Annotated in this window: 60 protein-coding genes, 1 pseudogene and 1 other annotated feature (2 of these 62 cut by a window edge); of the genes and pseudogenes, 24 read left to right on the forward strand and 37 right to left on the reverse strand. The window is 36.1% G+C overall.

The window, feature by feature from the left end:
- The 8 genes from rfbD to ILT06_RS10325 form a co-directional block, all read right to left on the reverse strand.
- Positions 1 to 628, reverse strand: the 5' portion of a protein-coding gene (rfbD, locus tag ILT06_RS10290; RefSeq protein ID WP_000664550.1) for a dTDP-4-dehydrorhamnose reductase. Its footprint begins 227 nt before the window's first position; the window shows 628 of its 855 coding nt (coding positions 1-628); it begins with the start codon at positions 626 to 628; the stop codon falls past the left edge of the window.
- Positions 629 to 639: 11 nt separating this feature from the next.
- Complete coding sequence (gene rfbB / locus ILT06_RS10295) at positions 640 to 1,611, reverse strand: dTDP-glucose 4,6-dehydratase (protein ID WP_064476797.1); 972 nt, start codon at positions 1,609 to 1,611, stop codon at positions 640 to 642.
- Positions 1,612 to 1,627: 16 nt separating this feature from the next.
- Positions 1,628 to 2,173, reverse strand: a complete 546-nt coding sequence (rfbC, locus tag ILT06_RS10300; RefSeq protein WP_088048331.1) for a dTDP-4-dehydrorhamnose 3,5-epimerase — start codon at positions 2,171 to 2,173, stop codon at positions 1,628 to 1,630.
- An 8-nt stretch (positions 2,174 to 2,181) separates the two neighbouring features.
- The gene (locus tag ILT06_RS10305; protein WP_000676179.1) at positions 2,182 to 2,919 is read right to left on the reverse strand and encodes a sugar phosphate nucleotidyltransferase; all 738 of its coding nucleotides are present in this window, start codon (positions 2,917 to 2,919) and stop codon (positions 2,182 to 2,184) included.
- Between the two features lie 14 nt (positions 2,920 to 2,933).
- The gene (locus ILT06_RS10310; protein WP_000651513.1) at positions 2,934 to 3,614 is read right to left on the reverse strand and encodes a glycosyltransferase family protein; all 681 of its coding nucleotides are present in this window, start codon (positions 3,612 to 3,614) and stop codon (positions 2,934 to 2,936) included.
- Between the two features lie 12 nt (positions 3,615 to 3,626).
- Entirely contained in the window at positions 3,627 to 4,313 is a 687-nt protein-coding gene (locus tag ILT06_RS10315) for a glycosyltransferase family protein (RefSeq protein WP_064476799.1), read from the reverse strand.
- A complete protein-coding gene (locus ILT06_RS10320) occupies positions 4,310 to 4,999 on the reverse strand; it encodes a class I SAM-dependent methyltransferase (RefSeq protein WP_001087871.1) in 690 nt (229 codons plus the stop codon). Before ILT06_RS10320 ends, ILT06_RS10315 begins: the two co-directional genes overlap by 4 nt.
- A 152-nt stretch (positions 5,000 to 5,151) precedes the next feature.
- Complete coding sequence (locus tag ILT06_RS10325) at positions 5,152 to 6,252, reverse strand: glycosyltransferase (RefSeq protein WP_000932898.1); 1,101 nt, start codon at positions 6,250 to 6,252, stop codon at positions 5,152 to 5,154.
- Between the two features lie 165 nt (positions 6,253 to 6,417).
- On the opposite strand from ILT06_RS10325, the gene ILT06_RS10330 reads away from it, so the two are divergent.
- The 7 genes from ILT06_RS10330 (at position 6,418) to ILT06_RS10360 (ending at position 13,807) form a co-directional block, all read left to right on the forward strand.
- A complete protein-coding gene (locus ILT06_RS10330) occupies positions 6,418 to 7,332 on the forward strand; it encodes a BclA C-terminal domain-containing protein (protein WP_222655036.1) in 915 nt (304 codons plus the stop codon).
- Positions 7,333 to 7,454: 122 nt separating this feature from the next.
- Complete coding sequence (locus tag ILT06_RS10335) at positions 7,455 to 8,300, forward strand: TylF/MycF family methyltransferase (protein ID WP_064476801.1); 846 nt, start codon at positions 7,455 to 7,457, stop codon at positions 8,298 to 8,300.
- Positions 8,301 to 8,440: 140 nt separating this feature from the next.
- Positions 8,441 to 9,199 carry a class I SAM-dependent methyltransferase gene (locus ILT06_RS10340; RefSeq protein ID WP_064476802.1) on the forward strand — a complete coding sequence of 253 codons (759 nt, stop codon included), beginning with the start codon at positions 8,441 to 8,443 and terminating at the stop codon, positions 9,197 to 9,199.
- 6 nt (positions 9,200 to 9,205) lie between these two features.
- Positions 9,206 to 10,141: a glycosyltransferase family 2 protein gene (locus tag ILT06_RS10345; RefSeq protein WP_088048328.1), complete on the forward strand. Its 936-nt coding sequence runs from the start codon at positions 9,206 to 9,208 to the stop codon at positions 10,139 to 10,141.
- Between the two features lie 146 nt (positions 10,142 to 10,287).
- Positions 10,288 to 11,448 carry an FtsW/RodA/SpoVE family cell cycle protein gene (locus ILT06_RS10350; protein WP_064476804.1) on the forward strand — a complete coding sequence of 387 codons (1,161 nt, stop codon included), beginning with the start codon at positions 10,288 to 10,290 and terminating at the stop codon, positions 11,446 to 11,448.
- Between the two features lie 74 nt (positions 11,449 to 11,522).
- The gene (gene prpE, locus ILT06_RS10355) at positions 11,523 to 12,263 is read left to right on the forward strand and encodes a bis(5'-nucleosyl)-tetraphosphatase PrpE (RefSeq protein ID WP_064476805.1); all 741 of its coding nucleotides are present in this window, start codon (positions 11,523 to 11,525) and stop codon (positions 12,261 to 12,263) included.
- Positions 12,264 to 12,418: 155 nt separating this feature from the next.
- Positions 12,419 to 13,807, forward strand: a complete 1,389-nt coding sequence (locus tag ILT06_RS10360) for a peptidase G2 autoproteolytic cleavage domain-containing protein (protein ID WP_064476806.1) — start codon at positions 12,419 to 12,421, stop codon at positions 13,805 to 13,807.
- 48 nt (positions 13,808 to 13,855) lie between these two features.
- Here ILT06_RS10360 and ILT06_RS10365 read toward each other — a convergent pair whose 3' ends face one another.
- The 4 genes from ILT06_RS10365 to ILT06_RS10380 are packed head-to-tail and all read right to left on the reverse strand — an operon-like array spanning position 13,856 to position 16,621.
- Positions 13,856 to 14,749 (reverse strand): RluA family pseudouridine synthase, encoded by an 894-nt coding sequence (locus tag ILT06_RS10365; RefSeq protein WP_064476807.1) that lies wholly within the window; start codon positions 14,747 to 14,749, stop codon positions 13,856 to 13,858.
- 15 nt (positions 14,750 to 14,764) lie between these two features.
- Positions 14,765 to 15,562, reverse strand: a complete 798-nt coding sequence (locus ILT06_RS10370; protein ID WP_000673190.1) for an NAD kinase — start codon at positions 15,560 to 15,562, stop codon at positions 14,765 to 14,767.
- Between the two features lie 18 nt (positions 15,563 to 15,580).
- On the reverse strand, positions 15,581 to 16,219 hold the full coding sequence (gene yjbM, locus ILT06_RS10375) for a GTP diphosphokinase (RefSeq protein WP_064476808.1): 639 nt from the start codon (positions 16,217 to 16,219) through the stop codon (positions 15,581 to 15,583).
- Positions 16,220 to 16,249: 30 nt separating this feature from the next.
- Entirely contained in the window at positions 16,250 to 16,621 is a 372-nt protein-coding gene (locus ILT06_RS10380; RefSeq protein WP_001179996.1) for a UPF0738 family protein, read from the reverse strand.
- A 146-nt stretch (positions 16,622 to 16,767) separates the two neighbouring features.
- On the opposite strand from ILT06_RS10380, the gene ILT06_RS10385 reads away from it, so the two are divergent.
- The 4 genes from ILT06_RS10385 to ILT06_RS10400 all read left to right on the forward strand — a co-directional run bounded on the left by ILT06_RS10385 (position 16,768) and on the right by ILT06_RS10400 (position 19,222).
- Positions 16,768 to 17,346 carry a CYTH domain-containing protein gene (locus ILT06_RS10385; protein ID WP_064476809.1) on the forward strand — a complete coding sequence of 193 codons (579 nt, stop codon included), beginning with the start codon at positions 16,768 to 16,770 and terminating at the stop codon, positions 17,344 to 17,346.
- Between the two features lie 180 nt (positions 17,347 to 17,526).
- Positions 17,527 to 17,925, forward strand: a complete 399-nt coding sequence (locus tag ILT06_RS10390) for a globin domain-containing protein (protein WP_000043382.1) — start codon at positions 17,527 to 17,529, stop codon at positions 17,923 to 17,925.
- Positions 17,925 to 18,818, forward strand: a complete 894-nt coding sequence (locus ILT06_RS10395; RefSeq protein ID WP_064476810.1) for a ClpXP adapter SpxH family protein — start codon at positions 17,925 to 17,927, stop codon at positions 18,816 to 18,818. Before ILT06_RS10390 ends, ILT06_RS10395 begins: the two co-directional genes overlap by 1 nt.
- A gap of 230 nt (positions 18,819 to 19,048) precedes the next feature.
- On the forward strand, positions 19,049 to 19,222 hold the full coding sequence (locus tag ILT06_RS10400) for a hypothetical protein (RefSeq protein ID WP_046957017.1): 174 nt from the start codon (positions 19,049 to 19,051) through the stop codon (positions 19,220 to 19,222).
- Between the two features lie 128 nt (positions 19,223 to 19,350).
- Here ILT06_RS10400 and pepF read toward each other — a convergent pair whose 3' ends face one another.
- The 4 genes from pepF to mecA all read right to left on the reverse strand — a co-directional run bounded on the left by pepF (position 19,351) and on the right by mecA (position 24,854).
- Positions 19,351 to 21,177 (reverse strand): oligoendopeptidase F, encoded by a 1,827-nt coding sequence (gene pepF, locus ILT06_RS10405; RefSeq protein WP_222655037.1) that lies wholly within the window; start codon positions 21,175 to 21,177, stop codon positions 19,351 to 19,353.
- A gap of 51 nt (positions 21,178 to 21,228) precedes the next feature.
- Positions 21,229 to 22,473, reverse strand: a complete 1,245-nt coding sequence (locus ILT06_RS10410) for a competence protein CoiA (RefSeq protein ID WP_064476812.1) — start codon at positions 22,471 to 22,473, stop codon at positions 21,229 to 21,231.
- 80 nt (positions 22,474 to 22,553) lie between these two features.
- Complete coding sequence (locus ILT06_RS10415) at positions 22,554 to 24,098, reverse strand: cardiolipin synthase (protein ID WP_000799207.1); 1,545 nt, start codon at positions 24,096 to 24,098, stop codon at positions 22,554 to 22,556.
- Positions 24,099 to 24,170: 72 nt separating this feature from the next.
- A complete protein-coding gene (mecA, locus tag ILT06_RS10420) occupies positions 24,171 to 24,854 on the reverse strand; it encodes an adaptor protein MecA (protein ID WP_000350712.1) in 684 nt (227 codons plus the stop codon).
- A 340-nt stretch (positions 24,855 to 25,194) separates the two neighbouring features.
- On the opposite strand from mecA, the gene ILT06_RS10425 reads away from it, so the two are divergent.
- On the forward strand, positions 25,195 to 25,869 hold the full coding sequence (locus tag ILT06_RS10425) for a TerC family protein (RefSeq protein WP_000362605.1): 675 nt from the start codon (positions 25,195 to 25,197) through the stop codon (positions 25,867 to 25,869).
- Positions 25,870 to 25,918: 49 nt separating this feature from the next.
- Here ILT06_RS10425 and spx read toward each other — a convergent pair whose 3' ends face one another.
- The gene (spx, locus tag ILT06_RS10430; RefSeq protein WP_000258267.1) at positions 25,919 to 26,314 is read right to left on the reverse strand and encodes a transcriptional regulator Spx; all 396 of its coding nucleotides are present in this window, start codon (positions 26,312 to 26,314) and stop codon (positions 25,919 to 25,921) included.
- 594 nt (positions 26,315 to 26,908) lie between these two features.
- On the opposite strand from spx, the gene ILT06_RS10435 reads away from it, so the two are divergent.
- Entirely contained in the window at positions 26,909 to 27,112 is a 204-nt protein-coding gene (locus ILT06_RS10435) for a hypothetical protein (protein ID WP_000559978.1), read from the forward strand.
- A 28-nt stretch (positions 27,113 to 27,140) separates the two neighbouring features.
- On the opposite strand, the gene ILT06_RS10440 is transcribed toward ILT06_RS10435, so the two are convergent.
- Positions 27,141 to 28,787 (reverse strand): peptide ABC transporter substrate-binding protein, encoded by a 1,647-nt coding sequence (locus ILT06_RS10440; protein WP_088048326.1) that lies wholly within the window; start codon positions 28,785 to 28,787, stop codon positions 27,141 to 27,143.
- Between the two features lie 405 nt (positions 28,788 to 29,192).
- Here ILT06_RS10440 and ILT06_RS10445 point away from each other — a divergent pair, with 405 nt between their 5' ends.
- Positions 29,193 to 30,587: an MATE family efflux transporter gene (locus ILT06_RS10445; RefSeq protein WP_098103598.1), complete on the forward strand. Its 1,395-nt coding sequence runs from the start codon at positions 29,193 to 29,195 to the stop codon at positions 30,585 to 30,587.
- A 146-nt stretch (positions 30,588 to 30,733) separates the two neighbouring features.
- On the opposite strand, the gene ILT06_RS10450 is transcribed toward ILT06_RS10445, so the two are convergent.
- The 5 genes from ILT06_RS10450 to ILT06_RS10470 all read right to left on the reverse strand — a co-directional run bounded on the left by ILT06_RS10450 (position 30,734) and on the right by ILT06_RS10470 (position 36,425).
- Positions 30,734 to 31,669: an ABC transporter ATP-binding protein gene (locus tag ILT06_RS10450; RefSeq protein ID WP_064476815.1), complete on the reverse strand. Its 936-nt coding sequence runs from the start codon at positions 31,667 to 31,669 to the stop codon at positions 30,734 to 30,736.
- Positions 31,662 to 32,705: an ABC transporter ATP-binding protein gene (locus tag ILT06_RS10455; protein ID WP_000854348.1), complete on the reverse strand. Its 1,044-nt coding sequence runs from the start codon at positions 32,703 to 32,705 to the stop codon at positions 31,662 to 31,664. The genes ILT06_RS10450 and ILT06_RS10455 overlap by 8 nt, the downstream gene beginning before the upstream one ends.
- Positions 32,706 to 32,723: 18 nt before the next feature.
- Positions 32,724 to 33,740, reverse strand: coding sequence for an oligopeptide ABC transporter permease (gene opp3C / locus ILT06_RS10460; protein WP_064476816.1), 1,017 nt, complete (start codon positions 33,738 to 33,740; stop codon positions 32,724 to 32,726).
- Entirely contained in the window at positions 33,737 to 34,666 is a 930-nt protein-coding gene (gene opp3b, locus ILT06_RS10465) for an oligopeptide ABC transporter permease (RefSeq protein WP_063224613.1), read from the reverse strand. The genes opp3C and opp3b overlap by 4 nt, the downstream gene beginning before the upstream one ends.
- Before the next feature lie 127 nt (positions 34,667 to 34,793).
- The gene (locus ILT06_RS10470) at positions 34,794 to 36,425 is read right to left on the reverse strand and encodes a peptide ABC transporter substrate-binding protein (protein ID WP_064476817.1); all 1,632 of its coding nucleotides are present in this window, start codon (positions 36,423 to 36,425) and stop codon (positions 34,794 to 34,796) included.
- Positions 36,426 to 36,744: 319 nt separating this feature from the next.
- On the opposite strand from ILT06_RS10470, the gene ILT06_RS10475 reads away from it, so the two are divergent.
- The 3 genes from ILT06_RS10475 (at position 36,745) to ILT06_RS32470 (ending at position 38,720) form a co-directional block, all read left to right on the forward strand.
- Positions 36,745 to 37,125 (forward strand): DUF3899 domain-containing protein, encoded by a 381-nt coding sequence (locus ILT06_RS10475; RefSeq protein WP_001044992.1) that lies wholly within the window; start codon positions 36,745 to 36,747, stop codon positions 37,123 to 37,125.
- 105 nt (positions 37,126 to 37,230) lie between these two features.
- Positions 37,231 to 37,447: a binding site (T-box leader), on the forward strand.
- 74 nt (positions 37,448 to 37,521) lie between these two features.
- Entirely contained in the window at positions 37,522 to 38,511 is a 990-nt protein-coding gene (gene trpS / locus ILT06_RS10480) for a tryptophan--tRNA ligase (RefSeq protein WP_000110999.1), read from the forward strand.
- 74 nt (positions 38,512 to 38,585) lie between these two features.
- A complete protein-coding gene (locus tag ILT06_RS32470; protein ID WP_255295184.1) occupies positions 38,586 to 38,720 on the forward strand; it encodes a hypothetical protein in 135 nt (44 codons plus the stop codon).
- On the opposite strand, the gene ILT06_RS10485 is transcribed toward ILT06_RS32470, so the two are convergent.
- The 7 genes from ILT06_RS10485 to ILT06_RS10515 all read right to left on the reverse strand — a co-directional run bounded on the left by ILT06_RS10485 (position 38,717) and on the right by ILT06_RS10515 (position 44,801).
- Positions 38,717 to 39,463: a YjbA family protein gene (locus ILT06_RS10485; RefSeq protein ID WP_000966116.1), complete on the reverse strand. Its 747-nt coding sequence runs from the start codon at positions 39,461 to 39,463 to the stop codon at positions 38,717 to 38,719. The two genes, ILT06_RS32470 and ILT06_RS10485, sit on opposite strands and share 4 nt — an antisense overlap.
- Positions 39,464 to 39,605: 142 nt before the next feature.
- Positions 39,606 to 40,394: a DUF2268 domain-containing putative Zn-dependent protease gene (locus ILT06_RS10490; RefSeq protein ID WP_064476818.1), complete on the reverse strand. Its 789-nt coding sequence runs from the start codon at positions 40,392 to 40,394 to the stop codon at positions 39,606 to 39,608.
- 106 nt (positions 40,395 to 40,500) lie between these two features.
- Positions 40,501 to 41,739, reverse strand: coding sequence for a beta-ketoacyl-ACP synthase II (gene fabF, locus ILT06_RS10495; RefSeq protein ID WP_000412643.1), 1,239 nt, complete (start codon positions 41,737 to 41,739; stop codon positions 40,501 to 40,503).
- 31 nt (positions 41,740 to 41,770) lie between these two features.
- The gene (fabH, locus tag ILT06_RS10500; protein WP_001100551.1) at positions 41,771 to 42,703 is read right to left on the reverse strand and encodes a beta-ketoacyl-ACP synthase III; all 933 of its coding nucleotides are present in this window, start codon (positions 42,701 to 42,703) and stop codon (positions 41,771 to 41,773) included.
- 231 nt (positions 42,704 to 42,934) lie between these two features.
- Complete coding sequence (locus ILT06_RS10505; RefSeq protein WP_001986215.1) at positions 42,935 to 43,111, reverse strand: ComZ family protein; 177 nt, start codon at positions 43,109 to 43,111, stop codon at positions 42,935 to 42,937.
- Positions 43,112 to 43,164: 53 nt separating this feature from the next.
- The gene (locus ILT06_RS10510) at positions 43,165 to 44,037 is read right to left on the reverse strand and encodes an NAD-dependent epimerase/dehydratase family protein (RefSeq protein ID WP_141556093.1); all 873 of its coding nucleotides are present in this window, start codon (positions 44,035 to 44,037) and stop codon (positions 43,165 to 43,167) included.
- 29 nt (positions 44,038 to 44,066) lie between these two features.
- A complete protein-coding gene (locus ILT06_RS10515; protein WP_064476820.1) occupies positions 44,067 to 44,801 on the reverse strand; it encodes a lipase family protein in 735 nt (244 codons plus the stop codon).
- 156 nt (positions 44,802 to 44,957) lie between these two features.
- Between ILT06_RS10515 and ILT06_RS10520 the strand changes: the two genes are divergently transcribed.
- Positions 44,958 to 45,140: a YjzD family protein gene (locus ILT06_RS10520; protein ID WP_001211113.1), complete on the forward strand. Its 183-nt coding sequence runs from the start codon at positions 44,958 to 44,960 to the stop codon at positions 45,138 to 45,140.
- 37 nt (positions 45,141 to 45,177) lie between these two features.
- Here the strand turns inward: ILT06_RS10520 and clpB are convergent, their stop codons facing one another.
- Together clpB and ILT06_RS10530 are read right to left on the reverse strand one after the other, a co-directional pair.
- On the reverse strand, positions 45,178 to 47,778 hold the full coding sequence (gene clpB / locus ILT06_RS10525) for an ATP-dependent chaperone ClpB (RefSeq protein WP_098103609.1): 2,601 nt from the start codon (positions 47,776 to 47,778) through the stop codon (positions 45,178 to 45,180).
- Positions 47,779 to 47,989: 211 nt separating this feature from the next.
- The gene (locus tag ILT06_RS10530; RefSeq protein ID WP_000531420.1) at positions 47,990 to 48,169 is read right to left on the reverse strand and encodes a YjzC family protein; all 180 of its coding nucleotides are present in this window, start codon (positions 48,167 to 48,169) and stop codon (positions 47,990 to 47,992) included.
- 491 nt (positions 48,170 to 48,660) lie between these two features.
- Here ILT06_RS10530 and ILT06_RS10535 point away from each other — a divergent pair, with 491 nt between their 5' ends.
- The 3 genes from ILT06_RS10535 to ILT06_RS10545 all read left to right on the forward strand — a co-directional run bounded on the left by ILT06_RS10535 (position 48,661) and on the right by ILT06_RS10545 (position 49,914).
- Positions 48,661 to 49,470 carry a Cof-type HAD-IIB family hydrolase gene (locus tag ILT06_RS10535; protein WP_071721617.1) on the forward strand — a complete coding sequence of 270 codons (810 nt, stop codon included), beginning with the start codon at positions 48,661 to 48,663 and terminating at the stop codon, positions 49,468 to 49,470.
- A 105-nt stretch (positions 49,471 to 49,575) separates the two neighbouring features.
- Positions 49,576 to 49,716: a hypothetical protein gene (locus ILT06_RS10540; RefSeq protein WP_000516816.1), complete on the forward strand. Its 141-nt coding sequence runs from the start codon at positions 49,576 to 49,578 to the stop codon at positions 49,714 to 49,716.
- Positions 49,717 to 49,914, forward strand: coding sequence for a DUF3813 domain-containing protein (locus ILT06_RS10545; protein WP_000527398.1), 198 nt, complete (start codon positions 49,717 to 49,719; stop codon positions 49,912 to 49,914).
- 25 nt (positions 49,915 to 49,939) lie between these two features.
- Here ILT06_RS10545 and ILT06_RS10550 read toward each other — a convergent pair whose 3' ends face one another.
- Positions 49,940 to 50,797: a YitT family protein gene (locus ILT06_RS10550; RefSeq protein WP_064476823.1), complete on the reverse strand. Its 858-nt coding sequence runs from the start codon at positions 50,795 to 50,797 to the stop codon at positions 49,940 to 49,942.
- Positions 50,798 to 50,897: 100 nt separating this feature from the next.
- Here ILT06_RS10550 and ILT06_RS10555 point away from each other — a divergent pair, with 100 nt between their 5' ends.
- Positions 50,898 to 51,029 carry a DUF3941 domain-containing protein gene (locus ILT06_RS10555; RefSeq protein ID WP_001120851.1) on the forward strand — a complete coding sequence of 44 codons (132 nt, stop codon included), beginning with the start codon at positions 50,898 to 50,900 and terminating at the stop codon, positions 51,027 to 51,029.
- Between the two features lie 130 nt (positions 51,030 to 51,159).
- Entirely contained in the window at positions 51,160 to 52,017 is an 858-nt protein-coding gene (prsA, locus tag ILT06_RS10560; protein ID WP_064476824.1) for a peptidylprolyl isomerase PrsA, read from the forward strand.
- Positions 52,018 to 52,069: 52 nt separating this feature from the next.
- Here the strand turns inward: prsA and ILT06_RS10565 are convergent, their stop codons facing one another.
- Complete coding sequence (locus ILT06_RS10565) at positions 52,070 to 52,924, reverse strand: CvfB family protein (RefSeq protein WP_222655038.1); 855 nt, start codon at positions 52,922 to 52,924, stop codon at positions 52,070 to 52,072.
- A gap of 237 nt (positions 52,925 to 53,161) precedes the next feature.
- Between ILT06_RS10565 and ILT06_RS10570 the strand changes: the two genes are divergently transcribed.
- A complete protein-coding gene (locus ILT06_RS10570; RefSeq protein WP_222655039.1) occupies positions 53,162 to 53,653 on the forward strand; it encodes a YajQ family cyclic di-GMP-binding protein in 492 nt (163 codons plus the stop codon).
- Between the two features lie 861 nt (positions 53,654 to 54,514).
- Here the strand turns inward: ILT06_RS10570 and ILT06_RS10575 are convergent.
- The 3 genes and pseudogenes from ILT06_RS10575 to ILT06_RS10585 form a co-directional block, all read right to left on the reverse strand.
- The gene (locus ILT06_RS10575) at positions 54,515 to 55,399 is read right to left on the reverse strand and encodes a helix-turn-helix domain-containing protein (RefSeq protein ID WP_088048320.1); all 885 of its coding nucleotides are present in this window, start codon (positions 55,397 to 55,399) and stop codon (positions 54,515 to 54,517) included.
- Positions 55,400 to 55,846: 447 nt separating this feature from the next.
- Positions 55,847 to 56,958, reverse strand: a pseudogene (locus ILT06_RS10580) (RNA-guided endonuclease TnpB family protein).
- A gap of 213 nt (positions 56,959 to 57,171) precedes the next feature.
- Positions 57,172 to 57,671: the 3' end of an alpha-amylase family glycosyl hydrolase gene (locus ILT06_RS10585; protein ID WP_088047837.1), read on the reverse strand. 814 nt of this gene lie beyond the right edge of the window; the window shows 500 of its 1,314 coding nt (coding positions 815-1,314); its start codon lies beyond the right edge, outside the window; its stop codon occupies positions 57,172 to 57,174.

The raw sequence follows: 57,671 nt of genomic DNA on the forward strand, positions 1-57,671 counted from the left end.
ATACATGATACGTACCATATAAAGAAGTATGAATGAGCTTATTAATCATCACATTTAAATCCGCCACATAAGTAGGAGAGCCGATTTGATCCGCTACAACAGACACTTCTGTCCTGTCTTTCCCTAATCGCATCATCGTTTTCACAAAATTATTTCCATGCTTACCATATAACCACGATGTGCGAACGATAAAATATTTATTATGTAACTCTTTGACGAACTGCTCTCCTGCATACTTAGAAGCTCCGTATATATTTATTGGCGACGGATTCTGAAATTCATCATACCCTTCCGGTCTGTCGCCCTGAAATACATAATCAGTACTAATATAAACTAACTTTGCCCCTACTAATTGTGAAGCAACCGCTACATTTCGAGCTCCTATTGCATTTATTACATAAGCAAGATCTTGTTCTTTCTCAGCATGATCAACCTTCGTATACGCTGCACAATGAATAATTATGTGTGGCCTTACTTCTTGTACCACTTGCTGCATTTGGGATATATTTGTTATATCTAGTAACTTTTTATCAAATGGATATATGTCATATTCTTCAGGATTTAACTCTTCTTGTAGTTGCTTTCCTAATTGACCGTTTGCTCCCGTTATGATAAGCCGTTCTTTCATTTCTATGCCCCTTACTTTTCTTTTAGTGGTGTCCACCATTCTATATGATGTTCATACCATTCCACAGTTTCTTTTAGCCCCTGTTCAAACGTATACTGCGGTTCCCACCCAAGCTCATTCTTCATCTTTTGTGCATCAATCGCATAACGACGATCATGCCCTAAACGGTCTGTAACATACGCAATATCTTCTTTCGTTTTTCCTAAGAGAGAGATAATTTGTTCCACAACATCTAAATTCGTTTTTTCATTATTTCCACCTATATTATATACTTCTCCTATACGTCCCTTATGCAGAACAACGTCAATCGCACTACAATGATCCGTTACATGTAACCAATCTCTTACATTTAATCCATCGCCATATAACGGTAGTTTTTTTCCTTCCAGCGCATTCGTAACCATTAATGGAATTAATTTTTCAGGATATTGATACGGCCCATAGTTATTGGAGCAACGCGTTACTATAACTGGTAATTGATATGTTTTATAATAAGATAAAGCTATCATGTCGGCGCTCGCCTTGCTTGAAGAGTATGGACTATTTGGAGCTAATGGGGTTTCCTCGGTAAATCGCCCTGTTTTCCCTAAAGAGCCGTACACCTCATCTGTTGATACTTGCACGAGTTTGATATGTGGATATTTTTTTACTAATTCTAATAATGTGACTGTCCCAATTACATTTGTATCATAAAAAGGGATCGGATTTTCAATACTACGGTCCACATGTGATTCAGCTGCGAAATTTACAATCACATGGACGTCTCGCTCTTTTATGACATGCTCTAGCAGCTCTCCATTTTGAATTTCCCCTTTTACAAAAGAGTAATTCGGATGCCCTTGAAGAGGCTTCACGTTATTTAAATTCCCGCTATATGTTAATGCATCGAAATTAATAATTTTATATGTTTCATATCTTTGTAACATGTAATGAACAAAATTACTTCCAATAAATCCGGCCCCACCTGTTACTAATATATTCATATAACAACTCTCCTACTCAAAAGCTATCTTCACATTCCTGAAGTAACGGTAATATTCGATCTTTATCAGACAAAATAGGACTTGTTACCGGCCATGGAATTGCTAATTCTTTATCGCTCCAAAGTAACCCTGAGTCATGCTCGGCGCTATAATATTCATCTACTTTATACATAACAATCGTATGCGGAACAAGTGTACAAAAACCATGTGCAAATCCTTTTGGCACTAATAATTGCCGGTAATTATCTGCACTTAAAATATATCCTCTCCACTGTTGAAACGTTGGGGAATCTTTTCGTAAATCGACGATAACGTCATAGATTGCTCCTTGCATAACTTGAATAAGTTTCGTTTGTGCTTTCGGATTTTTTTGAAAGTGTAATCCCCGAATCGTTCCCGACCTAGCTGAATAAGATACGTTATCCTGTACAAATGAATAAGTAATCCCTAATGTTTCTAGCACCTTCTTATTATAACTTTCTGTAAAAAAGCCACGCTCATCTCCAAATAACCTCGGTTCTAACAATTTTGCGTCGGTAAAGTTTGTTTCTACAACTTTCATATTCTCACCTATTCTCCGTTAAACTGTTTCCCAAAGTTTATATCCCTCGCTAACGTATTCGCCTTTTGAAGAGAAACATGAGTTCCCGCATCTGTCCACCAACCGCTCATTTCATTATAAGTAAGTACCCCTCGTTTTAAATACCAATTATTAATATCTGTAATTTCAAGTTCTCCCCTTGCGGAAGGTTTTAATTCTTTTATATAAGAAAAAACTTTCGAATCATACAAATAAATCCCTGTAACTGCATAGGAACTTTTCGGCTCTTTCGGTTTTTCTTCAATTTCAATTATTTTTCGGTTTTGAATATTTGCTACACCAAATCTCTCCGGATCATCTACAGATTGTAGCAGTACTTTCGCACCCTCTTTTTGACTTGCAAACTCTTCAACATACGGACGAATATCATCAGAAAAGATATTATCGCCTAATATAACTACCATACGATCGTTCCCGACGAAACTCTCACAGAGCCCTAATGCTTGTGCAATTCCGCCAGCCTTATCTTGCACACGATACGTAAAAGACACACCAAACTCTTGACCGCTCCCTAAAAAACTAACAACATCTCCCATATGTTCTTTACCTGTAATAATCATAATATCTGTAATTTCGCATTGTTTTAGCTTATATACCGCATGATATATCATTGGATAACGTCCAACAGGAAGCAAGTGTTTATTCGTTACTTTCGTTATAGGATATAATCTCGATCCAGTTCCACCTGCTAAAATAATTCCTTTCATCCTGCATCTCTCCCTTATGATGGAGATAGTATATCTTTGTAATGTTCTACAAACACTTTCCGATCCTTCTCATATGTATCCGCATCAAACTCATCCCCGTTGTAGTGAATACACCATAAATTTGCTTGATTAGGGATACCAATTAAATAACCCGCCTTTTGAAATTCTAAAGACTGCGACACATCATAAAAGTGGAATCCTTGAAACAAGTCTTCTCGCCACGGAATATCATATTGTGTGGCCATTAATAATCCATCAATTGCTTGAACTGACATAAATGATTGATTCCCATAAAACAGCTGATCTAAATTTAATAATTGATAATTCTGTCTTCTGTACTCAATCACTTTCCCGACCAAATTTTTCCCTTCCCACCATATCCCGTTACTCGGTAAAAACTGAGCACCAGCTACGCCAATTAAACCAAGTTTTTCGTTATCTTTAAAAAGTGAAATGAGTGTATAAAACATCTCACGATTAATAAGATAAGTATCTTGATGTATATAAACCTTATACTTCGCGGGATATGAAAGTGCTCGGTTATATGCACTTGCCATACTTTTCGCATCTCGTATCGGAAAAATTTGTACGACATAACCAGGGGGAACAAAAAGGTTTCTTATTTGTCTCTCACATTGTTCAAATAGCTCTTCATTATTTATACAAACAACGACTAATATTGTATGATCTTTCATTTTGTAGCCCCTCTATTCGTCTTGATTTACATCTGACATATAGTGCTCCACAAATATTTTTCTATACTTTTCATAGTTTGTCATATTCACATCAATATGATAATGAATGCACCACGCATCACGCTGTACAGGAACCCCAACTGTATAGCCTGCTTTTCTAAATTCAAATGATTGAGACACATCATAATAGTCAAATCCATCAAACAAGTCTTCCCGCCACGGAATATCGTATTGCGTTGCCATTAATAATCCGTCAATACATTCAACTGGCATAAATGTTTTTGAGTCATGATACGGCTTTTCTTGACTCGCCATATAAAATAAATCATTCATATAACCAATGACTTTTCCAACAACTCCTCTGCCTACATTCCATATTCCATTTGGAGGAACATATTGGGCTCCAACCATACCAATCATTCCAAGATGTTCATGTTCCTGAAACAATTGAAGTAATCCATATAAAAATCCTACATTTACAATGAAAACATCTTGATGTATATACACTTTATATTTTGCTGGATGCGAAATTGCTTTATTATATCCACTCGTCATACTTTCTGCGTTTCGAATCGGCATAAATTGTATCGTATATCCTGGAGGAACTGGCAATTGTAATATATGTCGCGCACATTGTGCATACATTTTCCGATCATTTATACACGTAACAAATAATATTGTTTTATCTGCCGCACTCATAATTGTGATTTTTCTGCTTCAATAATATATTGAAATACAACCGTCTCAGCCATGAAGCCACTTCCAAGACGATATTTTTTACAAATTCCATATAATTCCTCAATAAGCGGTTCATACATTTTATGATCAACATATACACGATCTACTTTACTAATTGAATAGCCTGCTTTTAAAAACATTCGTAGCATTTCATTAAATGTAAAGAAACGAATATGTGTTTTATCTAATAAACCATATTCTGTATACGTCCAATTTCCAGCGAGTAGGGGCGCTAATACTGAAATGTGAGAAACGTTCGGGATACTAGCCAAAATTACACCATTTTGCTTTATATATGGTTTTACTTTTTCTATTACAGCCCACGGATCAAATAAATGCTCTAGTACGTCACCAAATATAACGCAATCAAATTGCTCCTCCTCATACGGCATATCCATTGTTTCTATATCACCTAAAACAACATGATCTAGTTTTTCTTTTGCTTGTTCTGCCGCCTCTTGGAATGCCTCAATTCCTGATACACGTGTGCCATTTTCTTTTATGGCAGCTCCCAATGCACCACTCGAGCAACCGATATCAAGAACTTCTTTCCATTCCTTTTTTATATGCTTTAATAAATTCGGATTCACTGCATTATAATAATGCCCGGACTTTTCTTCGTATAAAGAATTTTTTGGGGAATTCATTTTACACACTCCTTATGCAAATTGAATTTGAAATATAAATCTCATCTAAAGTCTATAGATGTAACCAGTACTGGTTACATTGCCGATACTTTACTATATAGCCAATCTATTAGAGTTAGAATCGTGCTACATCATTTCTAGAAAAACGCAACCTATAACGATTTATATTGTTTATCAAAAACACTCCGAAAATATTTACGGTTATATTCAATTGCAGCATTATTTGGAACATAAGAAGCTGCTAATTCATTGTAATAATAAGCTTTATCTTGCTCGCCTAACTTGCTATAACAAATACACATTTGTAAATAGGGAATCCATGTGTAGCTAGCTGGACTGTGAAAAGGACTCTCTGTTGCCATTGTCACTTCTGTTGCAAGTTTAAACCAAAAAATTGCTTCATTGTATTTTTGTTGATCCATATATATATATCCTATTCTTGTACAATTCTCTCCTCTAGGGACATCATACCGAAATGACTTTACACAAGATTCAACTGCCTTCTCCCACATTCCAAGCTTTGCATAGCAATCTCCTAATTTACCACATGCATAAATTTTCTCTTCATACCAACCTTCATCTTGATTAAGAAATGTTTTATAAAGTAAAACTGCATCATCATATTTTTGATTATCCATAGATTCATTCGCGTAATAAAACAAATCTCTCGGACTCAATTCTTCTCCAGCTGCTACAGCATCCTGAAAAATTTTCAAATTGCGGTTCGTTACTTTCTTTTCTTTTTTATGCGTAACCGCAACATTACTATTAAAAATCTCACCAAAAATAGCTAAATACTCATGCACCTTTCCAAACCATTGAAATTCTTTTTCACGCTTTACAAGCCGATATCTTTTTGTACAATATAAAGGTTTCCCATTAGAATCCATTACAAGATGATAAGGCATCGAAACAGCATCCACATTAGAATCTAATTCTTTTTTTAATAGCTTCAATGCCTCTTGAGCATCTTCTAATAACACATCATCAGCATCTAGCCATAATATATATTCTTGCGTTGCTTTTGAAAAAGAAAAATTTCTAGCTGCCGCAAAATCATTAATCCATGGAAAGTCATATATGTTAGAGGTATATTGAGCTACAATTTCTTTCGTTCGATCAATGGAACCTGTATCAACTATAATAATTTCATCAACGATTTTTTCTACTGCATCTAAACATCGACCGATTGTATCTTCCTCATCTCGAACAATCATACATAGACTAATTGTAATTCCTTGCTTGTTCAACATAATCACCCTCTTCCAAATCAATCATATGTTATACATACAATAAACTTTCCACTTTTTTAACTTGCACAAGCAGTTTAAGATTTCTTTTCAATAATTCAAATGTCCGTGTCATTTTCTTCCGGTTTTGCATCTACTATATAATGAACGCTTTATGGAGGTGAATTTATGTCAAATAATAATTATTCAGATGGATTAAATCCCGATGAATCTTTATCAGCTAGTGCATTTGACCCTAATCTTGTAGGACCAACATTACCACCAATACCACCGTTTACCCTTCCTACCGGGCCGACTGGACCGACTGGACCAACTGGGCCGACTGGGCCAACTGTACCAACTGGACCTTCTGGACCGACTGGACCAACTGGGCCGACTGGACCGACTGGGCCGACTGGGCCGACTGGACCGACTGGACCGACTGGACCGACTGGGCTAACTGGACCGACTGGGCTAACTGGACCGACTGGACCGACTGGACCGACTGGACCGACTGGGCTAACTGGTGCTACTGGGCCGACTGGGCCGACTGGACCGACTGGGCCGACTGGGCCAACTGGGCCAACTGGGCCAACTGGGCCAACTGGTGCTACTGGACCGACTGGCGCTACCGGACCGACTGGACCAACTGGGCCAACTGGGCCAACTGGGCCGACTGGGCCGACTGGGCCTTCTGGCTTAGGACTTCCAGCAGGATTGTATGCCTTTAACTCAGCTACAGTTTCTTTAGCTCTTGGAATTAATGATCCAGTACCATTTAATACCGTTGGATCTCAGTTTGGTACAGCAATTTCTCAAATGGATGCCGATACTTTCGTAATTAGTGAAACTGGTTTCTATAAAATTACTGTTATTGCTTATACAGCGGCAGTAAGTTTATTAGGAAGTCTTGGAATTCAAGTTAATGGAGTTAATGTACCAGGTGCGGGCACAAGCTTAATTTCACTTGGAGCTCCTATCGTTATCCAAGCCATTACACAAATTACTACAACACCATCACTCGTTGAAGCAATTGTTACAGGAATTGGATTATCACTAGCTCTTGGTACAAGTGCATCAATTATTATTGAAAAAATCGCTTAATTTTGTACTTAGCAGTAAAACTGATATCAGTTTTACTGCTTTTTCATTATTAAATTCAATCATTAAATCTTTCTTTTCTACATAGTCATAATGTTGTATGACATTCCGCGGGAGGCACTTATATGGAAAATAAATCAGCTGTTCAGCTTTATCTTGAGCTATTAAAGAAAACAATTTTATTTGAAATATGGTTAGAATACGAACCATACTTACCTGCTTCGTTACATATATCTAAAGAGCTATCCTATGAACCAGTTACAGTTCCGCTTCCTTTATTTCTCAAGCAATACGTAGAAAATCACAATTTGAAAATCGTTGATCCTAACGTTTCAAAAAGTGAGCGTCAAGGTGGAAAGGATTGGCCAAGAGCAGCACACAGTATGGTTGGTCGAAAACGTATGAATCAATTACATGAGGCTATGGAAACTGTTGTAAGGGAAAATATAGAAGGTGATTTTATTGAAACTGGTGTATGGCGCGGAGGATCATGCATTTTTATGAATGGTTTTTTACAAGCAAACAACATTACGGATCGTACTGTGTGGGTTGCCGATTCGTTTGAAGGTCTGCCAGCACCTAACTTAGAACAATATCCGAAAGATTACGGTGATTATTTACACACATTCGATTACTTACGGGTTTCTTTAGAAACAGTACAAGAAAACTTTAGAAAATACGATTTATTAAATGATCAGGTGAAATTTTTAAAGGGTTGGTTTAAAGATACATTGCCTTCAGCACCGGTAGAAAAAATTGCAATTGCTCGCCTTGATGGTGATATGTACGAATCAACGATGGATAGTCTTGTAAACTTATACGATAAAGTTTCAACAGGTGGCTATATTATTATTGATGATTACGGATTGGTAACATGTGCAGAGGCTGTAATTGATTTCAGAAAGGAAAGAAACTTACAAGCTCCTATTACTAAAATTGATGATTTCGGTATTTATTGGCGAAAAGAATAGAATATAACTTTATTTTTTGAGGGGTCCTATTACACTACTTATTTATAAAAACTAATTGTGTAAAGTTCCCCTCACTATAAATGATTAACTTATATATACAATAGAAATCCCCTACTTTACTACAAGGACGGAGTGAATGTATGAACGAAAACGAGAAAAAAATCACATTAATTCCACCACCAGAACTCGTTCAATATGTAGGTGGTAATTTTGAAGAAGTTGGAAAAGAGTTTATGCAGTATTTTATTGAAATTGGCAATTTAAAATCAAATGAAACAGTGTTAGATGTAGGCTGCGGCATTGGCCGAATGGCGGTTCCATTAATGAACTATTTAAGCGATGAAGGTACTTATTATGGATTTGACTTATTCAATGCGGGAATTACATGGTGCAAAAATAACATTTCTACACGCCGTAACAATTTCCATTTTGAACATGTCGATATATATAATCAATTCTACAATCCCGATGGAAAAGAAGATGCTTCCCAATACAAGTTTCCATATGAAGATGAATCATTCGATTTTATTTTTTTAACGTCTGTATTTACCCATCTCCTTCCGAAAGAATTAGAACATTACGTATGCGAGATCGCACGAGTTCTGAAAAAAGATGGGAGATGTTTTATTACTTTCTTTTTAATTACCCCTGAATCATCCTATTATTTAAATGCAGGACTAAGTACGTTAGGTTTTTATCATCAAATTGACAATTGTTATGTTCTAAATAAAGATATCCCTAATTTCGCAGTTGCCTATCCTGAGGAAGATATTCGTACCCTATTAAATAAATATGGGCTAGAAATACAGTCCCCCCCTCATTATGGTTCATGGTGTAGCAGAACTGAACACACAAGTTATCAAGATATTATTCTTACACAAAAAACTTCTGAAAGGTAGTTGTATATGAATAATATAAAAAATCCGCCTCTCGTTTCCATCCTTATTCCCACCTATAATCGACCACATTATTTTAAAATTGCTTTAGAAAGTGCATTAGCACAAACGTATTCAAATATTGAAATTATTGTAGGGGACGATAGTACAAATAATGAAACAGAAAAATTAATATACAGACATTATTTACATAAGCATAAACATATAACATACATTCGAAATGCCTCTACTCTAGGACAATTTCATAACGCCCTTATGCTCTTAGAACAGTCAAATGGAGAGTACATAAATTTCTTAATGGACGATGATACATTTTATAATAATAAAATCGAAAAAATGATGTTTTATTTCCAACAAGACCTCAATAAAAATCTCGCACTTATCACATCCTATCGCACTTGGATTGATGATAATGGAGATATAATTGAACAACATCCCTCCATGAAAAAATTATATGAGGAAGATACTCTACTAAATGGGAAAGATTTTGGAAACCGTATGCTTATGGCAGGACAAAATATTATCGGTGAGCCTACAATCGTACTCTTTAGAAAAAGCCTATTAACGGAACCTTTCGGCACTTTAAATGGCAGAAAATATGGTTGTAGTGTTGATATGGCCTCTTGGATAAGTTTACTTTCAAAAGGTGATGCAATGTATATAACTGAGCCCTTAAGTTCATTCCGTCTCCATACTGGACAGCAAGTACGTCACAAATTCCTTGAGGGCTGTGAAGATTTTTCTCAGCTCGTTTTAACCTCGAAAAAGTATGGTTTCTTACAAGACGCCAAGTATTATAAAAAAGGTTTGATAAGAGCTTACGGATGGTATAAAAATGCGACCAAATTTTACGATCTATTTCCAAACCTCATTCCAGATAAAAATACACATGCACGACTTTCTTATTGTTTAAATATCATTACAAAAGAGCTCCGTGCAATATAGTCCATCACAAGGGAGGAGCTATTCCTTCCTCGTGATGTATGACTTCCCACAAATAGTGGAATAAATGTATGCATAGTCTGCTTCTATATTATTTTTATCATGAAATGATCCATATACTTACTAGGCAATAGAAAGGAATACATACATTGAAAGATCCAAATTCTCAATATCAAATAGACTACGTATTACTATTCATCTTATTTGCCATTGGGACTGTTAGTTGCTTTGCAATTGCAAGTGCACAAGCCTCTTTACCACCATTTTTGCAAAGCGTAAATTTTGTATTAAAGCAAATCCAATGGTACTTCATTGGATTTATAGCCATTGGTATGATTATGATTATTGATTTCGATCGTTATCAAAAAATTGCTTGGTATTTATATAGCTTTGCATTGGTACTACTTATTGGACTAGAACTTCAAGTACCAGGTGCTGTTACAATAAAAGGTGCTACCGCTTGGTACAGGCTTCCCGGCCTCGGAAATTTCCAGCCGTCTGAAATTATGAAATTGTTTTTAATTATCGTCACTGGACGAATTATAGCAAATCACAATGAGAAATATTTTTTCCGGACAATACACGGCGATTTTTTATTACTCGGAAAAATATGTGCAACGAGTTTGCCACCCCTACTACTTATTGCAAAGGAACCTGATTTAGGAAACACAATGGTAATTTCAGCTATGCTCGCAGCAATGATACTAGTTTCTGGTATACGTTGGCGGTTTATTTTCGGATTAGTTTCCGGTATCTTTGCTGCTGGCGTTACATTAACGTATATTTTTTTTACTCATACAAAATTCTTTAAAGCACACATTTTACAAGAATATCAACTAAATCGCTTCTACGGCTGGTTAGCGCCATACAAATATGATGCACAAGGCTATCAATTAAGACAAGCTTTCTTAGCTACTGGATCAGGGGAAATGCAAGGAAAAGGTTGGGAAAATGGACAAGTATACTTTCCAGAACCACATACAGATTTTATTTTCACCAATGTCGCTGAGCAATTCGGATTTTTAGGCGCAAGTGTCATTATTTCACTTTTTTTCTTACTTATTTTCCGCATGATTCATATAGCTTTAGAAAGTAATGACCCTTTCGGTAGTTACATCTGTGCTGGTACAATCGGAATGTTTACTTTTCAAGTATTTCAAAATATCGGGATGACCATCGGATTACTACCTATTACAGGAATCACATTGCCCCTTATGAGCTACGGAGGAAGTTCCTTACTCACATACATGATAGCGCTTGGATTCGTTTTAAACGTTCGCTCAAGAACGAAAATCTTTATGTTTAAATGACGTACAAAAACAGTATATTTTTATCTCTATCCTTTTTTAGATATACTAATGAAAAATATGGTGGAGGTTTAAATATGAAATTTGACATTATAGGGGATATTCATGGATGCTTTCAAGAGTTTCAAGATTTAACGACGAAACTCGGATACAACTGGAATAGTGACCTGCCGTTTCACCCTGACCAACGTAAGCTTGCATTTGTTGGTGATATTACAGATCGCGGCCCTCATTCATTACGTATGATTGAAATTGTATGGGAACTTGTCATAAATAAAAAAATAGCTTATTACGCTCCGGGAAATCACTGTAATAAACTATACCGTTTTTTCCTTGGGCGTAATGTGACAATCGCTCATGGACTCGAAACAACTGTTGCCGAATATGAAGCACTGCCTTCTCATAAACAAAACATTATAAAAGAAAAATTCATCACACTTTATGAGCAATCCCCTTTATATCACGTACTCGATGAGAAAAGGTTAATTGTATGTCACGCTGGAATTCGGCAAGATTACATAGGAAGACAAGATAAAAAAGTACAAACCTTTGTATTATATGGCGATATTACAGGAGAAAAACATGCTGACGGCTCTCCTGTCCGTCGCGACTGGGCAAAAGAATATAAAGGAAAAGCTTGGATTGTATATGGACATACACCCGTTAAAGAACCTCGCTTCGTAAATCATACAGTCAATATTGACACTGGCGCTGTATTTGGTGGCAAACTAACCGGACTACGTTACCCTGAGATGGAAACCGTGTCCGTCCCTTCCTCCCTGTCTTTTGTCCCTGAAAAATTTCGCCCAATTTCATAACTATCCTTATTTCAGATACCATTCACAAATTACGAGGATTACCGTATCATTTAGGCTGTTCTCCTATAAAAACTAGGTAAAGTAATTAAAAAAAGATGCAATAAAGTGCATCTTTTTTTAATTACACGGCATATACTGTCGCAGGAGGTGACAGAATGAAGAAAAAATCTTCTAAACAAAAAAGAAAATGCCCGCCTTTTTATCTACCCATGTACGGAATTAACAACTGGTGCAGCATTCGAGCTGCAGCTTTAGAAGAACCGGACGGACAAGGGGCTTCCCCCAAAAACAAAGCTAAACCAAAATATGTCTCTTTAGAAAATGCTGTAATGAGCCGCATAATCGATAATAGAAAAACAAAGATGCAGCAAAAAAATAAACCTCTCTCTACTCACCCTGAACAGATTGTGCCTTCTGAGCAAACAGAGAAAAATACAGAAGAAGACATCCCTGTAGCAATTAATAAAAAAGCAGAATCAGAAATTCCAGCTGCTATTATAAATCAAGTGAAAAAAATGAGAGAAGCATTAGCACCATCCAATGATATACAAACAGAAAAAACGATCATAATTCAAACTCCTACACCTGAAAATACAAAAGTAAAAAAAGGCGGACGGTATGCACATGCAGAGGGGCTTCACTCTAATGCAGAGGGTACAGCTTCACATTCAGAAGGGCTTCTTACACACGCAAAAGCTTCTTTCTCTCATGCGGAAGGATCAAAAACGAAAGCAACTGGACATAGTTCCCATAGTGAAGGAAGTGAAACGACAGCAGGTGGCTCTTATTCTCATGCAGAAGGTAAACATACAATCGCTTTAGGCGAAGCAGCACATGCAGAAGGAACCGCGACTATCGCTAACGGATTCTCTTCTCATGCGGAAGGTAATCATACATCAACAGCTCATTTTGCGGGTAGCCATATTATGGGGCGCTTCGGCATAGCAGAAGAATCTTATTCTTGGTTTATTGCAAACGGCACAAATGAAACCGATCATAATATCGGTGCAAAGTGGCTTGCTCATAATGGGGAAATGTATATTGATGGCGCTTCTTACAATGCAAGTGGAACTGATTTTGCACAAATGTTTGAAACAGCAGACAATCATTTTATTGATGTAGGTTATTTCGTTACATTTAGTAGCGAAGAAAAAATTCGGATCGCTACTTCAAATGATTCATTCATTTTAGGAATATCTAGTGCAACCCCTGCCCTTATAGGAAATAGCGGTGCTTTAAGTTGGCAAAAACGCTATAAAACAGATAACTTTGGAAAACGCCAATATGTACGTACGGAATCGCAAGACATACAACCTCTTTTAAATACAGAATGGGATCCAACTTGCAAATATATAGCAAGAAAAGATCGTACCGAGTGGCTTCCTGTCGGATTAATTGGACAAATGTTAGTACGCGATGACGGCACTTGCGAAACGCATGGATATTGTCGTCCAAATAACGATGGCATTGCTACAAAATCCGAAAGTGGCTTTTTCGTTATAAAGCGCACGGGTGAAAATCAAATTTTAATATTATTCCGCTAAGAAAAAAGGGAACAAAATTCTTCGTTACATAAGAATTTTGTTCCCTTTTTAAGTATGCCTTAATACCTCTTCCATATCGCTTGGAATCGTTGTAGTGAAAGACATTTCCTTCTCTAAAATAGGATGATAAAACGTCAAAGATGTACTATGAAGTGCTTGACGTTTTATCACATCTCTTCGTCCTCCATATAAATCATCACCAAGTAACGGGTGGCCTATATGAGCCATATGTACACGAATTTGATGCGTTCTTCCGGTCTCAAGCTCAAGTGATACATGTGTCTTATGATTGGCGCTATCCATCATTCTAAAATGAGTAACTGCTCTTTGCCCATTTTCACAAACGGTTCGCTCAATAATGCTATCCGATTTTCGTCCAATCGGTGCATCAATCGTTCCTTCTCGTTCTATCATCTCACCGTGAACAATTGCTTCATATGTTCTTTTCACAGCTTTTTGTTGATGCTGTTTCGATAAAAGATGATGCACGAAACGATTTTTTGCAATAAGCATAAGCCCTGAAGTATCACGATCTAATCTTGTTACGATGTGCACCGTACTTGCAAGATGCTGCTTATCATAATAAGATAAGAGCGCATTCGCAACACTCCCTGCCGGATGTTCTCTAGACGGAATCGTTGACATGTTCGCCTCTTTGTTTATGACAAGAACCGCATCATCTTCATATACAATACTTAAAGGGATATCTTCTTTAATCATCCCTTCACTTCTTTCTTCCACTGGAAAAAAGACACGTAATTCTTCACCAGCTTGCAACTGATGACGAACACTCGCATGTTGATTATTTACTTCAATAGCTCCGCCGCGAAATTTTATATCCGTTAAGGCGGCTTTAGAAATCCCTTTTGTTTTTAAAAATTCTCTAACTAAAGTTCCCTCTTCAGCCGATTCTATATCCCATTTCAATGTAAATCTGTTCAAATATATAAACCCTTTCTATTTATCTGCAACAAACGAGTCACGAACTCGTTTCCAGAACGGGAATGGACGGAAACGAACAAATCGTACTTTCTCGTTTGCAACGCGATACTGGATTGATTTCACATCTTGATGAACCATCGTTAAATGGTCCACCGTAATTTGTAAGTTCATTCCTGCAGCCGGCTTCAACACACATGTATGATGCTTCGGCAATACGAGTGGCGAGCCTACAGTACGAAACACACGGTTATTAATAGATGCCATTTCTGCAATTTGAATCGCTTCAATAGAAGGGTGAATAATCGCTCCGCCAAGCGCCTTATTATACGCAGTACTTCCCGAAGGAGTAGAAATACAAAGACCATCTCCGCGGAACGTTTCAAAGTACTCTCCGCGTATTTCTACTTCTGTTACTAATGTACCTTCTGCACTTTTTACAGTTGCTTCATTCATCGCCAAATACTGTGATTCTTTACTCCCATTCACATAGCGAATAATCACTTCTAAAAGCGGATATTCCACCACTTGGAATGGTGTTTTAGCAATTGCAATTACTAATTTCTCTACTTCTGTCGGTAACCAATCTGCATAGAAACCTAAATGCCCTGTATGTACACCAACAAATGCTGTTTCATCCAATCGATTATAATAACGATGAAACGCGTATAAAAGCGTTCCATCTCCCCCAACAGAAATTACAATATCGGGTTCCTTTTCATCCATTATAAATCCAAAATCTAGCAAGTATTCTTTCATCGTGCTTGCCAGTGTATCTGATGATTGATCTCCCTTTGACATAATTGTAAATTTCATCGCCCAACACCCTTTAGTTTATGATTCGGAATCCTTCGTTTCTTGTTTTCTTGAAAAAGCTTTCTGCGCTTCTTGAATCTCAAGACGAATAGAAGACATTTCTTCATCTAATAAAAACGCCGCTTCCGCTGCGCGTTGCAAGCGTATTTTAATATCTTCAGGAAAACGTCCACTATATTTATAATTTAAAGAATGCTCAATTGTTGCCCAAAAATTCATTGCTAACGTGCGTATTTGGATTTCTACCAATACTTTTTTTTCTCCCTGAATCGTTTGAACGGGGTAACTAATGACAACGTGATAAGAGCGATAGCCGCTATCTTTCTTTTGCGTGACATAATCACGTTCTTCCACGATTTCAAAGTCATTTCGTTTTCGAAGATATTCTACAACAGGCTTAATCTCATCAACAAATTGACACATCATTCGAAGGCCCGCGATGTCTTGCATATCTTCTCTGAGCCGATCCAGCGGTACATTTCTTTTCTCCGCTTTATCAATAATACTAGCAACCGACTTTACCCTTCCTGTTACAAACTCAATTGGAGAATGCTCTGTTAACATTGCAAATTGAGTACGCATTCCTTTTAGTTTCACTTTCAGCTCTGCCACCGCTTGATGGTAAGGTGCTAAAAATTCTTCCCAATTTCGCTTCATTTCAACCACCACCAAAATCAATCCATTTGCTTATAGAAATACTTTTTCTACAGCAGTTACTAGTTCTTCTCCGTAATTTGCATTACCTTCAATATTTTCAACTAAATATTCTACTTCTTCTTTTAAATTTTCTAATTCCATTTCAACGTCATTCACACGAACGAACATTACTATATCGTTATTCATCGCTTCATGCATTGCTTCCCAGCATGTGTGCGGAATACTTACATAAATGAAAGATGATTCGTTTTCTAAAATATATAAAAATGATAAATTGTCTGAGTCGACAAGTACGTGATTACGCGCACTTAACTCCTTTACCTCTATTTCATTATTTTCCGCACAAAAAATAAGCGCATTCTCTCTCTTTTCTACGCTCTTAACTTGAATTTTATTTTGCATGCTCTAACTCCTCCATCTCAACTTCCTGTCTTACTTAACAGTATTATTGTATCATAACATGGACGCAAACAAATAAAACATTGAACCAAATTTATGAAAAAGCGATAATGTGTAAAGAATTATTTTTTAAAAGGAGCGCGCATACAATGACACAAGAAATTGAAATTGAATTTAAAAATATTGTGACAGAAGAAGAATTCGATACATTATGTAAATCATTCTCTATTGAAGTATTTACGAAACAGGTGAATCATTACTTTGAAACACCAGGCTTCTCATTAAAAGAAGCTGGCTCTGCACTTCGTATTCGTCATAAAGGCGAAATTTATACATTAACATTGAAACAACCTGCAGAAGTCGGCTTGTTAGAAACGCATCAAGTCGTAACAGAAGACGAAGCAAGAATGATGATGGAAACAAACGTAATCATTCCAGGGACTGTAATGGATCAACTACACAAATTACAAATTCCTGTTTCCACTTTAACTTATATGGGTAGTTTAACAACTGAAAGAGCCGAAACACTATTTGAAGGCGGAACGCTTGTCTTTGATCATAGTTTCTATTACAATCACGATGATTATGAAATTGAATTTGAAGTGCAAGATGAAGAAACAGGAAAAGCTGCATTTATTCATTTATTAAAACAGCACGACATACCAATCCGTCATACAAATAATAAAGTAAAACGCTTTTTCCTTGCCAAACAAAACAAAGCACGCTAAAGTGAAAATTCCACTAGTGAATACGTTCTACTAGTGGATATATCTCACTTTTTAAAAGGAAAAGATTCTTTTACATTTGAAAAATAAGCAAAGAACGTTATGAAGGCTGTTTATTTGCCCTCTAGAACATTCCATTGCTACAATAGATATACATTTCATGGAAAAAGGAGTTTATAAAGGATGAGCAAGCAACCGATGACACCATTTGAAGCAATTGGCGGTGAACAATGCATTGCAATATTAGTAGACACGTTTTATTCCTATGTCAGTAAACACCCTGACCTATCTCCCATCTTCCCGGATGATTTAACAGAAACCGCTAGGAAGCAGAAACAATTTTTAACGCAATATTTAGGTGGTCCTAATTTGTACACTGAAGAACATGGTCATCCTATGTTAAGAGCACGCCATCTTCCGTTTGAGATTACTCCAAAACGAGCAGAGGCTTGGCTATCATGTATGGAGCAAGCAATGGATGACACAGGAGTGCACGGTCATATAAGAGAGTTCGTTTTTGAACGTTTAGCGTTAACCGCTCAGCATATGGTTAATACTCCAAACGAAACAGGTGAAGTGTAATGGATAAGCAGGAAGCAAAGCATATAAATATGCCATCTCCTTCCGCATGTGAGCATAAGTCTGTAGAAGCATATTTATTTATTGATCCACTTTGTAAAGATTGCTGGGAAATTGAGCCCTTTATTATTAAACTATGGCTTGAATACGGGAAATACTTCTCTATTCGTCATATCGTAACAGGAAAAGTGGACGGAACGAACGCTTCCTCACACAAATGGAATAAACCTGCTAATATTCGATTTGTGTGGGAAAAGACAACAAGTTTACAAGGTTTTTCATGTGATGGAAAGGTACATATGCAAGAAGCATCGTCAACACCATATTTAGTTTCGATGGCAATTAAGGCAGCGGAGTTACAGGGCCGAAAAGCAGGTTCGAAGTTTTTACGAAAACTCCAAGAATACATTTTCCTTGAAAATGTATCAAACCCTGACTGCGAATTATTACTTGCCTGTGCAAGAGATAGCGATATTGATGTAGAAGAATTTAAAAAAGACCTACATTCCGCTAGCGCAAAAAAAGCTTTCCAATGTGACTTGAAATTTACAAATGAGATGCATATTACAGAAATACCTTCTCTCGTATTCTTTCATGCAAATTCAGATGAAGAAGGTATTAAAATCGCTGGAACATATTCCTACGACGTATACGTACAATTATTGAAAGAACTTGTAAAATGTGAAATCGAGCCAGAACCATTACCACCTTTAGAAGTGTTACTAGAAGCAACGCAATTTATATCTTCAAAAGAAGTAGCATTTATATATGACTGCTCGCAGCAAGAAATCGAGCGTGAACTGAAAAAATTACAACTGAAACGAAAAGTACAAATGATTGACGTAAAATGTGAGCGTTATTGGAAATGGATAGCAAAAGAAGAAGACCTGGTGTAAAACACCAGGTCTTCTTCTTTACGGCTTATAAAAATATTAAAGGGGATGGGAGAAATTTTCACGTTCAAACAAAGGGGTATATGTTTGTATGTGAATTCGTTCACGCTTATTATATTACAAGATTCGACGTCAGATGACAACCCCTTTTGTCGAATTTCACACTTTTGTCACATTCTAAACGTTTTCATTTCTGAATAAGCTATAAAAAAGCTATTTTGGAGGTGTTCTGTATGAAAAAAACATATATTTTACTTATCTTACTAGCTGTCATCGTTTCTTTTTTCTTGTACATCCTCTCTCTACTACAAGCTTTTCCTAAAATTATTGCCTTCCCTCTTTTATTTGGAGTCATTGTCATCGCTCTCTCTTATTTCAACCATAAAAAACGATTTAAAGGGTTTTAACTACAAAAATCACCTGTAAAACTGCCTTCTAATTTAGAAAAAAGAAAGAAATTCACCTTATTCTTTCGACAAATATCGACAAAAATATTTAAAACAAAAAAGACGAGGGAAATTCCTCGTCTTTACAATTACTTCTCTTCAAATAATAATGCTTCTAATTCATTTAATTTCTCTTCAAATACTTGTAGCGCTTCTTTTACCGGTTCTGGAGATGCCATATTTACTCCAGCTTTTTTCAGCACTTCAATTGGATAATCTGAGCTTCCTGCTTTTAAGAACTCATTAATGTAACGTTCTACTGCTGGTTGCCCCTCTTCTAAAATTTGTTTAGATAAAGCCGTTGCTGCACTAAATCCTGTTGCGTATTGGTATACGTAATAGTTGTAGTAGAAGTGCGGAATACGAGACCACTCTAAACCAATTTCTTCATCGATTACTAAAGCATCACCAAAATATTTCTTATTTAAATCATAGTAGATCTCCGTTAACATGTCTGGCGTAACCGCATGTCCTTCTTGTACTTTCTTATGAATAATATGCTCAAACTCTGCGAACATCGTTTGACGGAATACAGTACCACGGAATCCTTCTAAATAATGATTTAATAAGTATAGACGCTCTTTCTTATCTTCTGTCGTTTTTAATAAATAATCGTTTAGAAGTGCTTCATTACAAGTTGATGCTACTTCCGCAACGAAGATTGAATAATCACCGTATACGTGCGGCTGCGTCTTTCTTGTATAGTAACTATGCACGGAATGACCGAACTCATGAGCAAGTGTATATAAATTATTTACATTATCATGCCAGTTCATTAAAATATACGGATTTGTTCCATATGCACCAGATGAATATGCTCCGCTTCGCTTTCCTTTATTCTCATACACATCTACCCAGCGATTTTCATATGCTTCTTTTAAAATGTCAACATACTCATCACCAAGTACATTTAAAGACTTTAATAACATGTCTTGTGCTTCTTCATACTTCACGTTCATTTTCACTTCTGGTACAAGTGGTGTATATAAATCATACATATGAAGCTCATCAAGTCCTAGTGCACGCTTACGAATATCAATGTAACGATGTAGCAAGTGTAAATTATCATGTACAGATTCAACAAGTTGATCATATACCGCTTCAGGAATATTATTATTACTTAATGCCGCTTGACGTGCAGAATCGTATTTACGAACACGCGCATTGAAATTATTACGTTTCACAGCTCCGCTTAACGTACTTGCAAATGTGTTCTTATATTTTCCGTACGTTTCATATACAGCTTTGAATGCATCTTCGCGCACACGACGATCATCACTTTCTAAAAACTGAATGTAACGACCATGTGTAATTTCCACTTCTTCTCCATCCTCACCTTTAATAGATGGGAATTTCAAATCCGCATTATTTAACATACCAAATGTATTACTTGACGCACTCATTACTTCAGATGCTTCTGCTAATAGAGCCTCTTCCGCTTCAGATAATACGTGCGGGCGTTGACGCGTAATTTCTTCTAATGCATGTTCATATACACTTAAGTCTCTATTTTCTGTCAAGAATGTTTGCAGTGTATCTTCTGAAATCGATAAAATTTCAGGCACAATATATGCTGTGCTACTAGATACTTGTGAATATAAATTTGTTGCGCGGTCATTTAACGCTTGATACACAGAGTTTGTTGTATCTTGATCGTAACGCATATGTGCATATGTATATAGCTTACCTAATCGCATTGAAATTTCGTCTTCATATTGCAATGCTTCAAGTAAATTGTTCGCAGAGTCACCAAGTTTCTCTTTAAATTCAGTTAACTTCGGTAATAGCTCTTTAATAGCTTGGAATTCTTTTTCCCATTCTGCATCTGTTTGGAAAATATCTTCTAATCGCCACGTACTTGATTCTTCAATTTCTTTGCGATCTGGTAATGTTTTTACTGTGTTTTGTTCAGACATCCTTTAAGCCCTCCTTTAAATATCTCTACTTACATACAATTCGATTTTTTCTTATGTAATTCCTTCACGATCAGTCTTTATTATATCCCCTTTTCCTTCTCTCATGTTGTACTTTGCCTCAAATAAAGATAAGGCATACGCTAAGCAAATTTCATCATATTTCATAACTTCCTCCTCTGTTTTTAACATAACTACCTCTCTTTTTTTCCGGTACTTATAAGTCCCTACTTTCTGCAATACACCTGTATAACATAAAAATGTCATATATTCAGCAACTGCTACTTTCCATATATGCCGTGAAAAGTACGGGAGCATGCGCCTTTTCACATACGTTTTCACATAACTACATACATATTGAAGGGAAATACAATCCCCTACCGCAAGCTCACCTATACACTTTATATATAGAAAAGCTTGCCATATAAATGGATTTGTTTGAAAAGCAAATGAGGACGGGAGTGGCACACCGATTTCAGAAGGAAAATTTGCTGGGGTACATTTACATTGATATAAGAGGCGTAATAGTGACTTATGATTGTAATTCCAAATCGGCAGCGCATTTTGCCGAAAATAGCTCTTTCGCTTTTTCCATTCCTCACCTAATGTTTTTTTTCGGAAAGAGACGGGAGAAAAGAGCATTTCAAAAGTAGTCGTTTCAGTTGGTAAGTAGATAATATGTGAGAAAGAGACGCTTGTAGAAAATGAAGTGAGAAACGCGCATTTCATAAATAATTTTTGTTTCGAACAGAAGAAAATAAGAAATGGCTGAGGATAAGATTGTAAGGAGAAAGCCATAAGTGAGGAGAATTTCATCCAATATGCTGATTGCCTTTTCAATTGATTTCCACCAATGATCCAAATGACCTGTATACCAGCTCGCCAATACGAATAGGTTCGTTTGTACAGCTGCTCTATAGAGAGATTAGCGCATTGATATTCAATCGCAATTGTTCTCCCTGCTCTCTCTATGAAAATATCTGGTCGTTGCTGAATTTCCGGAAGATAGTGCTCTATATACACAGGAAAGTTTTGACGTTTGAACCACCTATATAACAATTCTTTACCGTGCATATGATACATAGATTCTGCTTCATAAAAGGCAAGACACGCGTCCATTTTCTTATGAGCAAAATGCCAACTTTTTTGTTTCCCTAATTTCATTTGCACTTCCTTCCCGCAAGCTATGCAAAAGAAGCTTTCCATTTTACGCATACGATGTAAAAGCTCTTCATCATGATGATAGAGTAGATGAATTTTTTCTCCGTTTTCTCTTTTGGCGATAAACATCGGAATCACACCCTTTCAGCTCCTTATATTCTACAATTTATTACAAATTCCTTTTAAAAAAGAGATGTCCCAATTTCGGACATCTCTTTTTATAATAAAGGTGATAATAATCGATACGTCGATTCAACAATTCGTCTATGAAGACGCCTTTTATGAAAACGATCGACATGAATTTCACTTGATTCTTCTATATCCTCTTTATAATCTTGAACAAGTTTTCGAATGCTGTCTGTATCATATAAAAAGGCATTTACTTCAAAGTTCAAATGAAAACTTCTCATATCCATATTAGCAGTCCCAATTGAAGCTAAATCAGAATCCACAATGACAACTTTACTATGGAGAAAACCTTTTTCGTATTCATATATCTTTACCCCTGCATCTAAAAGCTCTGGGAAGTACGATCTCGATGCGTAAAAGACGGTGCGCTTATCAGGCTTACTTGGCATTAACAAACGGACATCAATACCAGCAAGTGCCGCTACCTTTAATGCGGATAAAATATCATCATCCGGAATGAAATACGGCGTCGCAATCCAAATGGATTTCCGCGCAGAAGCAATCATGGCAAAGTATAAATGTTTAATTGTTTCCCATTTATTATCTGGTCCACCTGCAACGAGCTGTACGCCTCCCCAATGATCACCCTCAACTGCTTTCGCTTGTAAATATTCAGGGGCCAGCACAGCCTCACCAGTCATATAAAACCAATCTTGAAGGAAAATAAGTTGCAAGCTTTGAACAGCTTCACCACGCAAATATAAATGCGTGTCTCGCCAAAAACCGAAATATTTATCCTTTCCTAAATATTCATCACCAATATTTAATCCACCGACAAACCCTTCGTTTCCATCAATAATAACGATTTTCCGGTGGTTTCGATAATTAATCTTATCGTTTAAAATCGGAAAGCGCACAGGGAAAAACGGAATCATTTCTACTCCTGCATCATTCAATTCTTCAATATATGAATTCGATAACCTAAAACTTCCAACCGCATCATATAAAAAACGAACGACAACACCTTCTTTTGATTTCTGTATTAAAATATCTTTAATTTCTGTTCCAAGCTTATCATCACGCACAATGTAATATTCCATATGAATGTGGTGTTTCGCTCGTTTTAATCCATCTAAAATGGCCTGAAACGTTTCATCTCCATTTGTTAATGTTCTCGTTTCAGTTTGAAATGAAATATTTAAAGCGCCTAAGCGGTCCGCTAAACGAAATAACAGCTCTTGATGCTTATGATTGCGCAAAATCCGTTCTTCGTAATCTTCATGCCCCTTATATTGTAAAAATGCTTGTTCATCGAGCAACGCCTTCTTTTGGAACATTCTCTTCCTCCGAAAGTTCTGTCCAAATAATAAATAAGCGAAGAATCCAAATACCGGAAAAATACCTAACACAATGAGCCATGTAAGTGTTTTAGACGGATGACGGTTCTCTAAGAAAATAACGCAGCCAATTAAAAATGCAGACACCGTAAATAAAATACTAATAATACCTAAAATCGAAACATCTTTTATCCCAATTACATCCGAATAAAATGCTACATCAATAAACATACGTAACGAAACAAATAATGCGAACAATAGTAGAACAAAGAAAATCAACTTTAATGTATTTTTCATCTCTTACCTCCTTACTAAGAAAGCTTTCCTATTCTTCATATAAAAAGCCGATTTCATACTACAGAAATCGGCCTACGTTTTAGCAGGAAAATTATTGCGAATTGTTTCAAGCGCACGCTCTTTCACAATTTGTTTCCCATACTCACTTACACGATGAATTGTTAAAGTTGATTCTTCTCCGTATTCTAAAACAATACTTAAAATACGATCAATTTCTTCTTCATCATGTAGCACTTCATCGAATTCCACATATACATAATAGCGGTTCTCAAATGAATACAGCTCATCTTTTATATCTTCAAAGATAAGACGGTGGCTTAATGAAATGACATCTTCAAAATCATTAAACTTAATTAAAAAGCCAAACGTACCATCTTCGTTAAAGTTTGTTCCTGCTTGTTCTTCTACCTCCTCCACTAATTCTTGCTGGAATAATGATTCAATGCCTTCATCTAGAGGAATGTCTATAATTTTATCTACACCTATTGGTAGTTCTAGCTTTTGTCCATCCTTTGAAAGCTCTGCTTTCGTTACAAGTACTTCAATCCCTTTATCGACTGCTTGCACTTGAATCCATAACGGTCCATCAATAAAGAAATCATCATGATCACGAGCTTCGTCCATCATCTCCCAAAAGAGCTCTTCACTTCGTTCGCGGTCATACCAAATTTCTTCACGATTAAACCCTCTATCCTCTATATCAATGTACGTAATAAAAAATTTCATCGTATGGTCATTAATTCTTTCAATATCCAAAATACAACTCTCCCTTCCTGCTTAGAATTGTTATGAAGGGATTCCCCACTCATATGACAAATCAATAGATTCTTGTACTCTCATTTTATGATAAGATTCTCCAGAATGGAAATAAAATCGATTTATTTTACAAAAATAGTTATATGCCTATCTTCATTCGACCACCTACACAAATATATCATTATAGCGATTTCTCACTTATGAAAAATTTGGACATACATTTCCACCCTCCCCCGTACACTGTAATAAAGTGAAACTTTTATTAGAGAAGATTATTTAGTCTCTCTTCACCACATACATACAGTTCGCTTATTAAAACTTCATAAATGGAGGCAGACGAATGGACTTAGAGTTTTTAACATCTGTACTAATGATTGTCGGTATCGATGTTGTATTAGGTGGTGACAACGCAATCGTCATCGCACTAGCTAGCCGAAATTTACCTGAATCGAAACGAAATAAAGCCATTTTGATTGGTACTCTTTTAGCAATCGTACTAAGAATTATCCTTACTATACTAGCTGTCTATTTACTCGACATTCCATTTCTACAACTTATCGGGGGCGTTTTACTTACATTAATTGCAGTGAATTTACTAACTGATAATAGCAACGATCTTTCTGCTATTCAGGGGAAAACAACTTTATTTCAAGCTGTGCGTACAATTGTATTCGCGGATCTCGTTATGGGGTTTGATAACGTTATTGCCATTGCAGGTGCAGCTCACGGAAGATTTTTACTCGTAATAATCGGCTTACTCATTTCTATCCCGATTATTATTTGGGGTAGCAAACTTATTTTAATACTTATGGAACGCTTTCCATTCCTCATTTATTGCGGAGCAGCGATTCTCGCCTATACAGCAGGAAAAATGGTTACACATGAAGACAGGCTTGCAACGTTCTTTCATAATAATCCAAATTTCACCACAAGCATGCCTTTCTTATTCATTTTCACTGTTCTATGCATCGGTATTATCGTGCAACAAGTTCGATTACGAAACGTGAAACATTAAAAAAAACCTTCTACTATATAATAGGTAGAAGGTTTTCATATTATTATAATTAATTTACAAGACGCTGTGCTTCACGTAATTGGAACGTTCTTACTGTACGTGGTAAGAAACGGCGGATTTCGTCTTCATTGTAACCTACTTGAAGGCGTTTCTCGTCAATCATAATTGGACGACGTAAAATCCCTGGATAGTCACGAATCATCTTATATAAATCTTGAAGTGGTAAAGACTCTAAATTTACATTTAATTCTTGGAAAACTTTTGAACGAGTAGAAATAATCTCATCCGTTCCGCTTTCTGTCATACGTAAAATCTCTTTAATTTCCTCAATCGTTAATGGATCTGAGAAAATATTACGTTCTGTATAAGGAATATGATTTTCCTCTAGCCATAATTTCGCCTTTCTACAAGACGTACAGCTTGGAGAACTATATAATGTTACCATACAAAGCTCACTCTCCTTAAAGAGTACAAATTCTGTACTAATTACAGTTTAAATTTCTAAATTCAGCAATTTTTTACAATACCTTGTCTTATAACAAAGTGCAAAAAATCGCATTTCATGTAAGCAACAACTTTTAGCAAACAACAATTACTTTTAATAAGTAACTTCTATAATCATTATACAATAGATTTTGCAAGAAATATACAGTAAATTTCCTTCTAATTGAGAAAACTCATCCGTGTATTCCACTGCTATGTAACATAATTACACTAACTTCAGCTGTACTTGAACAATAACCTTCAACCCTCTTAATACTGGCTTGTCATAGATTTTTCATGTGATATACAGTTATTTCCCCATAATCTTCTCTATGAAAAAGAGAACGTTTTCTTACCTTTTCTTGATAAATCAATTAAGATATGTAAGACTATACAAGTGAGAATCAAAAGGAACACTTGTTCTTATTTTAACAAACATCCTCATCCATGTCTATACGATTTCTAAAATAAATCAATTATTTTTCTGACATTTCTTTCTTTTTTATCTTTTATCTCATACAATAAACATACAGACAGGCAAAGGGGGAATTTTCAAATGATTGCTTTTTTTATTGATTTTGTCACCGTTGCTGCCCTCATCATCGGAATCACAGCATTGATTGGTGTCATTACAAATAGCATTGGTGAAAAACTCTTTGGCGGAAAAGAAAAGATGAAGTTTGTTAATAAAAGTTTGGATGTACAATCCGGCTGGAACCAAGTTGGGGGGAAAGGTATTTATAAGAAACGTACGTATTAAAAAAAGCAGGTAATCACCTGCTTTTTTCTTATTTCTCTACTGACGCCCATTTAAAGCTTAAATCGCCGCCATATTTATGGTTGTACATATTTTTAATTGATTCTCTTTGTAAGTATGCTCTACCACGTTGATATACTGGAACAATCGCAGCATCATCAAGTAACATTTTCTCTGCTTCCAGTAAGTTTTTCCAACGAGCATTTACATCACTTCCATCTTTCTTCGCTTTCATGATAATTTCATCATATTTCGGATTAGAGTATTTCATTTTATTTTGTGATCCGTCCGTTACGAACATATCAAGGTATGTAACTGGATCTGGGAAGTCTGCACTCCATCCAGAGAATGACATCACATAATCGCCCGCATCTTCTAGTTTTAGTTTTTGCGCAAATGGTTGTTGTTTAATTTTCACTGTTAAACCTGGTAAATTCTTTTCTAATTCACCTTTTAAATATTCACCTGTTTTCTTCGATAATTCAACATCTTCATTTAATAACTCTAATTCGATTTCATTTTTACCAAGCTCTTTTTTACCAGCTTCCCAATATTTCTTCGCTTCTTTCACGTTTGGTTTTACAATATCTCCATTTACAGCACGGAAGTCTTTCTTATCTGGCCCTTTAATGAAGTTATCAGGAATTAATCCTGTTGCTGGCTTAGAACCGTTATTTAATAATGTATCAACGAACGGCTTACGTTCAAAAGCAAGTGAAATTGCTTTACGAATATTTTTATTTGCTAAAGCTGGGTCTTTTTGATTTAAACGAAGGAAGAATACAGATGTATCTTCTACCGTTTGGAAATCTGGTTTTCCTTTATATTTATCGATGAACTCTGCTAATAACGTCGCTCGATCGACTGCGTTTGTTTCATATAAATTAATTGGCGTAGACGTATCTTTTACAATATTAAAGTTTACTTCCTCAATCTTCACTTCTTTATTGTCCCAATATGACGCGCTCTTTGTCATTTTAAAGCTACGTTCATGTTGCCAATCACTTAATGTAAATGGCCCGTTATAAAGTGTTGTATTCGCTTCCAAACCAAACTTCGTACCTTGCTCTTTCACAAACTTTTCATTCACAGGATAGAAGATTGGATATACCATTAAATCTACAAGGTATGGAATTGAATTGTCTAATTCCACTTCTAATGTATGATCATCAATCGCTTTTACGCCTAATTGATCTGGACTCATCTCTTTTTTATTAATTTTCTCTGCATTTTTTATATCATACATAATGTACGCTGATTTCGCAGCTGTATCTGGGTTAATCGCTCTTTGCCATGCGTATACGAAATCCTTCGCCGTCACAGGTTCACCATTTGACCATTTTGCGTCTTCACGTAATTTAAATGTATATTTTTTACCGTCTTCTGACTTTTGGAATTCCTTCGCTACACCAGGAACTAGCTTATCATCTTTTCCTAAACTGTATAAGCCTTCCATCGTATTAGTCATTACTCTTGAAGAAACTGCATCAGCTGATAACGCTGGATCCATCGTTGGAATTTCTTGTGTTTCAATTAAGTTAATAACTTGCTTTGCACCGCTTTTCCCGCTATCCCCTTTTGCGTTCGCTTGCGGCTCATCTTTTTGGTAGCTACATGCCCCTAACATCATGCTCATCGCTACTGTTGATACTACAAAAACTGGCATCTTTTTTTTCATACTTCCACCCTCCACAAAAAATGTTAGCCCTTTCATTTTCAAACAAAAAGAAATATATATATGTTCTAATAATTCATATTATACACACAAATATATTTTTTGTATATTTATATTTCTATTTCATTAAAATTTTCTGTTAAAAAATAAACCTTTGTAAACGTTTTATATTGCCGTTTTTCCTTACTTAAGTGTTAAAAATAACTATTTTTATATTTTTCTAAATTATCAGAGAAAAATATAATTTATATCTTATAATACTTTACGCATAATTATCCCCCTCTTTTTATCATAAAATAGTGCTACCTTCACATTAAAGATATGTAGGTTAAAATGAGTGCAAAGGATAAGAAAATATGTTACGATACACTTTGCTAAAAATAGATATCGGTAAAGAGGGGACGGGACATGACAGCAATTCAAGCAAAAAACGGGCCGACAGAGAAATTAAGTTTATTCTTATTAACATGGCCTATTTTTCTAGAAGTTTTTCTATTTATGTTAATGGGGATCGCTGATACTTTCATGTTAAGTGCATTATCAGACGATGCTGTATCCGGGGTTGGTGCAGCGAATCAATACCTCCATATCGCTATTTTGGTACTTGAAGTCATCGGGAACGGCGCAGCTATCGTCGTATCTCAATACCTCGGTTCCAAACGTTTTATGGAAGCATCAAAAATATCAGCTTTAGCCGTCACATTAAATTTAGTGGTCGGACTCATTATAAGCGCTGGTTTTCTATTATTTTCAAAACATATGATGATGGCAATGAACTTACAAGGCGATGTACTCATGTATGCACAAGGCTATTTATCCATCGTCGGAGGCGCTATTTTCCTTCAAGCTATTATTAATTCATTAGCCGCAATTATCCGCGTACATGGCTTCACAAAGCAAGCGATGTTTATTTCACTTGGAATGAATATTATTCATATCGCTGGAAACTACGTACTCATTTTTGGGAAATTTGGTTTCCCAGAGCTCGGTGTACAAGGGGCTGCCATTTCTTCTGCTGTCAGCAGATTAATCGCACTTATCGTTTTCTTCTGGTTACTGTACCGCGTTATGGAATACCGTGTGAAATTACAATATTACTTCACCTTATCTAAAGAATACATCGGGAAAATTTTAAAGATCGGGATTCCATCTGCATTTGAGCAGGTTATGTATCAAGCTTGCCAAATTGTCTTCTTATACTATGCAACATACTTAGGAACGGAATCATTAGCGGCTAGACAATACGCTACGAACATTTCTATGTTCACTTATTTATTTGCTATTGCGATCGGTATGGGAACAGCCATTATTATCGGACGCCTCGTTGGCGGTGGCGAAAAAGATGAAGCGTATGAACGCGTATGGAAAAGTGTGAAATGGGCTATTGGCGTCACTTTATGTATGGTCGCTCTCGTTATTACATTCCGCACACAATTAATGGGGCTATTTACAGATAATCCGCACATTATTACATTAGGTGCGTCAGTTCTTTTACTAAGTGTCCTACTAGAAACAGGGCGTACAATGAACATTGTCATCATCAATTCACTTCGTGCAGCTGGTGATGCAAAGTACCCTGTTTTAATCGGTGCATTCTCTATGGTATTAATGAGTTTGCCACTCGGTTACTTTTTCGCCTTCCATTTAGATATGGGGCTCGTTGGTATTTGGCTAGCGATTGCTATCGATGAATGGACACGTGCCATCATTATGTTCTTCCGCTGGAAAAGTAGAGCGTGGGAACGTTATGCACTCGTTAAACCTGCAGAACAAGAGGAGAGTGTTTCTGTTCAGGCACAGTAATACTCCTTTAATTAAGGTGTATTCATTGGTAAAGGAAACTTATATCTGCGATTCTTTAAATATATCGACTTACCAAGAAATGTTGACAAATCTATTATATAGTAGAAAAAAAGCCAATCTTCCGTAACGGAAGATTGGCTTTTTTATTATTGATAAATCTCTTTATATTTCTTATACTCTGCTTCAGAACATAATACGAAATGTCCTGGGCGAATTTCACGCATTGTTGGTGCTTCACTACCATAATCATGTTGTGATGGATCGTATACGATACGTTTACGATTGCGCTCATAATCTGGATCTGGAAGCGGAATTGCTGATAATAGTGATTTCGTATATGGATGAATTGGATTCGCATATAACTCTTCACTTGTTGTTAGCTCAACGATTTGACCACGGTACATTACGCCGATGCGATCACTAATGTATTTTACCATTGATAAATCATGGGCAATGAATAAGTATGTTAAACCTTTTTCCTTTTGTAACTTTTTCAGTAAGTTTACAACTTGCGCCTGGATTGATACGTCAAGTGCTGAGATTGGCTCATCGGCAATGATAAATTCAGGTTCTACAGCAAGTGCACGAGCAATACCGATACGTTGACGTTGTCCACCTGAGAATTCATGCGGGAAACGGTTTGCGTGCTCTTTATTTAAACCAACTGTGTTTAATAATTCATGAACACGGTCCATACGCTCTTTTTTGCCTTTTGCTAGTCCGTGAATATCAATACCTTCTGCAATAATATCCCCTACTGTCATACGAGGGTTTAATGATGCATATGGATCTTGGAAAATCATTTGCATTTTACGGTTGAACTTCTTCAGCTCTGCGCGAGATTTTTTACCATGTACATTTTCACCATCGAACAACACTTCACCAGCAGTTGCATCATATAAACGAATAATCGTTCTTCCAGTTGTTGATTTACCACAACCTGATTCTCCTACAAGACCAAATGTTTCTCCGCGATAAATATCAAATGAAATATCATTAACCGCTTTGACAACACCACCACTCACGTCGAAGTGCTGCTTTACATTTTTTACTTCAATTAATTTCTCACGTTGTTTAGTCATGTTGTTCACCTGCTTTCATTTGAAGAATGCGTTTTTCAACAACTGCCGGCGGTCTTACTTCTGGAGCTTGCTCGTGAAGTAACCAAGTTGCCGCATAGTGTGTATCACTTACTTTAAATAAAGGTGGGTCCATTTCAAAATCAATTTTCAGTGCCTGTGGGTTACGTGGTGCAAAAGCATCTCCCTTTGGCGGCTTTAATAAATCTGGAGGCGTTCCAGGGATTGCATATAACTCTTCTTCTGAACCATCTAAACTTGGCATAGATGCGATTAAGCCCCAAGTGTACGGATGTTTTGGATTGTAGAAAATTTCATCAACCGTTCCAATTTCAACAACTTTACCAGCGTACATAACTGCTACGCGGTCCGCAACGTTTGCCACTACACCTAAGTCATGCGTAATGAAAATGATTGCCGCTTCTGTTTTTTGCTGAATGTCTTTCATAAGCTCTAAAATTTGCGCCTGAATTGTAACGTCTAGCGCTGTTGTCGGCTCATCGGCAATTAATAATTTTGGGTTACAAGCTAACGCCATCGCAATAACTACACGCTGTCTCATACCACCTGAGAATTGGTGAGGATATTGTTTTAAGCGCGCTTCTGGATTTGGAATACCTACAAGGTCGATTAATTCTAACGCAACTTTACGTGCATCTGCTTTACTCATCCCTTGGTGTTTAATAAGGCCTTCCATAATTTGATTTCCAATTGTCATCGTTGGGTTTAATGATGTCATTGGATCTTGGAAAATCATCGCGATATCTTTCCCGCGCACTTGTTGCATTTCTTTTTCTGTTAATTTCGTTAAGTCACGACCTTCAAATACGATTTCACCGTTTTTAATACGTCCTGGAGGATTCGGAATTAATCCCATTAACGCTTTAGAAGTAACTGATTTACCAGAACCAGATTCTCCTACAATCGCTAATGTTTCTCCTTTTTTCAAATCAAAAGTAACACCGCGTACAGCTTGTACTTCACCTGCATGTGTATCAAAGGAGACTTGCAAATCTTTTACCTCTAGCAATGTTTTCATTTTTACTTCTCCCCTCTTTTACTTACGCATTTTTGGATCTAACGCGTCGCGTAATCCGTCTGCCATTAAGTTGAATGCTAAGATTAACATACTGATGACAACCGCTGGGATGAACATCATATGTGGATACGTTTGAATTGATTTATAGCCATCGTTTACAAGAGAACCAAGTGATGCGAATGGTGGCTGAATACCTAAACCGATGAAGCTTAAGAACGCCTCACCAAACACTGCTGTTGGAATTGTAAACATTGTCATTACGATAATTGGTCCCATTACGTTCGGGATTAAGTGTTTTACAATTAATTGTGTGTTTGTTGCACCTAATGTACGAGATGCTAATACATATTCTTGATTTTTTAATTTCAGGATTTGTCCACGAACGATACGCGACATCCCTATCCAACCTGTAATCGCCATTGCTAGTGTAATTGACCATATACCAGATCCCATAATGATTACCATTAAAATAACGATGATTAAGTATGGAATACCGTTAATAATCTCCATAATACGTTGCATAATATTATCTACTCTACCGCCATAGAACGCTGAAATACCTCCATAAGCAACCCCAATTACTAAGTCAATCGCCGCTGCTAAAAGAGCGATATATAACGATACGCGTGTACCTTCCCATGTTCTTGTCCATAAATCACGTCCAAGATCATCTGTACCAAACCAGAAATACTCTTTAATGTCACGTTTTTCATATTGGTCAACACCATATTGATCTGTACCGTCAAATGGTAGCCAATGAACATTTTCAATAACAGGAATTTTCGGTGGTAATTTCGCACGACCTAAGTCTTGTTCTTTATAAGAATGCTTACTTACCATCGGTCCTAAAACTGCTAGTAATATAATAAACGCTAATAAAATGAAACCGAACATTGCCCCTTTATGTTGGAACAAACGTCTTCTTACATCTTGCCAAAACGTTAAGCTTGGACGGGCAATGACTTCATTATCAACATTATTTTGATTGGCTTGTTGAAATAAATCTGGAGATAATTTTTGTACATCTTTCATCATTTTTTCCCTCCCGCTAAACGAATACGAGGATCAATAATTCCGTATAAAATATCAACAATGAAAATAACTAAGATGAAAATCGCACTATAGAAAATTGTAGTTCCCATAATAACTGTATAGTCATTCACTGTAATAGATTTAACGAACTGTTCCCCCAGTCCTGGTACAGCATATATTTGCTCAATAACTAATGTCCCTGTAATTAATCCTGCAACCATTGGTCCTAGAATTGTTACAACTGGAATTAATGCGTTACGAAGCGCGTGTTTAATAATGATAACGCCTTGGCTAATCCCTTTCGCTTTCGCTGTTAAAATGTAGTCAGCTTGCATAACTTCAATTAACTCTGCACGAGCAAAACGTGCGATTGTTGCGATAACTGCCATCGATAAAGCGATTGTAGGCATTACTGTAAACTCTGGTCCTTTCCAGAATGCTACTGGGAACCATCCGAGTTTTACCCCTACGAAATATTGTAGTAATGCAGCAAATACGAACGATGGTACCGACATCCCGAGTACGGAAATAATTGTCGCCCCATAATCGACCCACGTGTTGTTACGAAGTGCCGCAATGATTCCTAAAATTAAACCGATAAATGTTCCTAATATAATCGCTTGTAAACCAAGTTGCGCTGATGGTCCAATACGATCCACAATCATATCTGTTACTGGACGGTTATCATATTGGAATGATACCCCTAAATCACCTTTTGCTAAGTTACCTAAGTAACGTGCATATTGAACTGGTACTGGATCATTTAAACCATATTTTTCAAGAATGATTTCTTTTTGTGCCGGTGATAGTTTCTCCTGGTTTTTAAGCGGAGAACCCGGAAGTAATTTCATCAAAAAGAAAGTCAGTGTAGTAATTAAAAATAATGTCAAAGCCATGTACACGAAACGTTTTAATACATAACGTCCCATAGTCAAGCACCTCCCCGTTTTTCTCAAAAGCAATAAGATAGTTTAAAATATTCTTACTTTTATTTTTTTAAAATAAGAGCATATGCCCATCATAGGCATATACCCTTATTCATGATGGAAACCATTTTTAGTTTTTGAGTTCAACCCACTTATAGCTAAATTCTCCGCCATATTTATGTTCTAATATGCCAGTAATTGAGCCACGTTGTAAATAAGCTTTTCCTGGTTGATATACTGGAGCAATCGCTGCATCTTCAAGCAGTTGTTTTTCTGCTTGTAATAATGCATCCCAGCGAACTTGTACATCAACTTCTGTTTTCGCTTTTTTAATTAAATCATCATACGCTGCATTTGCGTAATTTACTTTGTTTTGCGCATTACCTGTCGTATACATTTCAAGGAATGACATTGGATCCATATAATCTGGACTCCATCCCGCGTATGACATTGCGTAATCTCCACTTGCTTCAAGTTTTAATTTTTGTGCAAATGGCTGCATTTTTGTTGAAACTGTTAAACCTGGTAAGTTCTTTTCAAATTGGCCTTTTAAATACTCTCCAATTTTTTTAGCATCATCAGTATCAAAGTTTAATAGCTCTAACTCTACTTTGTCTACACCAAGTTCTTTTTTACCAGTTTCCCAGTATTTTTGAGCTTCTTTAGTATCCTCTTTTATAAGCTTTCCGTTCTCTTCACGGAAGTCTTTTCCATTCGGACCTTTTGCTAAGCCTTTCGGAACAAAACCATATATCCCCTCTGAACCATCGTTTAAGATCACTTTTCCGATATTTTCACGTTCAAAGGACATTGCAATTGCTTTTCGGATATTTTTATTTGCTAAAAATTTATTCTTTTCATTTAAGCGAATAAATTGTGTAGATGGTCTCTTAATCGTTTTAAAGTCAGCATCTGATTTGTATTTATCTACAAACTCTGATGTTAACACGACACGATCAATCGCTTTCGTTTCATATAAATTTATAGCAGTTGAACGATCCTTAACAATATTGAAGTTTATTTCCTCAAGTTTTACTTCTTTATTTTCCCAATACGTTGGATTTTTCTTAAGTTGGAAACTTTGTTCATGCTTCCATTCATTTAATACGAATGGACCATTATAAAGTGTCGTATTGGATTCTAATCCAAATTTTGCTCCTTGTTCTGTTACAAACTTCTCATTCAAAGGATACAATGTTGGATAGACTGTTAAACTTACAAAATAAGGAACAGGGTTATCTAATTCCACTTCAAGTGTATGATCATCAATTGCCTTTACACCAAGTTCTTCAACTGGTAATTCTTTTTTGTTAACTTTCTCCGCATTTTTAACATCAAATAGTATGTAAGCAAACTTGGCACCCGTGTTTGAATCTACAGCTCTTCGCCAAGAATAAACGAAGTCTTTTGCTGTTACAGGTTCACCATTAGACCATTTCGCATCTTCACGTAACTTAAATACATACTTTTTGCCATCCTCTGATTTCTCATAAGATTTAGCGACACCTGGAACAAGCTTATCGTCTTTACCCAGACGATATAATCCTTCCATTGTATTATTCATGATGTTAGAAGATGTTGCATCTGTTGATAACGTCGTATCCATAGTTGGGATTTCAGCTGTCTCGGTTAGATTTAAAACTTGCTTGTTTGAGGATTTTTCTTTTGCGCCTGCTTTATTATCCTCTTTTTGGTAACTACAAGCTCCTAACATACTGACAGTCAACGTCGATGCAAGTAATAACGGTATCTTTTTCTTCATGTTGTGTTGCCTCCCCTAATTGCACTTCCTGTACCCTCACTTGTAAAAATGTAGAATTGAAAGAATAATCTCCAAGTTTCTACAATTTTCATTATACATATAATATAACAATTGTGAATATAGTTTTTTGTTTTTTTGTTAAAATTTTTAATAAAATGTTTATTTTTTTATTTTTTTGTAAAGGGATACGTTAACATTGCTACCATCATCTTGAAATCAGACCTTTAATTGCGTATAATTTTCAAAAAATTAATTCTAGTACATATTATAGCTTTTATAGTATAATAATTCTAGTAATATTTTGACGGAGGGGAACATTTTGAATAAAGTTTTTTTTCATACTTGTATACTAATTTTCATAGCGATAATTGCTTCTAGTATTGGCGCATTCCTCGTTTCATCGCAATTTTTGTTGAATTTTGTCAATATATCGTTTTATGTCGCACTATTTTTTATTCTTATAGGCGGTTTTTTATTCATATTTCAAAATGGATTTTTTAACGTAACAATTTACGCCTTCCAAAGAGTATTTGGTACGAACAAAAAAATTGAGTCTTTAATTGAAGAAGTAGAGGAACCTGTCGATAAGAAAGAACGTATTTATAAAACATATTCATTCAAATGGACGTATCCAATTTGCATTACCGGTATCGTTCTTGGGTTGTTCTCGACCCTCATTAGCTTTACTATTTTGATGTAGTTTGCAAACACTATCCCATATGATATAATAATCAGCAAAACATTTTGTTATAAAACTTTAGTTCTTTCATATTAAAGGAGCTTAGGTAACAATAAATACATTTATATGTATGCGATGATAAAGAAGAGTACATATTGAGGCAATTTCAGAGAGCTTGTGGCTGGTGTGAACAAGTAATTGCGCAGTATGGAATGGGCTTTTGAGCACCAAACCGAACCGAAAGTAGTAGGCTTTGGCGTTATATCCAAACGTTATTATGGATTAGAGAGATTTCACAGTAGTGAAATAATTAGGGTGGTACCGCGGTCCATTCGTCCCTATAGTTTTTGGGATGAATGGGCTTTTTTGTTTGCCTTCTCTTCCCCATCACGCATTCAAATTTAGGAGGAATTACTTATGTCAGTTATCTTTTCTGGTATTCAGCCGAGTGGAACGATTACACTTGGAAACTATTTAGGAGCTATGAAGCAATTTACAGAGCTTCAAAATGAACACGACTGTTATTTCTGTATTGTAAATCAACATGCGATTACAGTACCTCAAGATCCCGTACAACTTCGTAAAAACATTCGCAGTCTTGCTGCACTTTATGTAGCATGCGGCATCGATCCTGAAAAAGCTACTTTATTTGTACAATCAGAAGTACCAGCACACGCTCAACTAGGATGGATTATGCAATCAGTTGCTTACGTTGGAGAATTAGAGCGTATGACGCAATATAAAGATAAATCTTCTGGTAGAGATTCAGTTCCAGCTGGATTACTAACGTATCCACCATTAATGGCTGCTGATATTTTACTTTACAACACTGAAATCGTACCTGTTGGTGATGATCAAAAGCAACATATGGAATTAACACGCGATCTAGCAGAGCGTTTCAACAAACGCTTCCGTGAAGTGTTCACTGTTCCTGAAATTCGTATTCCAAAAGTAGGAGCTCGCGTTATGTCATTAACAGAACCTACGAAAAAAATGAGTAAATCTGATCCGAATCCAAAGGCAATGATCAGTATGCTTGATGAACCAAAAACAATTGAAAAGAAAATTAAAAGTGCTGTAACTGATTCTGAAGGTATCGTGAAATTTGATAAAGAAAACAAACCTGGAATCTCTAACTTATTAACAATCTACTCTTCATTCTCTGGAAAAACAGTTGAAGAAATAGAAGCAATGTATGAAGGAAAAGGATACGGAGACTTCAAAGGCGACCTAGCACAAGTAGTCGTAGAAGCAATTCGTCCAATTCAAGACAAATATAACGAACTAATCAACTCACCCGAACTAGACGAAATTCTAGACAAAGGTGCAGAAAAAGCAAACCGTGTTGCATTCAAACAACTACGCAAAGTAGAAAATGCAATGGGGTTAAGTAGAAAACGTAGGTAATGTATAAAGCGGAGGCGACTGTTTATCCCTGAAGGCTAAGGTTCTTTCCCACAGAAGGTGCTTTTTACCTTCTCGTGGGGAAGGTTCTTAGACGCGAAGGGCTAGGAGCCGGAGCTGGATTACTACCAAAAGCGGAGGCAGCTCGTTCAGAATGTTCGCTGGATCTAAGTTACAACAAATTAAAAAACCGCCAATTGGCGGTTTTTTAATTTACCTTTTGCTCGTTTTCCATTTCCCATAACTTTTCAAAAAATGGCTGTCCTTTTACGAGACGCTCGCATAATTGTTCGTGCTTCTCAGACCAGCCTGTTTTCGCTTCATCATACAGTTTAGCCCAAATATCTTCAAATTCCATATGTTGAACCATTCCGTATGCTGATGGATCCCACTCTGTGAACCAATAGCGAATTTCTGCTGTGTTTTTCGTTGTATGTAATTGATCTAACGCCATAAATAATAATTGTTTAAGCTGTCTTTCTTTACGAGTTAAGCCATTCATAATGAAAGGTGATGGTGATAAAATATGATGTTCTTTTTCCATTTCTTCTACTTGGAACTCATACTTTTCTGCTTGTACGTTTTCTACCATCTCATATACCATCTGCTCTTGGCGCGGTATAAGTCTGCTCTTTCGAATTGGTACATTGTAACCAATTGTGTCAATCGCAATAATTCCTTTTCCATCTGTAACAACAAAGCAATACTCTTGCTGCAAACGTTCATGATTTTTACGAATATATGCCTTATGATGTACGTCTTCCAACAATTTTTGCGGAAGCTCTAACAATTCGTCCTCGATGTAATGATATAATGTGGCATCTACTTTTAATAATGGCACTTGATCTAATAGCTCAATCGTATCATCTTTCCGCCATTCGTAAAAATGACAAACGTTATACCCATTCTCTTCACCTTCAAACCAATTTACCCATACATCATGTAGATATAACATTCACTACCCCTCACTTCACTACTGTTTGTATCAATCATTATGTTCAATTTTTCTTAACTTTATTCCACCTAAGGAAATATATTCTAATTATTATTTTTTCTTCTATTAATACTAAAAAAACAGGAAATAGAGCTCCTGTTTTTTATATATGAAATGTATTTGCTTTATTCAATATTTCTTTTGCATCTATAGATAATAAAGAAAGTGTATCTTCTCCTTCCAATGTTACACAATCTTTAACAATATGAAATCCAAGCGCATAGCCAAGCATCTTTGGATAAGAGTGAAATCCATTTAATAAGATGTCGTGCTCCCTTGTTCCTCGTTTTATACTTATTCTTTCATGTACAACATTTTTCCAATAATAAATAGCCTCTTCTTTTGAAAGATACATCGTCCACGGTGCATTGTTTTTTTCTGAATATCTTTCCGTTACCGCTTGCTCAGCTAGCCCTTCCATAATCATCGTATCAAGTAATGTATATTCTGTTTCTTTCGTCTCAATTTGATGTAACCTGCATATGTGATGATATTCATGCGCCAATAACACCTTTAATTCTTCCACCGAATTCCGTCCACATACGAATAAGAAAATAACGTGACGCATAGATAATCCAGCCCTACCGTTATACTCTTCTTGTACAGTTCGATTATAGGAATCTGATAATAAAATAAAGACAGGGACATCTGGACCGTTTAACCAGGTTTTCAGTTTCTCATACTCCGTACGTAACTCTTTCCAAACTTCCTTTTTCTCTAACTCTTTAACTTCTTGTTCTCCTCGTATAACTGGGCGGTACATACCTTTAGAAATTAAAAAGCGATACAACCTTTCTTTTGGCAACGGGATATACTTCGTAAACTTTTCACACAGCTTTTCTGGCCGTCCATAATATAGATGTAACCACTCAGCAGTTTCAATAATCCCCATCTTTATCCCTCCTTTTTCTTATGTATATGCAAAAGGAGAAAAAGGCGTAAAAATAAATAAGGAGTTTTTTCGTAATATGCTACGAAAAAACTCCTTATTTCATCTATTATTTATACGATTTAAATACTAATACTGCGTTATGACCACCGAATCCTAGTGAGTTACTTAATACTGCATTTACTTCTTGTTGTCTCGCTTTATTTGGTACGTAATCTAAGTCACATTCTGGATCTGGTGTTTCATAGTTAATTGTTGGAGGGATTACTCCGTCTGTAATTGATTTAATTGAGAAGATCGCTTCAACAGCACCAGCTGCTCCTAATAAGTGACCTGTCATTGATTTCGTTGAGCTAATTGCTACTTTGTACGCATGCTCACCGAACGTTTCTTTAATTGCCATCGTTTCATACTTTTCATTCGCATCCGTACTTGTACCGTGCGCATTAATGTAATCAATATCTTCTGGCTGTAGACCTGCATCTGCTAAAGCTTGACGCATTGCACGCACGCCGCCTTCACCACCAGGAGCCGGCATTGTAATATGGAATGCATCACCAGTTGCACCGTAACCAGCGATTTCCGCATAAATGTGAGCACCACGAGCTAATGCATGCTCTAATTCTTCAAGAATTAAAATACCTGAACCTTCACCCATTACGAAACCGCTACGGTTTTTATCAAATGGACGGCAAGCTGTTGCTGGATCTTCATTAAATGTTAATGCTTTCGCTGAACTAAATCCTGCAAATGCCATACTTGTTAACGGCGCTTCAGCTCCACCTGTTATCATTGCATCAGCATCACCACGCTGAATTGCTTTAAATGCATCACCAATTGAGTTTGCACCAGATGCACAAGCTGTTACAGAGCAAGTGTTAATTCCTTTTGCTCCTGTTGCGATCGATACTTGACCTGCTGCCATATCTGGAATCATCATCGGTACGAAGAATGGACTCACGCGGCGCGGACCTTTCTCAGTAAAAATCTTAAATTGTTCTTCGTATGTTTCCATACCGCCAATACCAGAACCAATCCATACACCAATTCGAGGTCCGTTTTCTTCTGTAATTTCAAGCTTTGCATCTGCAACTGCCATTTTCGCTGCTGCTACTGCATATTGTGTAAAGCGATCCATACGGCGCGCTTCTTTTTTATCAATATATTTCTCGACTTCAAAGTCGTTAATTTCTGCTGCTACTTTTGCTGGAAATAGTTCCGGATCAATTCTTGTAAGTCGTCCGATTCCAGATACACCCTTTTTAATGTTTTCCCACGCTGTTTCAACATCTGTTCCGATCGGTGTAACAGCTCCTAGTCCTGTAATTACGACCCTCTTTTTCTCCATACAAAATACACTCCTTTTTTTCTCTCAGTCCTTATTTACCCCAACGAAGAGCAACTGCTCCCCATGTTAATCCGCCACCGAAACCAACAAGTATAATTAAATCACCATCTTGAATACGTCCATTTTGCAATTCCTCTACCATTGCAATTGGAATTGAAGAAGCTGATGTATTACCAAACTTTTCAATTGTCATACTCATTTTTTCTTGTGGTAAATTTAATCTCTCTCTTGCAGATTCCATAATACGAATATTCGCTTGATGTGGTACTAAAAAATCCACATCCTCTTTCGTAAGTCCCGCTTTTTCTAACACGCGAAGACAGGAATCACCAAGTTGGCGAACAGCAAATTTAAAGACTTCTCTGCCGTTCATCATAACATACTCGTCTTGATAAAGATGCTTACCGCCACTTCCGTCTGCTCCTAATTCGAAAGATAGAACGCCTCTTCCTTCTGAAACAGCCCCCATTACGATAGCACCGGCTCCATCTCCAAATAGTACTGCTGTATTTCGATCATTCCAGTCTACAATTTTAGATAGTTTATCACTACCAACTACTAATACATTTTTATAAGTTCCCGTTTGAATAAATTGCTGCGCTGTAATCATTCCGTACATAAAACCAGCACACGCTGCACTTAAATCCATTGCGGCTGCGTGTTTTGCGCCAATGGCCTCTTGAATGACACAAGCTACTGCTGGGAATGCCCGATCTGGTGTTACTGTTGCCACTAAAATCAGATCGATATCCTCTCCGCTAATCCCGGCATCTTCAAGTGCTTTTTTAGAAGCCTCTACCGCCATATATGAAGTATCTATTGTATCATCGGCAATGCGTCTTTCTGCAATTCCCGTTCTCGTACGAATCCATTCATCAGATGTATCTACGATTTTCTCTAAATCGTGATTTGTGACTACTTTTTCTGGCACATATCTTCCGATTCCTAAAATGCCCACGTTCACATCGCAGCCCTCCGTTTTATATCAATTATTATGACTTGGTACTAATTTTAAAACATAAATGTATTTTTGTCTAGAATATATTTCAGCTCAAACATAAATCCAGCATTATTCACTTTATTGTTTATTAAAAGAAACAGAAACATACCTTTCCTGTTTCTTTTGAAATATAAAAAGGCCCGAACCGCTTCTATCCGCGGTTCGAGCCTCTCTTCCCTTCCAAAAAAGAAGGTTTTATTCTTTATCTGCTTTCCCAAGCTCATATGCTTCGTTCATAACTTTCATCAATAACTCTAATACTGGTTGTGCTTTCTCCATATCAAGCGCAATTCCATTATCATCTAAAATGGCCTTTGCTTCTGGTAAATGCTTCATTGCGATTTGTAAAAATTGCATGCTTTTCTCATTCATATTATGTTCTTCCTCTCCATTAAAACTTTCACATACATAGTGTAACACGCTCGCTATCCTTCGTATAACTCTTTATATTTTTTCATATGTGCCAATTGTTTATTTAGACCGTATTCTAACGGAGTATTTCTTTTTATCGAAATAACCTCGACAGTATCATCTCTTTCTTCCTCGCTCTTTTTATGCACTTTATCCGCTGCACGTAAAAGGTTCATACCTTTTTTCCATAATGACTTTTTACCACTAAGTAAATTGTATATGCCGAGATGCTCCTCGTTCATTCCATTTTCCCATAAGTATTCACATACATCTTCCACGTACAATAGATCACTTCCATTTTCCTCACTCGCATAATAGCACTCTTTCTCATCCAGTTCTGATAAAATGAGCTGATGATACATCATAAAAGATGGTTGCCATGGCCCATATAATGTAGGAACTCGAAATACACTATATGGTGCCTCTCCTTTTTTCAATCCTTCTTCCACTTTCGAAAATAAACGTTTACTTTCAGATTCATCTGCGTTTCCTACTTCAATAGAAGAAATTAGATTTAACTTTACTTTCTGTTCTGCACACAGTCTTATAATCCGCTTTAAATACTGTAATATAACTCTTTCATTCCGAAAGCCACTTTGTTGATTTGGCTCATACAAGCAAAAGTAAACCGTATCGAACTTCTCTCCTTCTACTGATCTCCATCCATCTTCATCTCTTATCGAATAATACGTAAATAACGCATTTCGTCCAATCAACAATAACTTCTCTTCATTAATTTTTGTCATGTTCTCGAATTCATCAAAATCAAGACCGTACACTTCTACTTCTTCTGCAATCATTTTATTCACAAGGTGATAACCTACAAACGTAAGTGCACCAATAATTAGCACGCGCTCCATACCACCAACCCTTTCTCCTTGAAACAAATAGCTCCTCATTTATGTATATGGGAGCTTCACAATTCTTCTTCATATTTTTTAAAGAAATCAGTCGTTTGCCTAACCATTTTATATTTCACATCTTGCAGATGGAATAAGACAGAAGTATCGCATTGATTGAATTGCCTCATTTTCTCATATTTACGTAACAACTGTTTTCTTCCTCTTTTTTCTTGTGTTGATACGAAAACTTTAACAGGTACACAAGACGGAAGAAGCGTAAATGATTTCTTATTTATTTTAGATTCTAATTCTTCTTCTTTGGAATCATACGCCAAACTTAACTCCTTCACTAATCTTTTGTAAAAAAACTTATGCTCTTTTTCAAACTCCACATATTCTGGTAAATCTAAACAAGGATTTAACATAATGACAGAGCGTATACATTCAGGGTATTTGTTCATCATTTCAAGTGCTACAAGTGCACCCATACCATCTGCCATAATGTGCATTTTCGCATTTAATGTCTCTTTTCTCAAAACAACGTCATATAAGCGTTTTGCTAGACGAATAGATTGGTCGTTTCCCCAATGTCTTCCATATAAATTAGAGGAAAAGACCGTATAGCCTTCCGCAATAAGGCCATGTAAAAAATAAGACCTTCCTGCATGCTGTGTCCATAAACTTGTACCATTCTCAATAAAGTAGTTGTAATCACCGAGAAGCATAACAGAAAACCCATTTGGCTTCTCCGGTAAATAAATGACACATGGTTCTTTTTCTAAATAAAAAAAACGTTCCGTAATACTCATTTTTCCCCCGCCTTATTTTCTAAACGTATAAAAGTACTCTTCTATAATGTATGAACGGAATGCAAATTTGCGTTGAAAAATCTACAAATATTTTTCTATATTCTTTTTTCAATTGTGTTACAATAAGGACAGATTGAACGAATAGAGGTGTAAAATATGCGTTTCATTTGGGCATTAATTTGGTCGTTCGCGCTTGTACATATGATGAGCTACGTAATCGGCTCTATGACTGGCGGTACATACGATTTTAACCAAGCGTCTATTTTCTCAGTTGTTCTTGCGGTATTAGTACTAGCAATTTCAGCTACAATTCCAAACGAGCCAGTAGAACAACACTAAAAAAAGAGTCCGGATTTTATCCGAACTCTTTTTTATTTTACTTTACATGAACGACTAATTCGTTATTTTCTACATCAACAACTACGTGACTGTTATCAGTAATCGTTCCTGCAATTAATTCTCGTGCTAATTTCGTCTCAACTTGACGCTGTACATATCGTTTTAATGGACGAGCTCCGTACATCGGATCAAAGCCAGCTTCTACAACAAACTCTCTCGCTGCGTCTGTTAATTCTACCGTAATATGACGGTCAGCTAAACGACCTTGTAATTCTTTTACAATTTTATCAACAATACCTTTAATTTCATTCGTTGTAAGAGGTTTGAATAAAATAATTTCATCGACACGGTTTAAAAACTCTGGTCGGAAATGTCCTCTTAATTGCCCCATTACAAGTTCTCTTGATTCCTCTTTAATGGAGCCATCTGCTTCTAATCCATCTAACAAATGAGCAGATCCTATATTTGAAGTCATAATAATAACCGTGTTTTTAAAGTCTACTGTACGTCCTTGAGAATCTGTAATGCGTCCATCATCTAACATTTGTAATAAAATGTTGAATACTTCTGGATGTGCTTTTTCGATTTCATCTAACAAAATAACTGAATACGGTTTACGTCTTACCGCTTCTGTTAATTGACCGCCCTCTTCATATCCAACATATCCAGGAGGCGCACCAATTAAGCGTGACACAGCGTGTTTCTCCATATACTCAGACATGTCGATACGAATCATTTGCTCTTCACTGTCAAATAACGTTTGTGCTAATGTTTTTGCAAGCTCAGTTTTACCAACACCTGTCGGTCCTAAGAAAATAAATGAACCAATTGGACGATTCGGATCTTTAATACCAGCGCGCGCACGAAGAACTGCGTCTGATACAAGGCTTACCGCTTCTTCTTGACCGATAACACGCTCTGATAAAATTTGCTCTAAGCGTAGTAATTTCTCGCGTTCCCCTTCAACGAGTTTTGCGACAGGAATACCAGTCCATCGTGAAACAATATCCGCAATCTCTTCTTCACTTACTTCCTCACGTAATAAACGATTTTCCTGTTTATTATGTGCGCCCATTTCTTCTACTTCTTTTAATTCTTTTTCGATAGCTGGAATTTTCCCGTGACGAAGTTCTGCTGCTTTATTTAAATCGTAATTTCCTTCTGCTTCTTCTAACTCACGGCGCAGACGCTCCAAATGTTCACGTAAGTCACGCACTTTATGAATGTCTTCTTTTTCTTTCTCCCATTTCGCTCTCATACCACTTGCAACTTCTTTTAAATCCGATAATTCACGTTGCAACGTTTTCAGGCGTTCTTGGCTACCAAAGTCCTTCTCTTTTCCAAGAGCCGCTTCTTCAATTTCTAGCTGCATAATACGACGCGTTACTTCATCTAATTCTGTTGGCATAGAATCAATTTCTGTTCGAATCGTTGCGCACGCTTCGTCAACAAGATCGATCGCTTTATCTGGTAAGAAACGATCCGAAATATATCGATCTGATAAAACGGATGCTGCTACAATCGCGCGGTCATGAATATTTACACCGTGATAAATTTCAAAACGCTCTTTTAAACCACGTAAAATCGAAATTGTATCTTCAACAGTTGGTTCTTCTGCTAATACTTGTTGGAAACGTCTTTCTAGCGCTGGATCTTTCTCAATATATTTACGATACTCATCTAACGTTGTCGCCCCGATACAATGCAGTTCACCACGCGCAAGCATCGGTTTTAACATATTTCCTGCGTCCATCGCACCTTCTGTTTTACCAGCGCCGACGATTGTGTGAAGTTCATCAATGAATAATAAAATGCGTCCTTCGCTCTTTTTAATCTCATTTAATACAGCTTGCAGACGCTCTTCAAACTCACCACGGAATTTCGCTCCAGCTACAAGCGCACTCATATCTAATGCGAAGATTGTTCTATCTTTTAATCCTTCTGGTACATCCTTCTTCACAATACGCTGTGCTAATCCTTCAACGATTGCTGTTTTACCAACACCGGGTTCACCAATTAAAACCGGGTTGTTTTTCGTTTTACGTGAAAGAATGCGGATTACACGTCGAATCTCACTATCTCGACCGATAACAGGATCAATTTTCCCTGCTCTCACTTCCGCCACTAAATCACGACCATATTTTTCTAACGCTTCATAAGTTGCTTCTGGATTTTGACTAGTCACTCTTTGATTCCCCCGAACTGTCATTAAAGACTGTAATAAGTTATCTTTCGTAATATGAAATCTTGTAAGTAATTGATTTATATCGCCTTTTTCTTCAGAAAAAGCAAGCAGTACATGTTCAACTGAAATGTAGTCATCCTGCAATTTCTCTGCTTCTTTTCCTGCTCTTACAAGTAGTTGTTGCAGAGCACCTGTTATATATAATTTCCCTGCTTCTGCACCGCTTCCCGTTACAGAAGGTTTTTTCTTAATTAAACTTTCAGCGCCTTGCTTTAACGCTTCTATATCGACATTCATTTTTTGAAAAATACGTACTGCTAACCCATCTTGCTCTTCTAATAATGTAAACAAGAGATGAACAGTATCTACTTCTTGATGATGATGAGATACCGCTAAAGATTGAGCACTCATAATCGCCTCTTGTGTTTTTGTTGTCATTTGATTTAAGTCCATCTTTACAGTCCTCCAAATGTTTGACTTTCTTTGACCTTTGATTTGATTATACGCCAACTGACTTTTTTATACAATAATTTTGCTTATGTATTTTCAAACTTATTATTGGAAAAAGAAAAAAGGAACATTCATTATACAGTTGAAAAATATACGGTAAATGAAATTATAATTTGTAACGACAAAAAAGCCGCAATAATGATTGCGGCTTCTGTTACGGTTTTCTTTTATATGTCCACTGACGGTTATGATTCGCGTTATCTGGAAACTTTTCACCAGCAGTTAATTTCACCATTTGCGGATCTTTTACCATACTTCCTGTTTCACCAATTTCTACGTAAATACCATCGTTTGGCGCTTTTTGTCCAGAACGAAACCTGCGATTTTGTCCCATTTCCATTCTCCTTCCATGACGTCTTTGCCTCATTAGTATATCCATTTTAAAAGAAAGCTTTTCTGTCATGTTTAGGAAACAAGTACTACATTTCGTTCTTGTACATATACATGAATGACACAAGCTTAGGAAGGGATTTCTTTCCTATTTGTAGAAAAAAAGAAACCAACCTACTATAGGCCAGCTTCAAAGGAGAGTCAAACATATACGAGAAGATTACATGTTCATTATAAGCCTCATCATACGAGCAATGTAACCCTTTTCACAATTTGTACATAATGAAAGAAACATTGTTTGAACTTTCTAAAAAGATGTTGACTTTCCCTAATTTCCAGCGAGAAATAGTAGACACCGTAGCACTTTGCGACGTAAGATGGATATATAGTGAACTTTCCATCTTTGGTGTTCTCACCCAGTTTAACCTCTTATTTCTGCATATTAAAAACGGAAATACAGATAGAAACAAAAAAATTATTATAAGAGGTGAAATTATGAATAAACAGCATTTAATCGCATTAGACTTAGACGGCACTTTATTGACAGACAACAAAATAATTTCCACTCGAACGAAACATACAATTGCAAAAGCAAAGGAACAAGGACATATTGTCGTTATTTCAACAGGGCGTCCATTCCGTGCTAGTTTTGATTACTATAAAGAACTTGGTCTGAATACACCAATCGTAAACTTTAACGGCGCTTACGTACATCATCCTCTTGATTCAAAGTGGGGAACACATCACTCTCCCCTTGAGCTAGCAACAGCCCAAGAAATTGTCCGAGCTTGCTTTGATTTTGGCGTGAAAAATATATACGCTGAAGTAATGGATGATGTGTATGTTCGTGAAATTGATGAAGATAAAAAACATATTTTCGAATTCGGTTCTCCAAAGATTTTTACAGGAGACTTATTAAATACTTTAAACGATCATCCAACTTGCTTATTAATTGACGCACATGATGAGCATTCTAGTGCAATTCGTCAACATTTAACTGATATGCACGCTGAAGTAATCGACCATAGAAAATGGGGCGCACCTTGGCCAATTATTGAAATTGTGAAAAGCGGGTTAAATAAAGCTGTCGGATTACAAAAAATTTCTAGTCATTACAACATTCCACAAGAACGAATTATCGCTTTCGGTGATGAAGATAACGATTTTGAAATGATTGAATTTGCTGGTCATGGCATCGCAATGGGTAATGCAATTCCTGAATTAAAATCACTCGCAAATCATACGACATTAACGAATGAAGAAGATGGTATTGCGCTATATTTAGAAGAGGTTCTTGGATTATAATCTAAAAATTCCCTGCTTATAGTTTCTCGCCAAACGCTCATACTATTATTAGACGCAAAAGTCAGCGCGTCGATTGTTTTCAGCTAAATAAAGGGGGTTTTTCGAATGGGTAAAAAGAACAAATCAAAACGTTTTATCCAACAAGGAGCCGATGCTGTTATGAAGCATGATGCAAGATTCCCGTACAGAGGTACATTAGCTGAGGCAGAAAAAGCGAGAAGTAACTCTTCTTTTGGAGGGGTTTAAATGGGGAACTTACTATTCCAACAAGCTAGAGATGCCGTTGCAAATGCCGTATCTTGTTCAAGCGGTACTGAGCAACAAGATCTCGTATATAGGGCAAAAAATGCTTTGCACTCTGCTTATGCAAACTCTTCAACAGCTGAAAAAGTTCAGCTACGCGAAATGCAAGAGCAGTTGCAAAACATTACGAATTTACATTAAAAAAGAGGACCAGCTTTGGTCCTCTTTAATCTTTTCGAAATAATCCAAACACCCCGACCGTTTGCAGTACGTTTGTAAATGCACCTGGGTCCACTTGTTTAATAACCCTCTCTAATTCATACAGTTCATAACGAGTAATAACAATCATTAACATTTCCTTATTTTCATTTGTATAAGCACCTGTTGCTGGGATAGTTGTAATCCCCCTCACTAAGCGTGAATGAATCGCCTTTCGTACATCTGTCCCATTCTTCGTAACGATTAATGCTGTAATCTTCACATGCCGCGTATGAATCGCATCGATAATTCGAGTTGAAACATACAAAGTCACCAAAGTATATAATGCTTTTTCCCATCCATACACATAGCCAGCGGCGATAATGATCAGTGCATTAAAGAAGAAAAAGTACGTACCGACAGGCTTGTCTTTAATCTTTGATAAAATCATGGCGATAATATCTAAACCACCTGTAGAAGCCCCCCACTTCAACGCAATTCCTACTCCAATCGCTGAAATAATCCCGCCAAAAATCGCATTCAATATGATATCGTTCGAAACCGCCCTAACCGGGATAATTTCTAGAAACAAAGTCATAAATATAACGCAAAGAAAACTAAAGAAAGTAAAGGCCTTTCCAACCTTTTTCCACGCTAAAATAACGACGGGAATATTAAACAAACTAAACAACACCCCCGTTGATATGTGAATAGATAAAAAGTCACCTAATATTTGTGATAACAATTGAGATAATCCCGCAAAGCCACTCGCGTACACTTTCGCTGGCGTTAAAAATAAATTCATTCCAATCGCGTTTAACAAACCAGCGACGATTACAACGATTAACTTCTTTATAAGTTCGGTATAATTCAACTTCAAATCCATTTCTAATCCACCTTTATTATTCATGAATGCACTGCTATACATAGTCTTTACGAAAAAGGAAATGATAAACGTACAACGTTTAGAAATGGAGTTGATACATATGCCACATACGAGTGATAACGACAAAAAGGCACGCGATAATAACGCAAAGCGTACGCAAAAAAATGAGCAAGAACAAAAAAATATTCAGCAAGGGAAACGTGCCTATTCTAAAAAGACCGATCACCTTTGATTCCATCGTACATCAACAGTATTGTTGATGTACTTTTTTTTACATTTCACAGGAAAAAACATTAAAAATTCACTTCATGTTCACTTCTATATTCTACAATAGCGATAACATATTCGGATGAGGTGTTGGCATGAGAGGGAAACACATTTTCATTATTACTGCACTAATAAGTATATTAATGCTAGCTGCTTGCGGACAAAAAAATAGCTCAGCTACAGTCGCTACGGCAACAGACTCAACCATTACGAAGAGCGACTTCGAAAAACAGTTGAAAGATCGTTACGGAAAAGACATGCTATACGAAATGATGGCACAAGACGTTATCACGAAAAAATATAAAGTATCTGACGATGATGTAGATAAAGAAGTACAAAAAGCGAAAAATCAATACGGAGATCAATTCACAGCAGTACTAGAAAACAATCGTTTAAAAGATGAAGCTGATTTCAAAAATCAAATTAAGTTCAAACTTGCTATGAATGAAGCGATTAAGAAAAGTGTTACAGAAAAAGACGTGAAAGATCACTATAAACCAGAAATTAAAGCGAGTCACATTTTAGTAAGTGACGAAAATGAAGCGAAAGAAATAAAAAAAAAATTAGATGCTGGTGCTTCATTTGAAGAACTAGCAAAACAAGAATCGCAAGATCTACTATCAAAAGAAAAAGACGGAGACCTTGGATACTTCAATTCAGGCAGAATGGCGCCTGAATTTGAAACAGCGGCCTATAAACTAAAAGTCGGACAAATTAGCAATCCCGTTAAATCAACAAACGGTTATCATATTATTAAATTAACTGATAAAAAAGAGTTAAAGCCCTATGATGAAGTGAAAGACTCTATTCGTAAAAACTTAGAAGAAGAACGTATTGCCGATCCTACATTTAGTCACAAATTACTACAAAAAGAATTAAAAAAGGCAAATATTAAAATAAATGATAGTGACTTGAAAGATACGTTTACTCTTGCGCATGAGCAAGAGAATTAAAAAAGCACCGCCTTATTTTTACAGCAAAATAAGGCGGTGCTTTTTATTTAATTTACTTCTTAAAATACGTCCAACCTTCTTCTTGATAAATCTTTTCTTCTTTCATCAACTTACCAAGCGCGCGCTTAAATGCAGCTTTACTCATGTTGAAGCGTTCTTTAATGTCTTCTGGGTGGCTCTTATCCCAAAACGGCATTGCTCCGCCTCGTTCTTCCATATATGCATAAATTACAGCAGCATCATCTTCCATTCCTTCTTCTTTACGAGGAAGAAGTGAAATGTTAATTGTACCGTCATCTTTCACGTCAATAATACGGCCCGTTACACGTTCACCGATGCGGACTTGTTCTTTTCTTTCAGTATGGTGTAAGAAAGCACGGAAATGCTCATCAGTTAGTATGAATGAACCAACTTGAAGTGAACGATACACACGTCCATTTACGTTTTTATTACGCATAGATGGTGTCGCATCTACGATAATCTCTTGCATATCACTGTCTCTTGCCGGAAGAGCGATAAGTCGATCACGATTCGTTAATTTTAACGTGCAATATAATTCGTCTCCAACTTCAGGCCATACTGGCATATAAATTGGGAACTCGTCAGCTGGGATTAGTATATCTTTTGATACACCAATATCAACAAACACACCTAAACTAGGGATAACTTCTACAACTTTTACCCAGTTCCAATCAAAAGTTGTAATAAGTGGCTCCTTCATTGTTGCTGAAATACGATTTTGATGATCAAGGTATAAGAATACATCAATCGTATCGCCTTCTTCAATTTCCCCAACTAATTCGTTTTTATGTAGGAAAATTTCTTCTTCTTCATTCCCAACCATATATCCGATTTCCGTTTCGCGTAAAACAGTTACCTGTTCAATCGCTCCTAATTGTAAATACATATTTTTTAATTCCCTTCTATATATATAAAATTAACTTTTTATATTTTTATCATTCCAAACAAAAGTTAATTATAACACGATTTTTCCTTTATTTGTCCAACTGCCCAAAATTCACTATAATAAAATGAGGTTACATAAATATAAGTATGAAAACACTTAAGTCCAGACTCGTTTTCAGCTATACTTTAGTATGTACAGTACATAAAAAGATTAGAAATTTATTTGGAGGTGCTAACTATGGCAAAAGAGAGTTCTTTTGACATCGTTTCGAAAGTAGAATTACCTGAAGTAACAAACGTAATTAACATCGCATTAAAGGAAATCCAAAACCGATATGACTTTAAAGGAAGTAAAAGTGATATTAAATTAGAAAAAGAAGTACTAGTTTTAACTTCTGACGATGAGTTCAAATTAGACCAAGTAAAAGACGTTCTAATTGCTAAACTTGTAAAACGTAACGTTCCAATTAAAAACTTGGATTACGGAAAAGTTGAAGCAGCGACTGGTAACACTGTTCGCCAACGCGCAACACTTCAACAAGGTATCGATAAAGATAACGCGAAAAAAATTAACAACATCATTAAAGAAATGAAATTAAAAGTAAAAACACAAGTACAAGATGACCAAGTACGTGTTACAGCGAAAAGCCGTGATGACTTACAAGCAGTTATCGCAGCAGTTCGCAGCGCTGACTTACCGATTGACGTACAATTTATTAACTACCGCTAAAAAGAAAAACTCCTCTAATTAGAGGAGTTTTTCTTTTTGTCATATAGGAACAATATGACAAGGACAAGAGGGTATTTGCGGTGAAAATTACTGAGCGAACAGAGTCTATTCATACGAATACCTTACAGGTGACCGCGTAGTTAGACTAGGTCTCATTGTAGAATTTTTTTATACATGGAATTGAGCATGCCCTTTTAAAAATAAGGAAAAGACTTCTTAGGACGTTTCCCTTCAACTTGAATCACTTTCCTTATCAATTGAATCCCAAACCAAAGTCACCACAACTACCTCCATAAACCAAAATCTCTCTCCCTAATCAAGCGTAACAATTTATGAGTATAAGAATATTTTCCACCCTTCAATGTAATGTAAAATTAATAAGGGATCTTATTTTGTGAAAAAAAGTTAATTATAAAAGAGTTAGAAGTGGTTATTTGAAGAAATTAATAATATGTTTTTTATTGGCTATATTCTCTCTAAATATTAAAGGATGTTCTAATAATATGACTACACTAAAGGATAAATCTAATTGCATTCACAAAGCTTGGTACAAAAAACCTATGTTATGTAATAATTTAAAGAAGCACTAAATAGTTGATGATAAAGGTCATAAAAAAACACTTTAAGTTGCCTTCCTCTTACTTGAACCATCTTAATTGTAATATGGAAGGAAAAGAAGTATAAGGTGTTAATAAGGATGCAGATTTCAAAATAAAAAGTACGTTAAGTAAACTTTCATTCAAAAATTCATATTAAGTAATAATATTTTAGAATCAAGTTTATAAAAAATATTAAGAGGTTTATAAGTGTAAAACCTACGGGAACTTTTCCTGTGGGTTTTATTGTACTATAAGTATTTATTTAGCAATTATGTTTTTCGAAATATTCTTCTTTAATTATTTGTAATTTTTTTTCGTTTTTTGTTAATTCAAATATAAATAACGCTTTTTTCATGTTATTAGCAACTTTTTCTTTATTAGATTGTTTAAGCTTTAATAAATTCGAACCTTTTTCATAGTATAGTTCACCCAATAAGTATAAAGTATTTAGATTAATAGCTAATTTGATACCCTTATCAATGTATTTTTTTGCTTCTTCGTATTGATATGTGTAACTTAAACATTTTGCTAAATTATAAATGATTTTTAATTTAATTTCTTTATCTCTAGGAAAATCTAGCTTATTAAAATTATTTAAACATCTTTTTAATATATTAATACTCTCTTTATATTCTTTATTTTCTGCATGAAATATAGCCATTGTCTGCATAATATCTATTTCTCTCTCTGTTAAAAAATCAATATTCGTTACAGTTATTTTTAATGCATTATTTAAAAGAGTTAAAGCCGTTTTTATTGAGTTATTCACACGATATATAGCAATTGCTTCATGCCATATTAGAAATTGTTTATCTTCTTTTATTCGAAAATTATTTAAGTTTTTTTCTTTTGTTACTATTTCATAAAGCTCTTTATATTGATGTTGTCTTATGCAATCCTTCATTACGCATTTTACATTTTCTATATATTTAAATTTTTTGTTTTGAGTTAGTGCAAATATATTATTTGGATCAATACCAAGTCTTTCTGATAATTGATATAACAATATGCTAGATGGATAAATCACACCTTTTTCGATCTTGCTAATTTGACTTTGTGAACATATTCCATGACATAATTCGGATTGTGATATATTTTTTTTCATTCTAAGTTCTTTAATGGTAATACCCAAATCGTAAAATTCCATTTTTCCTCCTCAAATATAGCTCTCAATGAGTATCAGAATATTTTTCACCCTTTAATGTAATGTAAAATTAGTATAGTTGCAATTGTTGTTTGTTCTATAGGTCTTTTCACTTCTTTGCTCAGCTGCATTTCAAGGCGATAGCACTCCACACAAAAACAGGCTAGGGAGAAAGTTTTCTCCCTAGCCTGGGAATACCTCTCATTAGAGGCCTTTTCATACTCCTTAAAAGCAACGCCTTACCTTAAACTGAAGACGAGCTACTAAAGAACAACGCGACTCATTTCCGTCTCTTTTTAACCGCAAGTGAACTACCCACCACTTAATACCTCTTACGAGCTTACCCCGAGTGGGGGGGCTTCTCGGTTCATCGCTACTTTTGATAGCTAACGAATTTGTCCTAGGACAGCCGAGCTAACTCCCTTGTTCCAAAGGTTATTTTGTTACTATTTATGCCAACACTAATAAGCGAATGGCTTCCTTTTTGATATTGATTGCTGCATTATAATCACGGCCAATTGTGAGTCCACACAAACACGCATACATGCGTTCACATAATGGCATTTCTTTTTTATTTCCACAATTACTACACATCTTTGTAGAAGGAAACCATTTATCTATTTTTACAAGCTGTTTCCCTTGTTCTTGTAGCTTATATGCTAAAAATGTCGTGAACATCCTCCAACCGTTGTCCGCTACACTCTTACCAAATCTAAATGCTCGTGACATTCCTTTCATATGTAAGTCTTCGATTGCTACAACGTCAAAACTCGTAGCTAATTCTTTAGACTTATGATGAAGAAAATTTTTACGTTGATTGGCGACCTTTTCATGCAATTTCGCTACATGAATGCGTTGTTTCTTCCAGCGCTCTGAACCTTTCACACGTCTTGCTAATACTCGTTGTGCCTTCGCTAATTTCTCTAACATCTGACGATAAAAGCGAGGATAATTGGCTTTCTCATCTTCGCTACTCACATACAATTCAGCCATTGCGAAGTCTAATCCAACTACAGTTTGTACTTCTTTTTGTACAATCTCTTTTTCATATTCAGTCAAGATGGACACATAGTATTTACCAGTAGGTGTCATCGAAATCGTACACGATTTGATGATATGGTTTGGCGGGATTTCTCTATGTTGCTTCAGTTTCACCATTTTCAACTTTGGTAATTTGATATAACCATGAAATAACATAATATTTCCGTTTACTCGATTCGTTGTATAGGATTTTCTACTCTTTTTACTTTTGAATGTAGGAAAATCACTTTGACCACTAAAAAAATTCTTATACGCAGTTTGCAAGTTTAATTGCGCGTTGGCCAATGCCAATGAATCAACTTCTTTCAACCATTCATATTCTGTCTTATATTTTGCAGGAGTAGGGATTTTTTTTTCTTTAGTTCTTCCTTGTCCTCTTTATATTTTTCATATACTTCTATTCGTTCAGCCAGCATTTTGTTATACACAAAACGTACACACCCGAATGTTTTTCGTATGAGATGTGCTTGTTCTTCTGTTGGGTACAGACGAAATTTATACGCCTTATTCTGCTTTGGCATATCCATTCACCTCATTTTCCGCTTCATTTTCCATAAGCTATGACGGTGATCACACAACCTGAACACTACAAGATTATTATCTACTTTCATTGTTATACCAAAATCCCCCTCTTATAAGACTGATTATATCAGAGGCAAAATAAATAGGAAAACCAAATGTTTGGCTACGCCAAACCGAAATTCATCTCCCACCTGCCGCTAGACTATCGTCTTTCACGCGCCTGAGGAAGGAGACTTCTTTCGGATATATGTTAAAAACGCAATAAACAATACGTTCACACCGACGATTAAAGAGATAAATAACCAATTCACACCTGTTTCTCCATTAACTTTATACACATTTGATTCTTCGCGCTTTAGAACGAGATAAAACTTTCCTTTTTCTTCTCTTATAATTTCATCTTCTAACAATCCTTTTAACTCTTGTTTTTCACCAATCACACTTACAGGTAAAGCAACTTTTTGTGTTTCTTTCGTATTATTAATCGCTACTACTGTCACTTCATCTTTATACTTTCGTTTTAGTACACTCATTCCATCTTTATCATACAAAAGCTCAAACGTACCGCGTCGTAAAGACGGTCTCGTTTGTCTCAGTTCACCGAGTTTCGTTATGTGTTGCATAAATTTCTCATCTGATTTGAAATCCATTAATCGTCTATTATCCGGTGTATCTCCTCCATCTAATGCAATTTCAGTCCCGTAATAAAAAT

It is taken from the genome of Bacillus sp. 17RED48 (genome assembly GCF_019837545.1).
GTDB lineage: Bacteria > Bacillota > Bacilli > Bacillales > Bacillaceae_G > Bacillus_A > Bacillus_A wiedmannii.

Bases quoted from the DNA above. Each gene is read 5' to 3' on its own strand.
- rfbB (WP_064476797.1), bottom strand. From the start codon at position 1,611: ATGAATATATTAGTAACAGGTGGGGCCGGATTTATTGGAAGTAATTTT.
- rfbC (WP_088048331.1), bottom strand. From the start codon at position 2,173: ATGAAAGTTGTAGAAACAAACTTTACCGACGCAAAATTGTTAGAACCG.
- ILT06_RS10305 (WP_000676179.1), bottom strand. From the start codon at position 2,919: ATGAAAGGAATTATTTTAGCAGGTGGAACTGGATCGAGATTATATCCT.
- ILT06_RS10310 (WP_000651513.1), bottom strand. From the start codon at position 3,614: ATGAAAGATCATACAATATTAGTCGTTGTTTGTATAAATAATGAAGAG.
- ILT06_RS10315 (WP_064476799.1), bottom strand. From the start codon at position 4,313: ATGAGTGCGGCAGATAAAACAATATTATTTGTTACGTGTATAAATGAT.
- ILT06_RS10320 (WP_001087871.1), bottom strand. From the start codon at position 4,999: ATGAATTCCCCAAAAAATTCTTTATACGAAGAAAAGTCCGGGCATTAT.
- ILT06_RS10325 (WP_000932898.1), bottom strand. From the start codon at position 6,252: ATGTTGAACAAGCAAGGAATTACAATTAGTCTATGTATGATTGTTCGA.
- ILT06_RS10330 (WP_222655036.1), top strand. From the start codon at position 6,418: ATGTCAAATAATAATTATTCAGATGGATTAAATCCCGATGAATCTTTA.
- ILT06_RS10335 (WP_064476801.1), top strand. From the start codon at position 7,455: ATGGAAAATAAATCAGCTGTTCAGCTTTATCTTGAGCTATTAAAGAAA.
- ILT06_RS10340 (WP_064476802.1), top strand. From the start codon at position 8,441: ATGAACGAAAACGAGAAAAAAATCACATTAATTCCACCACCAGAACTC.
- ILT06_RS10345 (WP_088048328.1), top strand. From the start codon at position 9,206: ATGAATAATATAAAAAATCCGCCTCTCGTTTCCATCCTTATTCCCACC.
- prpE (WP_064476805.1), top strand. From the start codon at position 11,523: ATGAAATTTGACATTATAGGGGATATTCATGGATGCTTTCAAGAGTTT.
- ILT06_RS10360 (WP_064476806.1), top strand. From the start codon at position 12,419: ATGAAGAAAAAATCTTCTAAACAAAAAAGAAAATGCCCGCCTTTTTAT.
- ILT06_RS10370 (WP_000673190.1), bottom strand. From the start codon at position 15,562: ATGAAATTTACAATTATGTCAAAGGGAGATCAATCATCAGATACACTG.
- yjbM (WP_064476808.1), bottom strand. From the start codon at position 16,219: ATGAAGCGAAATTGGGAAGAATTTTTAGCACCTTACCATCAAGCGGTG.
- ILT06_RS10380 (WP_001179996.1), bottom strand. From the start codon at position 16,621: ATGCAAAATAAAATTCAAGTTAAGAGCGTAGAAAAGAGAGAGAATGCG.
- ILT06_RS10385 (WP_064476809.1), top strand. From the start codon at position 16,768: ATGACACAAGAAATTGAAATTGAATTTAAAAATATTGTGACAGAAGAA.
- ILT06_RS10390 (WP_000043382.1), top strand. From the start codon at position 17,527: ATGAGCAAGCAACCGATGACACCATTTGAAGCAATTGGCGGTGAACAA.
- ILT06_RS10395 (WP_064476810.1), top strand. From the start codon at position 17,925: ATGGATAAGCAGGAAGCAAAGCATATAAATATGCCATCTCCTTCCGCA.
- ILT06_RS10400 (WP_046957017.1), top strand. From the start codon at position 19,049: ATGAAAAAAACATATATTTTACTTATCTTACTAGCTGTCATCGTTTCT.
- pepF (WP_222655037.1), bottom strand. From the start codon at position 21,177: ATGTCTGAACAAAACACAGTAAAAACATTACCAGATCGCAAAGAAATT.
- ILT06_RS10415 (WP_000799207.1), bottom strand. From the start codon at position 24,098: ATGAAAAATACATTAAAGTTGATTTTCTTTGTTCTACTATTGTTCGCA.
- ILT06_RS10425 (WP_000362605.1), top strand. From the start codon at position 25,195: ATGGACTTAGAGTTTTTAACATCTGTACTAATGATTGTCGGTATCGAT.
- spx (WP_000258267.1), bottom strand. From the start codon at position 26,314: ATGGTAACATTATATAGTTCTCCAAGCTGTACGTCTTGTAGAAAGGCG.
- ILT06_RS10435 (WP_000559978.1), top strand. From the start codon at position 26,909: ATGATTGCTTTTTTTATTGATTTTGTCACCGTTGCTGCCCTCATCATC.
- ILT06_RS10440 (WP_088048326.1), bottom strand. From the start codon at position 28,787: ATGAAAAAAAAGATGCCAGTTTTTGTAGTATCAACAGTAGCGATGAGC.
- ILT06_RS10445 (WP_098103598.1), top strand. From the start codon at position 29,193: ATGACAGCAATTCAAGCAAAAAACGGGCCGACAGAGAAATTAAGTTTA.
- ILT06_RS10450 (WP_064476815.1), bottom strand. From the start codon at position 31,669: ATGACTAAACAACGTGAGAAATTAATTGAAGTAAAAAATGTAAAGCAG.
- ILT06_RS10455 (WP_000854348.1), bottom strand. From the start codon at position 32,705: ATGAAAACATTGCTAGAGGTAAAAGATTTGCAAGTCTCCTTTGATACA.
- opp3C (WP_064476816.1), bottom strand. From the start codon at position 33,740: ATGATGAAAGATGTACAAAAATTATCTCCAGATTTATTTCAACAAGCC.
- opp3b (WP_063224613.1), bottom strand. From the start codon at position 34,666: ATGGGACGTTATGTATTAAAACGTTTCGTGTACATGGCTTTGACATTA.
- ILT06_RS10470 (WP_064476817.1), bottom strand. From the start codon at position 36,425: ATGAAGAAAAAGATACCGTTATTACTTGCATCGACGTTGACTGTCAGT.
- trpS (WP_000110999.1), top strand. From the start codon at position 37,522: ATGTCAGTTATCTTTTCTGGTATTCAGCCGAGTGGAACGATTACACTT.
- ILT06_RS10485 (WP_000966116.1), bottom strand. From the start codon at position 39,463: ATGTTATATCTACATGATGTATGGGTAAATTGGTTTGAAGGTGAAGAG.
- ILT06_RS10490 (WP_064476818.1), bottom strand. From the start codon at position 40,394: ATGGGGATTATTGAAACTGCTGAGTGGTTACATCTATATTATGGACGG.
- fabF (WP_000412643.1), bottom strand. From the start codon at position 41,739: ATGGAGAAAAAGAGGGTCGTAATTACAGGACTAGGAGCTGTTACACCG.
- ILT06_RS10505 (WP_001986215.1), bottom strand. From the start codon at position 43,111: ATGAATGAGAAAAGCATGCAATTTTTACAAATCGCAATGAAGCATTTA.
- ILT06_RS10515 (WP_064476820.1), bottom strand. From the start codon at position 44,801: ATGAGTATTACGGAACGTTTTTTTTATTTAGAAAAAGAACCATGTGTC.
- ILT06_RS10520 (WP_001211113.1), top strand. From the start codon at position 44,958: ATGCGTTTCATTTGGGCATTAATTTGGTCGTTCGCGCTTGTACATATG.
- clpB (WP_098103609.1), bottom strand. From the start codon at position 47,778: ATGGACTTAAATCAAATGACAACAAAAACACAAGAGGCGATTATGAGT.
- ILT06_RS10530 (WP_000531420.1), bottom strand. From the start codon at position 48,169: ATGGGACAAAATCGCAGGTTTCGTTCTGGACAAAAAGCGCCAAACGAT.
- ILT06_RS10535 (WP_071721617.1), top strand. From the start codon at position 48,661: ATGAATAAACAGCATTTAATCGCATTAGACTTAGACGGCACTTTATTG.
- ILT06_RS10540 (WP_000516816.1), top strand. From the start codon at position 49,576: ATGGGTAAAAAGAACAAATCAAAACGTTTTATCCAACAAGGAGCCGAT.
- ILT06_RS10545 (WP_000527398.1), top strand. From the start codon at position 49,717: ATGGGGAACTTACTATTCCAACAAGCTAGAGATGCCGTTGCAAATGCC.
- ILT06_RS10550 (WP_064476823.1), bottom strand. From the start codon at position 50,797: ATGGATTTGAAGTTGAATTATACCGAACTTATAAAGAAGTTAATCGTT.
- ILT06_RS10555 (WP_001120851.1), top strand. From the start codon at position 50,898: ATGCCACATACGAGTGATAACGACAAAAAGGCACGCGATAATAACGCA.
- prsA (WP_064476824.1), top strand. From the start codon at position 51,160: ATGAGAGGGAAACACATTTTCATTATTACTGCACTAATAAGTATATTA.
- ILT06_RS10565 (WP_222655038.1), bottom strand. From the start codon at position 52,924: ATGTATTTACAATTAGGAGCGATTGAACAGGTAACTGTTTTACGCGAA.
- ILT06_RS10570 (WP_222655039.1), top strand. From the start codon at position 53,162: ATGGCAAAAGAGAGTTCTTTTGACATCGTTTCGAAAGTAGAATTACCT.
- ILT06_RS10575 (WP_088048320.1), bottom strand. From the start codon at position 55,399: ATGGAATTTTACGATTTGGGTATTACCATTAAAGAACTTAGAATGAAA.